Annotated in this window: 47 protein-coding genes, 1 tRNA gene and 1 pseudogene (1 of these 49 running past the window's edge); 15 read left to right on the top strand and 34 right to left on the bottom strand. The window is 46.0% G+C overall.

Features of this window, described 5'->3' with window-relative positions; genetic code table 11:
* The 5 genes from B5F35_RS12120 to B5F35_RS12100 form a co-directional block, all read right to left on the bottom strand.
* Nucleotides 1-137 carry the beginning of a dihydrofolate reductase family protein gene (locus B5F35_RS12120; protein ID WP_087241315.1) on the bottom strand. The gene continues 394 nt to the left of window position 1, outside the view, so 137 of the gene's 531 nt are visible here — the first part of the coding sequence; it begins with the start codon at nt 135-137; its stop codon lies beyond the left edge, outside the window.
* A 150-nt stretch (nt 138-287) separates the two neighbouring features.
* On the bottom strand, nt 288-947 hold the full coding sequence (locus tag B5F35_RS12115; protein WP_087241313.1) for a vWA domain-containing protein: 660 nt from the start codon (nt 945-947) through the stop codon (nt 288-290).
* Nucleotides 948-1,008: 61 nt separating this feature from the next.
* Nucleotides 1,009-1,737 carry a hypothetical protein gene (locus tag B5F35_RS12110; RefSeq protein WP_087241311.1) on the bottom strand — a complete coding sequence of 243 codons (729 nt, stop codon included), beginning with the start codon at nt 1,735-1,737 and terminating at the stop codon, nt 1,009-1,011.
* Nucleotides 1,738-1,749: 12 nt separating this feature from the next.
* A complete protein-coding gene (locus B5F35_RS12105) occupies nt 1,750-2,100 on the bottom strand; it encodes a DUF2200 domain-containing protein (protein WP_087241309.1) in 351 nt (116 codons plus the stop codon).
* Nucleotides 2,101-2,103: 3 nt separating this feature from the next.
* Entirely contained in the window at nt 2,104-3,102 is a 999-nt protein-coding gene (locus B5F35_RS12100; RefSeq protein WP_087241307.1) for an O-acetyl-ADP-ribose deacetylase, read from the bottom strand.
* A gap of 615 nt (nt 3,103-3,717) precedes the next feature.
* On the opposite strand from B5F35_RS12100, the gene B5F35_RS12090 reads away from it, so the two are divergent.
* Both B5F35_RS12090 and B5F35_RS12085 read left to right on the top strand, forming a co-directional pair.
* A complete protein-coding gene (locus B5F35_RS12090; protein ID WP_242969510.1) occupies nt 3,718-3,966 on the top strand; it encodes a DUF4368 domain-containing protein in 249 nt (82 codons plus the stop codon).
* A 39-nt stretch (nt 3,967-4,005) separates the two neighbouring features.
* Nucleotides 4,006-5,631: an SIR2 family protein gene (locus B5F35_RS12085; RefSeq protein ID WP_087241303.1), complete on the top strand. Its 1,626-nt coding sequence runs from the start codon at nt 4,006-4,008 to the stop codon at nt 5,629-5,631.
* Nucleotides 5,632-5,747: 116 nt separating this feature from the next.
* Here B5F35_RS12085 and B5F35_RS12080 read toward each other — a convergent pair whose 3' ends face one another.
* Nucleotides 5,748-6,068, bottom strand: a complete 321-nt coding sequence (locus B5F35_RS12080; RefSeq protein WP_442856469.1) for a hypothetical protein — start codon at nt 6,066-6,068, stop codon at nt 5,748-5,750.
* A gap of 405 nt (nt 6,069-6,473) precedes the next feature.
* Here B5F35_RS12080 and B5F35_RS12075 point away from each other — a divergent pair.
* A tRNA-Pro gene (locus B5F35_RS12075) sits at nt 6,474-6,549 on the top strand.
* Between the two features lie 333 nt (nt 6,550-6,882).
* The gene (locus B5F35_RS12070; RefSeq protein ID WP_087241301.1) at nt 6,883-8,166 is read left to right on the top strand and encodes a hypothetical protein; all 1,284 of its coding nucleotides are present in this window, start codon (nt 6,883-6,885) and stop codon (nt 8,164-8,166) included.
* Between the two features lie 94 nt (nt 8,167-8,260).
* Here the strand turns inward: B5F35_RS12070 and B5F35_RS12065 are convergent, their stop codons facing one another.
* The 10 genes from B5F35_RS12065 to B5F35_RS12020 form a co-directional block, all read right to left on the bottom strand.
* Entirely contained in the window at nt 8,261-9,490 is a 1,230-nt protein-coding gene (locus tag B5F35_RS12065; RefSeq protein WP_087241299.1) for a tyrosine-type recombinase/integrase, read from the bottom strand.
* A 57-nt stretch (nt 9,491-9,547) separates the two neighbouring features.
* Complete coding sequence (locus B5F35_RS12060; protein WP_087188798.1) at nt 9,548-9,766, bottom strand: helix-turn-helix domain-containing protein; 219 nt, start codon at nt 9,764-9,766, stop codon at nt 9,548-9,550.
* A gap of 69 nt (nt 9,767-9,835) precedes the next feature.
* Nucleotides 9,836-11,776, bottom strand: coding sequence for a MobP3 family relaxase (mobP3, locus tag B5F35_RS12055; protein ID WP_087241297.1), 1,941 nt, complete (start codon nt 11,774-11,776; stop codon nt 9,836-9,838).
* The gene (locus B5F35_RS12050; protein WP_087241295.1) at nt 11,764-12,198 is read right to left on the bottom strand and encodes a hypothetical protein; all 435 of its coding nucleotides are present in this window, start codon (nt 12,196-12,198) and stop codon (nt 11,764-11,766) included. Before B5F35_RS12050 ends, mobP3 begins: the two co-directional genes overlap by 13 nt.
* Nucleotides 12,199-12,427: 229 nt before the next feature.
* The gene (locus tag B5F35_RS12045) at nt 12,428-12,964 is read right to left on the bottom strand and encodes a helix-turn-helix domain-containing protein (RefSeq protein WP_242969509.1); all 537 of its coding nucleotides are present in this window, start codon (nt 12,962-12,964) and stop codon (nt 12,428-12,430) included.
* 244 nt (nt 12,965-13,208) lie between these two features.
* Nucleotides 13,209-13,910, bottom strand: a complete 702-nt coding sequence (locus B5F35_RS12040; RefSeq protein ID WP_087241293.1) for a hypothetical protein — start codon at nt 13,908-13,910, stop codon at nt 13,209-13,211.
* 399 nt (nt 13,911-14,309) lie between these two features.
* The gene (locus tag B5F35_RS12035) at nt 14,310-14,531 is read right to left on the bottom strand and encodes a hypothetical protein (protein ID WP_087241291.1); all 222 of its coding nucleotides are present in this window, start codon (nt 14,529-14,531) and stop codon (nt 14,310-14,312) included.
* A gap of 170 nt (nt 14,532-14,701) precedes the next feature.
* Entirely contained in the window at nt 14,702-15,082 is a 381-nt protein-coding gene (locus B5F35_RS12030; protein ID WP_087241289.1) for a rhodanese-like domain-containing protein, read from the bottom strand.
* Complete coding sequence (locus B5F35_RS12025) at nt 15,079-15,612, bottom strand: GDSL-type esterase/lipase family protein (RefSeq protein WP_087241287.1); 534 nt, start codon at nt 15,610-15,612, stop codon at nt 15,079-15,081. The genes B5F35_RS12030 and B5F35_RS12025 overlap by 4 nt, the downstream gene beginning before the upstream one ends.
* Before the next feature lie 60 nt (nt 15,613-15,672).
* Nucleotides 15,673-16,068 (bottom strand): (deoxy)nucleoside triphosphate pyrophosphohydrolase, encoded by a 396-nt coding sequence (locus B5F35_RS12020; protein ID WP_087241285.1) that lies wholly within the window; start codon nt 16,066-16,068, stop codon nt 15,673-15,675.
* Between the two features lie 274 nt (nt 16,069-16,342).
* Between B5F35_RS12020 and dndB the strand changes: the two genes are divergently transcribed.
* From dndB to B5F35_RS11995, 5 genes are read left to right on the top strand one after another with little or no spacing between them, the layout of a single operon-like run.
* Nucleotides 16,343-17,377 (top strand): DNA sulfur modification protein DndB, encoded by a 1,035-nt coding sequence (gene dndB, locus B5F35_RS12015; RefSeq protein ID WP_087241283.1) that lies wholly within the window; start codon nt 16,343-16,345, stop codon nt 17,375-17,377.
* Nucleotide 17,378: 1 nt separating this feature from the next.
* On the top strand, nt 17,379-18,851 hold the full coding sequence (gene dndC, locus B5F35_RS12010) for a DNA phosphorothioation system sulfurtransferase DndC (protein ID WP_087241281.1): 1,473 nt from the start codon (nt 17,379-17,381) through the stop codon (nt 18,849-18,851).
* A gap of 12 nt (nt 18,852-18,863) precedes the next feature.
* Complete coding sequence (gene dndD, locus B5F35_RS12005) at nt 18,864-20,846, top strand: DNA sulfur modification protein DndD (protein WP_087241279.1); 1,983 nt, start codon at nt 18,864-18,866, stop codon at nt 20,844-20,846.
* Nucleotides 20,847-20,850: 4 nt separating this feature from the next.
* The gene (gene dndE, locus B5F35_RS12000) at nt 20,851-21,240 is read left to right on the top strand and encodes a DNA sulfur modification protein DndE (protein ID WP_087241277.1); all 390 of its coding nucleotides are present in this window, start codon (nt 20,851-20,853) and stop codon (nt 21,238-21,240) included.
* Nucleotides 21,240-22,373 (top strand): cysteine desulfurase family protein, encoded by a 1,134-nt coding sequence (locus tag B5F35_RS11995; RefSeq protein ID WP_087241275.1) that lies wholly within the window; start codon nt 21,240-21,242, stop codon nt 22,371-22,373. Before dndE ends, B5F35_RS11995 begins: the two co-directional genes overlap by 1 nt.
* Before the next feature lie 47 nt (nt 22,374-22,420).
* Here B5F35_RS11995 and B5F35_RS11990 read toward each other — a convergent pair whose 3' ends face one another.
* The 13 genes from B5F35_RS11990 to B5F35_RS11930 form a co-directional block, all read right to left on the bottom strand.
* Nucleotides 22,421-22,765 (bottom strand): hypothetical protein, encoded by a 345-nt coding sequence (locus tag B5F35_RS11990; RefSeq protein WP_087241273.1) that lies wholly within the window; start codon nt 22,763-22,765, stop codon nt 22,421-22,423.
* Between the two features lie 12 nt (nt 22,766-22,777).
* A complete protein-coding gene (locus tag B5F35_RS11985) occupies nt 22,778-23,443 on the bottom strand; it encodes a hypothetical protein (protein ID WP_087241271.1) in 666 nt (221 codons plus the stop codon).
* On the bottom strand, nt 23,430-26,597 hold the full coding sequence (locus B5F35_RS11980; RefSeq protein ID WP_087241269.1) for a hypothetical protein: 3,168 nt from the start codon (nt 26,595-26,597) through the stop codon (nt 23,430-23,432). The genes B5F35_RS11985 and B5F35_RS11980 overlap by 14 nt, the downstream gene beginning before the upstream one ends.
* Nucleotides 26,594-27,394, bottom strand: coding sequence for a hypothetical protein (locus B5F35_RS11975; RefSeq protein WP_087241267.1), 801 nt, complete (start codon nt 27,392-27,394; stop codon nt 26,594-26,596). Before B5F35_RS11975 ends, B5F35_RS11980 begins: the two co-directional genes overlap by 4 nt.
* Nucleotides 27,395-27,407: 13 nt before the next feature.
* Complete coding sequence (locus B5F35_RS11970) at nt 27,408-29,924, bottom strand: helicase-related protein (RefSeq protein WP_087241265.1); 2,517 nt, start codon at nt 29,922-29,924, stop codon at nt 27,408-27,410.
* Nucleotides 29,917-33,141 carry an SNF2-related protein gene (locus B5F35_RS11965; protein ID WP_087241263.1) on the bottom strand — a complete coding sequence of 1,075 codons (3,225 nt, stop codon included), beginning with the start codon at nt 33,139-33,141 and terminating at the stop codon, nt 29,917-29,919. Before B5F35_RS11965 ends, B5F35_RS11970 begins: the two co-directional genes overlap by 8 nt.
* A gap of 60 nt (nt 33,142-33,201) precedes the next feature.
* Entirely contained in the window at nt 33,202-37,449 is a 4,248-nt protein-coding gene (locus tag B5F35_RS11960) for a PIN domain-containing protein (protein WP_087241261.1), read from the bottom strand.
* 3 nt (nt 37,450-37,452) lie between these two features.
* Nucleotides 37,453-40,725, bottom strand: coding sequence for a UvrD-helicase domain-containing protein (locus B5F35_RS11955; RefSeq protein ID WP_087241259.1), 3,273 nt, complete (start codon nt 40,723-40,725; stop codon nt 37,453-37,455).
* Between the two features lie 82 nt (nt 40,726-40,807).
* The gene (locus tag B5F35_RS11950; protein WP_087216832.1) at nt 40,808-41,023 is read right to left on the bottom strand and encodes a helix-turn-helix domain-containing protein; all 216 of its coding nucleotides are present in this window, start codon (nt 41,021-41,023) and stop codon (nt 40,808-40,810) included.
* A gap of 439 nt (nt 41,024-41,462) precedes the next feature.
* Nucleotides 41,463-41,780 carry a DUF6809 family protein gene (locus B5F35_RS11945; protein ID WP_330396271.1) on the bottom strand — a complete coding sequence of 106 codons (318 nt, stop codon included), beginning with the start codon at nt 41,778-41,780 and terminating at the stop codon, nt 41,463-41,465.
* Between the two features lie 54 nt (nt 41,781-41,834).
* Nucleotides 41,835-42,803, bottom strand: coding sequence for a tyrosine-type recombinase/integrase (locus B5F35_RS11940; RefSeq protein ID WP_087241257.1), 969 nt, complete (start codon nt 42,801-42,803; stop codon nt 41,835-41,837).
* Entirely contained in the window at nt 42,800-43,510 is a 711-nt protein-coding gene (locus tag B5F35_RS11935; RefSeq protein WP_087241255.1) for a tyrosine-type recombinase/integrase, read from the bottom strand. The genes B5F35_RS11940 and B5F35_RS11935 overlap by 4 nt, the downstream gene beginning before the upstream one ends.
* Nucleotides 43,511-44,393: 883 nt before the next feature.
* Nucleotides 44,394-44,669, bottom strand: a complete 276-nt coding sequence (locus tag B5F35_RS11930) for a DUF6809 family protein (RefSeq protein WP_087241253.1) — start codon at nt 44,667-44,669, stop codon at nt 44,394-44,396.
* 282 nt (nt 44,670-44,951) lie between these two features.
* On the opposite strand from B5F35_RS11930, the gene B5F35_RS11925 reads away from it, so the two are divergent.
* The gene (locus tag B5F35_RS11925; RefSeq protein ID WP_087241251.1) at nt 44,952-45,743 is read left to right on the top strand and encodes a Fic family protein; all 792 of its coding nucleotides are present in this window, start codon (nt 44,952-44,954) and stop codon (nt 45,741-45,743) included.
* Between the two features lie 257 nt (nt 45,744-46,000).
* Here B5F35_RS11925 and B5F35_RS11920 read toward each other — a convergent pair whose 3' ends face one another.
* From B5F35_RS11920 to B5F35_RS11905, 4 genes are all read right to left on the bottom strand, one after another.
* A complete protein-coding gene (locus B5F35_RS11920; RefSeq protein WP_242969508.1) occupies nt 46,001-46,546 on the bottom strand; it encodes a helix-turn-helix domain-containing protein in 546 nt (181 codons plus the stop codon).
* Nucleotides 46,547-46,767: 221 nt separating this feature from the next.
* The gene (locus tag B5F35_RS11915) at nt 46,768-47,514 is read right to left on the bottom strand and encodes a hypothetical protein (protein ID WP_242969507.1); all 747 of its coding nucleotides are present in this window, start codon (nt 47,512-47,514) and stop codon (nt 46,768-46,770) included.
* A 157-nt stretch (nt 47,515-47,671) separates the two neighbouring features.
* The gene (locus B5F35_RS11910) at nt 47,672-49,030 is read right to left on the bottom strand and encodes a hypothetical protein (RefSeq protein ID WP_140401213.1); all 1,359 of its coding nucleotides are present in this window, start codon (nt 49,028-49,030) and stop codon (nt 47,672-47,674) included.
* Nucleotides 49,031-49,226: 196 nt separating this feature from the next.
* Complete coding sequence (locus B5F35_RS11905; RefSeq protein ID WP_087241247.1) at nt 49,227-49,577, bottom strand: hypothetical protein; 351 nt, start codon at nt 49,575-49,577, stop codon at nt 49,227-49,229.
* A 317-nt stretch (nt 49,578-49,894) separates the two neighbouring features.
* On the opposite strand from B5F35_RS11905, the gene B5F35_RS11900 reads away from it, so the two are divergent.
* The 5 genes from B5F35_RS11900 (at nt 49,895) to B5F35_RS11880 (ending at nt 56,444) form a co-directional block, all read left to right on the top strand.
* The gene (locus tag B5F35_RS11900) at nt 49,895-51,679 is read left to right on the top strand and encodes an HAD-IIIC family phosphatase (protein WP_087241245.1); all 1,785 of its coding nucleotides are present in this window, start codon (nt 49,895-49,897) and stop codon (nt 51,677-51,679) included.
* A 5-nt stretch (nt 51,680-51,684) separates the two neighbouring features.
* Entirely contained in the window at nt 51,685-51,930 is a 246-nt protein-coding gene (locus B5F35_RS11895; RefSeq protein ID WP_087241243.1) for an acyl carrier protein, read from the top strand.
* 18 nt (nt 51,931-51,948) lie between these two features.
* Nucleotides 51,949-53,475: an MBOAT family O-acyltransferase gene (locus B5F35_RS11890; RefSeq protein ID WP_087241241.1), complete on the top strand. Its 1,527-nt coding sequence runs from the start codon at nt 51,949-51,951 to the stop codon at nt 53,473-53,475.
* Nucleotides 53,476-55,264: 1,789 nt separating this feature from the next.
* A complete protein-coding gene (locus B5F35_RS11885) occupies nt 55,265-55,690 on the top strand; it encodes a MaoC family dehydratase (RefSeq protein ID WP_087241239.1) in 426 nt (141 codons plus the stop codon).
* Between the two features lie 19 nt (nt 55,691-55,709).
* On the top strand, nt 55,710-56,444 hold the full coding sequence (locus B5F35_RS11880) for an SDR family NAD(P)-dependent oxidoreductase (RefSeq protein ID WP_087241237.1): 735 nt from the start codon (nt 55,710-55,712) through the stop codon (nt 56,442-56,444).
* Nucleotides 56,445-56,919: 475 nt separating this feature from the next.
* Here the strand turns inward: B5F35_RS11880 and B5F35_RS11875 are convergent.
* Nucleotides 56,920-57,303, bottom strand: a pseudogene (locus B5F35_RS11875) (IS5 family transposase); the annotation flags it as partial.
* Nucleotides 57,304-57,671: the final 368 nt, after the last annotated feature.

Below are 57,671 nucleotides of genomic sequence, written 5' to 3'. Positions count from 1 at the left end.
ACCTTCTCGTAAAAGGCGGGGTAACTGCCGAAATTCTCCGGCTCGCTGCCGTCGCCCCCCAGCCAGCCCACGCCACCCTGTTCGTCAGCAAGATAGCCGTCCACGCTCACAGCAAGATATAACACAAGTTTTCCCATGACACTTCCCTCCGTTGCTCCTATTGTACCCAATCGCCTCAGAAAGAACAAGCTGTGCTATCGCAGGAAAAGCGGTATCGTACATGAAGATGGATCGGACGAAAACTGTTATCCGAAACTCCCTGAAAAGCCCCTTCATTTGACCGACACTCACTGCCGCCCCTTCTTCTGCCGTTTGCGGAAGTCCTCCTCGATGGCGTCCTTCCAGTGTTTGTCCAGAGGCGCGCTGCACCGAACGGCGGCCACGGCCTGACCCACCATCTCGTAGTTAAGGCGGGTGCCCACGCTGTCACAGTGATAGTTCACCGCCCGGTCGGGGGCGATGCCTAAGCTGCCTGCGGTTTCCACCGCGTCGATGTTGGCACCCAGGAAGAGAAACTCCCAGCCGTACTTCTCCTTCTGGCGCTGGATCATCTCCTTGACCCGCTGGGCGGAGTAGCGGCGGCTGGCGTTCTCCATGACGTCGGTGGTGATGACGAACAGGGTGTGCTCCGGCACGTCCTCGGGCCGGGCATACTTGTGGATGTTGCCGATGTGGTGGATGGCCCCGCCGATTGCGTCCAGCAGGGCGGTGCAGCCCCGCACATAGTACTCCTTGTCGGTGATGGGCTGGACCTCGCTCACCTTCACCCGGTCGTGGAGCACCTCGGTCTGATCGTCAAAGAGGACAGTGGAGACGAACGCCTCGCCGGGCTCCTTCTTCTGCTTTTCGAGCATGGCGTTGAAGCCGCCGATGGTGTCCCCCTCCAGCCCCTGCATGGAGCCGCTGCGGTCCAGAATGAACACCAGTTCCATCAAATTCTTCTTCATAACAAATCCCCCTATACTGTGTTGTTTGGCTTACAAGCACAGTATAGGGGGATTTGTATATTCAGTGGTCGCTTGGTGAGCGACAAATTCCAACAGGGGCACAAAGTCCTGCCCAGTTCTTTGCCACAGAGTGATACACGGCATCCAATATGGACAAATGGGCCTGATGAGCAAACAGGAAATAATAGCGATTTGTAAAACGATAATATTCTAAACCAAGTACACCGTCTGCCTGCAAATGGTTCTTCTGAAATTCCAACATTTTTTGTACACAGACCTCTTTTGAATCAGACTGTGGCCGATGATGGTACAAGATCACACTTTGCCCACGGTTGTAGTAGTCCTTGATCTCTTGCCAGGTGACATGTTTCTCCTTAGCAGAACCATCCTGATGCATCTTTACTGTTTCGAGGCCGTTATCTGGATCGAGAAAGACAATGTCCATTCCATTGGTAGCCTCCAACGCCGCCATGTGCCACTGTTTTCGGCCAGCCGCTGTCAGCCGTTCAGTAAAAAAGCGGGCATTGAGGATATTGCTCTTTTCCACAGCCTCAATGGTTCGATTTTTCTTCACAAGATACGACAGACAGTCGAACAGCTCCGGATCATACTGCCGATATGTATCTGGTTTGTGCAGATAGTCCGTAAATTTTCCATCTTCCTGCTTGCCTGGACGAGTGGGGATCACCCGGTACCAGTTGACAGCCAGTCGAAGGCCGGCGGCAGTCACATTTCGCAAAAGGCCGTACTTTCCGTAATCGCCAATGTCGCCTACATAGTTATCTTGCATACTGCCTGACCTCTACTTTCGCAGGATCTTCTCCATGGGTTTGCCCTTGGCCAGCTCGTCCACCAGCTTATCGAGATACCGGATGTCCCGCATGAGTGGGTCCTCGATCTCCTCCACTCGGATGCCGCAGATCTTGCCGGTAATCAGCGTTCGCTCCGGGTTCATGGCGGGGGCGTTTCGGAAGAAGTCCCCATAGCTGGTGTCGGACTGCTCCAGCCCGCCCAGCTCCTCCGGCGTGTAGCCGGTGAGCCAGGCGGTGACCTGATCCACCTCGTCCCGGGTGCGGCCCCTTTTCTCCGCTTTGGCTACCAGCAGGGGGTACACCCTGGCAAAGGTCATTTCTGTGATATCCATCTGCGGCATGGCTTATCCTCCCAGCAGGCTCTGGTCAAAGGCGAACAGAGCCTCGTTGATCTCGAAGATGTTGTAGTTCTGGTGGGCAATGAAATACTCCACGATGATGTCGAACTTGCTGGCGTGGGAGAAGGCAAAGCCCGCCTTTTCCAGCATTTCACGAGCCTCGGCCAGTGGCAGCTCAAGCGCTACGGCGAAGGCCATGGCGGTGGGCTTGGAGGGCTTATAGTGGACATCCGAGCGGATTTTTGAAAAGAGCTTGCGGTCGATGTTGGCCTTTTTGTAGCACTGGGCGTCGGTCATGCCCCGCTCGTCGATCTTGCGCAGCAGCATCTGGGAAAAGCTCTCGTCCAGCTCGCTGAGGGCTTCGTCCAGGCCGGGAGCCCCCATGGTACAAGGAGCAGGCATCCACTGCGGCTCCTCCGCAGGCATGGATTCCAAGGCCATCCGGCGGCGCTGGTTCTCATAGCGGTCGGTGTGGGCCTCCACATAGCGGTCATCGATATAGGCGGCGATATCGGCAAAGAGCTTGCCGCCGATGGTATAAGCGGCCCGGTCGAAGATGACCAGATACACCGTCATATCATGGGAGAGCAGGAACTCCCCGATGGTGTCCACCGCCACCCTCAGCGCCTGGTCCTTGGGGTAGCCGTACACGCCGGAGGAGATCAGCGGGAACGCCACGGTTTCGCACCCATTGGCCAGTGCCAGCTCCAGAGAGGAGCGGTAGGCGGAAACCAGCAACTCCCGCTCCCCGTGGCCGCCGCCCCGCCAGATGGGGCCTACGGTATGGATGACAAACTTCGCCGGCAGACGGTAGCCCTTGGTGATCTTGGCCTGTCCTGTTTTGCAGCCGTTCAGGGTGCGGCACTCGGCCAGCAGCTCCGGCCCGGCGGCACGGTGGATGGCCCCGTCCACACCTCCACCGCCCAGCAGGCTCTCGTTGGCGGCGTTGACGATGGCGTCCACCTTCATGGTGGTAATATCGTTTCGTACAATTTGCAGGGGCATGACGGCACCTCCTCGCGCTTTGGTGTCATCATACCATAGGCGGGCCGCTTTGGCAATTCAGAGGAATATACTGTGCTTTCTTTCCCTTTATAATGCTTCGACAAGGAAAGCAACAAGATTTTATAAGAAAAGATGAAAAGTCAGACTCACAAGCCAAACGATCGTGTACAGTTTCTTGAAGTCTATTGCCGAACTTCGTTGCCAGTATCCTTGGCATTTTCTATTGAGGCAGCCTATAGAAAAAGTCAAAACAAAAAGTGCAGCTTATCGTGGTGTGGGAGTTTTCCAACAAAAAACCATACAGGAAGCCTTTGAATAGATAACCGGGTGCCAAACCTGTGAATAGTTAGAAAAAAGACCAGAAAATTACGAATCTGAGTCAGAAAGCGGCTTAATGACTATTTGAATTTGTAGCAGGAACATGGTATAGTATAATTGTTGTATTTTTGTTCATAGAAGGAGTTTACTATAGGCAGAAAAAGCAAATCAACTTGAAGATCAAAACTCTCTATTGCCGCATTTCTTTGGATGATGGTGGTGTTAACGAGAGCATGAGCATCAGCAATCAAAAAATCATGCTTCGGGACTATGCTGAGAAAAACGGAATATTTCAGCATGCGTATTATATGGATTATTCAGGAAGAGCGTTCTATTGTTTTGATAATTATTGAGCCATCAAGCACAAAATATGTCGAAGCTCTTCCCACCGCAACCGCTAACCAAACAGTTCTTAACTGCCTAATTAGCCACATTCTGGTGGACAAGGTCAAAAGGATAGACGACCAGAAGATTCAGGAAGTCAAAATTGCCTACAACTTTGTCGGGGAAATTCCAGTGAATGAACCTGTTGGAACTGACTCTTGAGAAATCTTGACATTGTAAAGTGGATTGGGAGATGTTGATATGAGAGAGCAAATTATTCAGATGTTGTCTAATGCCCCTGCGCTACCTGTTCTTTTTGTTGGATCAGGGCTTACACGAAGATACTTAGATCTTCCTAACTGGGAAGGTCTCTTACGGCTATATTGTGTCAAGTCACCGTATGAATATTATTATAGCAAGGCCGAGCGAGAATGCAGAGAGTGTTCGGATATGATTTATCCTAAAATCGCAGATTATATAGAGGCTGATTTTAATGATGCCTTTTTTACAGAGGATAGATATGCCGAAAGTAGAAAAACTCATGCTGAAGATATTGCTGCAAAAATTTCTCCGTTTAAGTTTTGTATTGCAGATTATTTCAAAGAAAAAAGCAAGTCGATTCAGCAAAAATATTCTGATGAGATAACTCTATTCAAGGAAATTGGCAATAAAAATATCAGTTGTATTATTACTACTAATTATGATTTGTTTCTTGAAAACAATTTTGGTAAAGATCATTTTCAACCATACATTGGCCAAAATGAATTGTTGTTTTCTACAATTTATGAAGTTGCAGAAATATACAAGATACATGGCTGTTGCTCAAAGCCCGATTCTATAGTAATTAACTCGCATGATTATGACTTGTTTGTTAGGAAAAGTGCATATTTGAGTTCAAAAATACTAACTCTTTTCTTAGAACGTCCTATTATTTTCCTTGGATATAGTGTTAGCGACCCCAATATTCGCCGCATATTGCGTTCTATTTCAGAGTGCCTTGAAAACAGCCAATTGGAACAGTTGAAAAAGAGACTGATTTTTATTGAGTGGACAGAAGACCCAAAAGAAGAAGGAATCAGCGAAAGGCAGTTCGACTTTGATAACGGAAAAACGATAATTATGGAGAATATTAAACTGTTTGATTACTCCATATTATATTCAGCCATTTTAGATAATACGGTGAAATACGATGTAAAAGCTCTTCGCCGTATAAAAAGTCAACTGTATGAATTGGTAAAAACAAATAAGCCTACAGAAAAATTATATGTTGCTACAAACATTGAAGACGATAGTCAAGATATTGATTTTGTCGTAGGTGTTGGGGTTTATGGTAAATTCGGGAAAGTCGGGTATAGAGGGATAAAGGCAGAGGAATTGTATCTATATGCCATAGGTCAATCAGATTTGCAGTATGACGATGACATGATTTTAAAGGAGGCAATTCCTTATTTGTATAATGGTCGCACAATCTGGCCTGTAAGACAATTTGTCAGCCGCTGTCAATCAATCGACTGCATAAACGATAAAGTAAAATTCTCTTTGGATAAAACCAGTAAAGATTTGCTCTCATTTTCTCAAAAAGAGTCCATTAAGAAAAGAGGATATACGCGCCTTCCTTGTATAGTTGATTATTATAGGCAGTATGGATTGAGCAAAACGATTTCAACTATTTTCACAAGTGATTTTAGCAAGATGAATCCGGATGATTTGTTGCAATTTATAAAATTGGCGCTGGAAGATGAACCTGCCTTGCTGTCTATAACCGGTAAAGGCCATCAATCAAGATCAAATTTCAAAAAGTGTATCGCCCTTTGGGATATTCACGTTTATTCAACCCTGGCAAAACAAAGAATAACAGAATTATCAGACAATTCAAATGTGAATTAACATATGCTGTTATATAGATCCTTTTCTTAACTGGGGAGGATCTATTTTTATCCATTTTTAATTCATCATGTGATATTGCGGGCCAACGGGCATAGTCTCACTACCGCACCCAAACATCATTTCGCAACGGCATAATGAATGGTCGCCGCTTCAAATACGCCGAGGAAAAGATAGTACCAAAATCCCTCGATCTGCATATTTTCCCGGCAAAGAATCCCCAGATAGACGAGCATATACATGCCGACTACAAACTGGACTGCATTCCGGGCGTATTTTTTCTTCTGCTGATATAAGACCAGCCCAACAGCGATTGCAGTGCCGATATAAGAGAAGTTGAAAAGATAGAATAGATTGTCCAGTACAAGCCACAATGTCACCGCGATCGTTTCAAAAATGATCCACATGATAAGTGGCGGCAAATATCTCTTAAACTTCATATTCTCGCCCTGCCTGTTTCATCATTCTTCTGGCTGACCATGGAAATCATTCGGCGGCTTTTCTCGTTCTTGTCTCATCATACCATAGGCGGGCCGCTCTGTCGATTGGAGGCCGCAGGCGAAAGCGGCTATTCTTTGTTTATGCGGCGCATTCCCTGCGCCCTCTCTGCGGGGGGCTGACCCTCCATCACCGCTCTCCCTGGACGGCACTTCTTTTAATATACAGAATCCAATCCCACACCCATCCCAAAAGGAGAAAGTTTTGCTTGAAACACGCAGGGCAAAAGAGTGTCAAAGAGGAATTGCCGGAGCGGCGGAAAGGTTCAAAGAGGGCAACAGAGTGCTACCTGAAAGTTCCGACACACGTTTGGGAGGATACGCCCGGGCAGTCCCACAATTTCATATCGGGGTGTTGCGCAGTTGGTAGCGCGCCTGCTTTGGGAGCAGGAGGCCCGGGGTTCGAGTCCCCGCACTCCGACCAAATTTTGCAGAAAAACCGCCTGTATAGGCGGTTTTTCTGCGTTTTTGGTTCGGTTTTCGCGATTTTGGAGATTGCTGTTCAGCGGTGGTTTTAGGAGCAGAAAAGCGGCGGGAACAAGAGCGAGGATAACCGCCGAAACCACCAAATCCCTAACCCATCCCTAACGGGTGTAAGCGGCAAGAATCAAGCCTTTATGACTTAATAATTGAAACCAAATCTAATCTTCGCTATAATAAATTTTGTCAAGCAGGTGAGGAACTGGTTTTTTCCGTTTATACCGCTTCGCGAAATTTGCAACCTCTTTTATAGACCAAAAAGGAGGTACCGCCATATATGGAGTACATGATAATCGGAGTATGCATCATTGCAATTGTTGTTATTGATGCAGTAGTCATTTTCAAATCAAAAACAAAAGCCACTAATAGCTTATCGCCATCTGAAGTATCAACGGATACCTCAAGCAGGGCAACATCTATGGTGCAGGATACTGCTTCCCAAGAATTTAGGATTCAAGTAGAGATGCTCCCCACTGAAACGATTGGCGATGAGAGCAAACTGATTGAAATTACTGACAGCAGGGTTTTGGCTCGAGTAAACAGCCTTGTTCCTGGTTTGGTGCAGGCTGGTAATGCAATTAACAACGCAGTCCAGGCAGCACAAACTCAAGGTGAAGTTCTATATCGGGCAATCATTCCTGCCGGAGCAAAACTTGCAGATTCAAGAGCAATGGATGGCGCTGTTCGCGGTTTTTATCACGGTGCGGAGGGCATCCAAGGACACGCAAATTGGGTAGCAGTTGAAGCACAAAAGGGCACCGCTGTAATTGCCAACACAGCTGCGGCTACAATGGGTGTTGCGTCTATAGTCGTTGGTCAGTATTATATGACACAAATCAACGCCGAATTGGGACAAATCAGTGATGGCATCTCTAAAATTGCAGATTTCCAGGACAACGAATATAGAAGCCGGGTTTTCTCCCTGGTCAGCCATATTAAGAAAATCGCTGAGTTTCAAGTGGAGATCCTTGAGAATGATGAGTTGAGACTCTCTAAAATCGCACAATTGGATAGTCTGGAGGAAGAATGCACCAAACTTTTAGGGCAGGCCAACCTTACATTGGCAGGCGTCACAAAGAAGAATGACCTTGATTTTGCTACCTATGAAAAAGAATTGCAAGAGGCACAGAACTGGTACATATATCAGAACACCTTACTGGAAATGCTCCATAAGATCTCTGACCTTAGATTCGCTCTACATCTTGGCGCTGTTTCAAGAGCGCAATGTACCGCATTGCTGCCAACCTATACTCAGCAAGTTGAGGAAACTCAGTCCCGCCTAACTCAGTGGCATCAGGATACCACAAAGCGGCTCAATGTCGACACAGCAGAGATACGCCGAAAGAGAAAAGGCTGGGATAAAGCCATTCATTTCATTCCTGGTCTGATAAACGATGATTGGAATTTCTGTTCCATCTCCGAAAAAACTGCATATATGATTGATTCTCAGGCCAGTGGGCGCGCTGAGTTGCACCACGATAATTCAGATTTCTACCTTGAAGATGTGCAGTTGATTTCCAAAGGTGACAAAGTGTATTATCTACCGCCGTGCAAAAATTGAGCGACTTCTAATCACTCCGCAAAAAACAATGCTTTTCTGAGCAACAAAACGGAAGCCCAAGGGACACACCTCTGTCCCTTGGGCTTCGTTTCTCTCACCCCACCCTCTCGAACGGGATCACCTTACACCGGCTCTCCTCCGGCGGGTCAGGCGGCTCAGGGTCCGGCCTGTCCGTGGCCGTTTCCATGAAGCCGCCAATCTTCTCCGCCGCGCCCCTCTGCATCTCGTTGGTGATGTGTGTATACGTGTCGAGGGTGAACCCGGCGCTGAAGTGGCCCAGCATGCTGGACAGGGTCTTTGCGTCCACGCCGCTGGAGAGGGCCATGGTAGCGAAGGTGTGCCTGAGATCGTGGAAGCGCACGTGTTCCTCGATACCGGCCATTTCCAGCAGCTTTCGGTTGATCCGGGACACCGCATCCGGGCTCCAGTAGCCGCCGGTGCGGGGCGACGGGAACAGGATGGGGTTGTCGGGATGCTGTTCGTGCTCCCGCACCAGGATATCCACCGCCTGCTGGGACAGTGCCACCCTGCGGATGGAGTTCTTGGTCTTTGGCTCGGTCACCACCAGCTCCCCGTCGATGCGGGTGACCTGCTTGCTCACCGAGAGGATGCGGTCCTTCACGTTCAGGTCATCCCACAGGAGCGCCAGCAGCTCCCCGCGCCGCAGGCCGCTGGACAGCTCCAGGAAGAACATGGGCAGGACGCCGTACTTCTCCGCCTCGCGGAGATACACCCCCAGCTTCTCCGGCGGGATGATGGTCATCTCCCGGTGCTCTTTGCGCGGGATGCGGCAGTTGTCGCAGGGGTTGTAGGGGATGATCCGCTCCTTGACCGCCTGCTTGAGCGCCGAAGAGAGCACCATGTGGATGCGCCGGACGGTACTGCCGGACAGGGCTGCGTTGGTCTGCGTATCAAACCGCTGTACCCGCCCCCTGGCCTTGGAATCGTTGTACATCTGCTGGATCTGGATGGCGGTGAGCCGTTTGAGTTTTACTCCTCCGATGGCCGGTACGATGTGGTTTTCGATCATGTTCTCATAGGTCTTTGCGGTGTTGGGGCGGATCACAGGCTTGCTGTAGGTTTCAAACCACAGCCTGCACCACTCCGCCACGGTGTAGTCCTCGTTGTGGTCCATCGGGATGCCCCGGTTGTCCCGGATGGCCCGGTCCAGCTTTTCCTTGCACTCGGCCCGCGTCTTGGCGGACACGCTTTTCTGGATGGCACGGCCGGTGGCGGGGTCGATCCCCAGGGTGTATCTGCCCTCCCAGCGGCCGTTGGGCTTTCTGCGAATGCTGCCCTCGCCGTTTGCTCGTTTCTTTGCCATTGGTTGTCCCTCCTTTCGGCAACACAAACAAATACCACAGAATCCCGGAAATAGCTACTAAAATATTTCCGTCTTTTGAGCCGCCTGCTCCTCGATCCACGCCATGAACTTATCCCGGGGGACGATGATGCGGCTGCCCAGGGTGATGGTGGGGAAATCCTTCCGGTGCGCCACCTCGTAGGCGTGGGCCAGGCCGATACCCAACACATCGGCCACATCCTGCACGGTCAGCATCAGAGGGAGCTCGTTGAACGAGTTATACTTGGATCGTTTCATCAGATTCCTTTCCACCCTTCCCGCGGAAGGGATTTTATTCCTTGTTTTGCGGCCCATTTTCTGCGCCGCTCACATGGTCATTTCGGGCTGCTGCTCCTCATGGTCATCCGGTTTGTGGCCCTGGGCAATCTTCTTTTCCCGCAGCTTTTTGAGCCGCTTGCGGTCGATCTGGATGCCGCCGGGGCGGGACTCGGGCAGGGAGTTGTCCTGGAACACCCGGCTCATGTGGTAGAGCAGCCGCGTTACCGCCAGCATCACATCGGGCGGACGCTGTTCCTCCCTGTGGTCCAGAAGGTACCGGGCGTATTCGTTCCCCTGCTCCGCCGACCGGGTCAGCCATTGAACGGCGCGCTCCTCATCCCGGGGCACTTCCTTTCCCATGAGGTACAGCTTGCCCAGCAGGTACTGGGCATAGGGATTGCCTTGCTCGGCGGAACGGGTGAACCACTCCACGGCGCCCGCCGCGTCCTGTTTCGTGATCTCGCCGCGGAGCAGCTCTTTGCCCAGGCGGTACATGGCCCACCTGTTTCCGCCTTCCGCAGCGGTGCGCAGCCAGTCCATGCCCCGCGCGGTGTCCCGCACCTCCAGATCGCCAGAAAGAAACAGCTTGGCGAGGGCGTACTGCGCCGCCGGATGCCCCTGCCGGGCGGCCTGCTCGAACCAATACCGAGCGTTCACCCCGTCGGGGATCAGCAGAGGACCGTCCCGCCAGAGCTTGCCCAACAGGTATTGGGAGTAGCGGTCGCCGCCCTTTGCCAGCTTCTCCAGTTCCGATACCGCGCCGCTCCGTTCCTCCAGTGTCAGCTCTTCATTTCGGATGACCTCTTGCAGCGTCCAGTACGCATAGGGCGCATTTCGGAACTGCTCCGGCTCATCCCGCTGGCCCATGTCCTGGTCCTCGAAGGTGACTTGGCCCAGGCGCAGCCGCTCCGCTTCCCGGATGACGGCGTTTTTGATCTGCCGGAACTCCTTTTCCTTGGAGAGCGGGAGCCGCTCCCGGGGCGTGTCGTGGTAGTAGCCATCCACCTTTCCCTGGAGCAAGAGCCACTGGTCGTAGCACTGGCGCACGATGGGGAGCCGCTCCATCTGGTCCACGATCTCGTCCACCAGCCCCTTGATCCGCTTGGGAAGATAGCCGTAGGACTTCTTGCCCTTGACCGTTCCCAGCTGTACCGCCAGCTCCTGCATGAGCTGCTCGGCCTCCGGATGGTCGCACAGACCGTCCCGCATCGCCTGCACCAGCTCCAGCATGGCTCGCCGAGCCTGCCGCACCAGCTCGTCCCGGGACGCCGACTTCTGCTCGTAGAGGTGGAGCATCTCGTCCCGGAAGATGTCGTTGGTCAGCCTGGACTTGATCTGACGGATGCCCTCTTTGGAGAGGTAGGCTTGTCCGGGTTTGGCCGACCAGGCCATCATGTGGACGTGCGGATGCTCGCCCTCGTCGTGGAAGGCCGCGTACCAGCGGAAGTCTGCGGGCGGTATCTTCATCGCCGCCGCGATCTCATTGCGGTGGGCGCGGATGAGATTTCTCCACGCCGCGGCGTTGTCGAAGCCCAGACGCGCTGCGTCCTCACGCTTGAGAGAGATGATGTGCGTCCACACATTTCCGGTGTACTGCTCCAGTTCTGCCATCGCTTTTTCCAGCGACACGCCGTCGCTGTCGCCGAACAGCCCGTGGGAACCGAGCCGCTCCGCCCGGGGCCGGATGGCGATGTACTTCATATACTGCTCCGACTGATGGAGCGCATCCCAGTTGGATTCCAGCGCCAGGGTGATGAACGCGGAGGCCGCCGCCTTAGTGGGCTTGGCCTGGCAGCTCTCATACTCGTAGAGGGTTTTGGTGTCCGGGAAGTCCTTCACCAGCTTTGCGATGAGCTGCTCCTGCTTGCGCGTGGGCGGACGGTCATCCGGAAGAATCTCTACCCGCTCCCGGGTTGCGATGTAGCGGAGATACCCGGCCGCGCCGCCGGTGCTTTTGATGTAGGGGCTTTTCAGGATCAGTCTGGCCATTCGTCACCACCCCAGTCTGGCTCCCCGGCGGAGCGCGCTCGCTTCTCCAGCGAGATGAGACCGTTGGTGGCTCTCACATTTCGAACGCTCTGCGCCCGTTTGCGCTTCAGGTCATCCCGGTCTACCTCCACCGCATCCGCGATGATCCCGATGAGCAGATCCAGCTCCACCTCCCGGGTGAACTCCCGCCTGGCGATGTGATCCTCCAGCCGGCCCAGTCTGCCGTCCAGCGCGGCCAGGAGCGCCGTGGGCAGCAGGGATTGGTTTTCCTGCATCTCCAGATAGTCTACATAGAAGTTGACGGCCTTTTCCACGAACTCGTTTTTGCTCCGGCAGTTGTCGGCGGCGTACCACTGCTCCAGCCTCCGGCTGGTTTCCGGCTTCATCCGCAGCGGGAGCCGCTCCTTCGTTTCGTTACCCATAAAATCCTCCTTTCTTCCAACAGACATCGGCAAAAAGCCTGCAGCACAGGGCTTTTGAGGAAAGCTGACGCCAACGGCCTATTTTCTGCCCGTCAAAGACGCCAGCCTACGCTCCCCGAAACTGCCCGCACTGCGGGCAGACGTGACCGGCCGGGCGGCGCTTGCGGCGCCAGGGTTTTATCCTGCTTTTTCCTTCGTCCCCGCTTTTTCTTCCATCCCCGGAAGCGATTCAGAAGCCAGCTCTGGAAACGCCCCCGAAAGCGGCCCAAATCCGCTCTCCACGCCCGAGGGGGGTATCCAGCCCCGCAGGTTTGCCCAAAGGCGCACACAGGGCGTTCTGTGGGCTTCTGCGGGCGGATTCCGCCAGACGCTCCGCCACTCTTTGACGGGCGGCATCCTCCTCCAGCTGCCGGAACTGCCGCTCATAGAACGATTCCACCGCCGCCTGGATGGGGCAGATGGTGTAGAGCAGGTTTCCATTGAGCGGCCTGCCGTCCTTGCTCCGTATCATGGTCGGCTCGGTGCGGATAAGACCTTTCTCCTCCAGACTGCGCACATACTTGCTGACTGTGTTTTCGCACATCCCCAGCGCCTTGCCGATGGTCTTGTAGCTGGGCCAGCACTGATAGGTTTCTCTGTCCTCGATGCTCAGCAGATAGCAGTAGATCGAGATCTCCGGGTGATTGAGACCGACGTGAAATACTTCGTTGGGAACCAGAAAATAGTTTTTGTTGGGATCGCGTTTGGGCCACTGCCGGAACTTCATACAGCACCTCCTGTCCTTTCTTCGTTTGCAGCACGAACATCATCCTCCATACACCGTCCGGTCATTCAGACACGGGCATCACCTCTCCGAAGAGCAGTTGTGTATTCTCGATTGACCGTTCCTCAAAATTCATTTTGAAAATACCCCCTCACTACTTAGCCGAGCCATATAGCGGGCTGACATAAAATTGACAGAAAAAGAGCGCCTGCCATTCAGCAGACGCTCTCGTCCTGATGTAAGTGTATCAAGTTGTTTTGGACCGCAGGCGACAGATCCCGTCTGCTTCATCCCGCTCTTTCAGAAGCTGCGCCAGAGCAGTCAGAAGTTTCTTTTGCAGATAGTCGACGCTGCCGCGGTTCAGCTGATGGGCTTCCGCGTACTTGCGGATAGACAGGCCGTTCACGAACCGCTCCTGGAAGTACGCTTGGTGATCCTGCAGCACCGTCTTCAGCGAGTTGTCCAGAAACTGTATGTCCTCTTTCAGTTTGGCAAAGTCACTTCGGGTGATAGCGGCATACCGCTTCTCGTTCATGCAGAGACGATACTTGGCCGAATCGAAACGATAGTTCTCGCAGAGGTCTTTGGCGTATGTGAGGTAGGTAGGCGCAGATTGATAGACGCGGGAGTCGTATTCAGCATCCCGCTCCGCTCTCTTTTTGCGAATCGGCCCGCGCATACCGTCCTCGGCAAGATTGGAGATGACTGCCTCGGTGATCTTCATATTGGTGACCCGCTTGTACCTGGCCTTCCGCTCGCCGTTGATCTCTATGAACGCGCAGAAGGATTTCTTGCTCATTGTGAAGTACTGCGGAACCTCAGAAAAAGAATAGGAGCGCAGGATGACCGTCTCCTCACCGGTTTCCGCATCCTCGGCCGCCGTGACCAGATAGATCAACTTGCCGTCGTACCGCCGGTAGTAGCCTGCGCGGATTATTCTGTCTGCCATCTGGTCACCTCACCTTTCTGAATATGCTTTTGGTTGCTGTGTGCAGAGTGGTAATTGCGATTTTCGCAATTACCACCCGCTCCTGGTTAGCGAATTCTTCGTTTCAAAAATTTCCCCGACCATTCCATTCTATAATTTTGGTGTTGTCCCGCAAGCAAAATAACAAATACTTCAATCCAGAAGTTACACCGCACGGTTACCTTATGCTTTCAGCTTATATATGCGGTTCCGATTGCCGCCCTCGGTAACGATTGTTTCTTCAATGATCATCTCACCGAGCATCCGTCTTGCGCGTGCGTCTTTAACACCAAGCATATTGGAAATGTCCGAGCACTTTGCAGAAGCATGATCGGTAAGATATTCAAGGATGCAATTTTCTGAGCGGCTGTTTTTGCTCCTTTATCGCCGCTTTTTATCGCTACTTTCTTTTTTGAGTAGCGATAATGACAGAACCGTTCTATCCGGCTCAAAGGACTCTTCTATGACAGGCTCTCTCCAGCCCTGCTCGCGCCAGGCGCGGAAGATGGCGGGGATACCACCACTTTTCGGTGCATCAATTTCAATGCGGAAACTGCCGGGGTTGGACATGGTGATAGCATTCCGCTTTTTGATGATGACCAAGCCCTGTCTTCCATAACAGTCTGCATTGACCAGGCAGTTTGCCAAGGGCTTCACGGAGCGCCTGATGCAAGGGTGTATCGCCCGCTCTTGTGCCGCTGTCCATATGCTCCTGCGGCTATTTCTTTGTTTAGGCGGCACATATTTTGTGCCACTTGAGACCTCTGCCCGCCCTACTGCTCTGTTTCATAAGGCCAGGTATTAATGCCGCCAAATTCGTAGATGTTGGTATAACCCAACTCGGCCAGTGTGGAGGAGGCTGTCTTGCTGCGGTTTCCACTGCGGCAGTAGACCAGCACCGTGGAATCCTTCTCAGGGATCACCTCAGCAGCAGTCGTTTCGTCAATGGTACCCACTGGCAGCAGCACAGCGCCGGAGATGTGGCCGCTATCGTACTCGTCCTGCTCCCGCACATCCAGTATGATGACCTCCTGGGTGTCCATCATCTCTTTGGCTTCTTCCTGGGTGATCTGCTGGTAGGAGCTGTCGGCAGAAGTCCCGCCACATCCGGTCAGCAGGAAAAGGGCAAGCAGGAAAGGGATAATTCGTTTCATTTCAGTTCCTCCAAAAGTCCGGCAGCAAAGGCCTTGTGGCCCTGCTCCGTGAAGTGTACGCCGTCATAGGCCAAAGGGATGTCCCACCTTCCGGCGTCGGCAAAGCGGATACCCATTTTCTCCGCCAAAACTTTACAGCATCGGGCGAAGGTGCAGGAGTCACCAATGAGCTGTGGGCTGGGTACCCACGCGCCCAAGGCCACCGGTGGCGGTGCGATCAGCAGAATCTTGCTTCGGTCTAACGGAACAGCCGCAAGAAATCGCTCCAACTTTTCAGCCGCCTGCTCCGGGCTTCTGCCCTGGAGCAGATCGTTGGTTCCGAGCATGACGATCAGCAACTCCGTGTCAACAGAGAAGTCTGGAGCGGCGGATGAAATCTCGCGACCGTTTTGTCCCATGTTAGAGATCGTCCATCCGGTCTCCGCAGCCAGGATGTCCACCCACCGGTTGTCTGCGTCATAGCGCCCGCCGAAATAGCCACGGGGATCGTAGCCGTAGGTGTTAGAGTCGCCGAAGCAGATGATATTCATCCTGCGCTTTTCCTTTCTCCGTATGTTCACATTCCCTAATGTGGTTAATGAGACTTTCGCCTAATCTTTCCGCCTCTTGGATTGCTTTAGTCTTATTAAAATTTCTTCATCTGCTTGGCAGAACTCAAATTGATCAATCTCATCCACCGTGATCCAACGGATGTCATTATGCTCCAGTTTCTGGGGGACGCCCTCCCGGATAGTGGCATGGAACAGTGTCAGATGGACCGTCAGATCGGGGTATTCATGAATCACATCCATGAATACCTCGCCCACATCCAATGTGACCGCCAGTTCCTCCTGACATTCCCGGATGAGAGCCTGCTCCTTGATTTCTCCTGGCTCTACCTTACCGCCCACAAACTCCCACAGCAGCCCTCTGGCCTTGTGGGCCGGGCGCTGGCAAATCATAAACTTGTCCTGATTCCAGATCAGGGCCGCAACTACTTCGGTCATTTACTCACCCATTTTACAGATTGATAGATATTTGCACATGGATAATCGTTGGTATAAGTAATCCATGTACCAAGTATAGCGACCTTCACTATTCTCTACAAGTATAACTTTTTTCGTTGTTGTTTGTATCTTGCAATGAACAAACAAACAAGAGACTTCCGCTCTCTTTACATGACTTCCGCGATGCTTTATAATGTGATATGTTATGACCGCTCCTCAGCAGGGCTTGCTGTGTACTATAGTTAACTATTACGTTATAGAGAGGGTGCCATTCTTGAGTTCCGCTTCTTTTGTGTTTCCTGCCGTCAAGGGTATCCAAGCCAAGAGGGAATACTTTACCTCGATGGTTCCATTAGAGGTGATCCCGAAAATCTTTCAGTTTGTTGACGAACAACTACCACCAGAAATTCGGGCACAGCGTATTCTCAACCGTGCCAGGATTCCAGAAATTCGAGATTACATTTTAGAGAACCCCGATGACTATGTGTTTTCTTCGATAACAGTTTCCGTTGATGGTGTCATGGAGTTTATTCCATTAAATGAAGACGAGCCCCTTCTCGGTCACATTACAATTTCTATGAGTGCCAAGTTTCTCATAAATGACGGGCAGCATCGGCAAGCCGCTATTGCGGAAGCAATAAAAAAGAACCCCGAGCTAAAGAATGAGCATATCTCCGTTGTTTTCTATCGCGATGAAGGTCTCGCTCATTCCCAGCAAATGTTTTCGGATCTTAACCGCTATGCAATTCGTCCTACAAAATCAATCAACATTCTTTTTAACTCGCGGGAAGAGTCTTCCATTGTTGCAAAGCGGGTTATTAATACGGTTAATGTCTTTCAGGATGTGACCGAAAAAGAACATACCTCCATATCCAACCGATCTAAAGCACTGTTTACATTAAGTGCAATCTGTAGCGGCACGGAAGCCTTATTAAAAGATCTGGACTTAGGTTTGGAGGAGAAATGCAACTTAGCAATTCATTTTTGGGAACAAGTATCTCAGTACATTCCTTTTTGGAAAGCAGTAAAGAACGGTCAGGCCAAGTCCTCTGATGTGCGAAAAAATACAATTTGTACCTTAAGTATCACCCTTAATGCCATCGGGGCTGGAGGTAATCAAATTATTCAAAGATATCCAGATACATGGGAAAGGCATCTTTGCCATTTGGCGCATATTGATTGGAGCAAAACCAACCCAGTGTGGGAAAATCTCGTCTTTATTCACGGAAAAGTTGCTACAAATCGTGCTTCGCAAAGAGCCATGGCTACATATATAGAGAATATTATGACAGAAGAAATTGGTGGATAAAATGGCTAATTTAACAAAAGAAGATATTCGTATTGTACTTAACACGATACAGGAAGTGTATTTAGCAGATAAGATACCCTGGATTTGTGGATACAGTGGCGGCAAAGATTCCACTGCCGTCGTACAACTTGTTTGGATCGCACTTTCCCAGCTTCCAAAGGATAAATTACACAAACCCGTTCATGTTATTAGCACAGACACTCTGGTTGAATCCCCAGTTGTTGCACTATGGGCCACTCGCTCTATTGCGCGCATGAAAGAGGCCGCAAATAACCCTGAACACAAATTACCTATTATTCCACATAGGCTTGTTCCAGAGGTCACCAACACCTTCTGGGTAAATCTCATAGGGCGGGGCTATCCATATCCTCGGCGTGATTTTCGCTGGTGTACTGACCGTATGAAAATCGACCCCTCAAATCGCTTTGTTAAAAAAATCCTGGATGCAGAGAGCGAAGCAATCCTGGTCCTTGGAACGCGCAAAGCCGAAAGTGCCACCCGCAAAGCCGTCATGGAGGGTTATGAGAAAAAGCGATACCGAGATCATCTTAGCCCCAATGGATCGTTTCCGAACTCCTATGTTTTTACTCCTATTGAAAACTGGAGCAACGACAACGTCTGGCAATATCTTGTACAATACCCCAACCCCTGGGGACATTCAAATAAGGACTTGTTGGCAATGTATAGTGGTGCTTCTGCGGATGGCGAGTGTCCGTTGGTGCTTGATACATCTACGCCCAGTTGCGGCAACAGTCGTTTCGGTTGTTGGGTATGTACTATGGTTTCCGAGGATAAATCCATGGCGGCCATGATCCAGAATGACGAAGAGAAAGCGTGGATGCTTCCCATGCTTGAATTCAGAAATGAAATTGCCGGTAATTGGGATATCGATAGAAAGCGTAGAGATTTTCGCCGTATGGATGGGCGTCTAACGTGGCATAACGAGCGACTGGTACACGGCCCATATACACAGGAAACCCGCAAGTACTTTTTAACTCGTCTATTAGAGGTTGAGAAGCTTGTTCATGAGATTGGACCAGAGGAAATTAAGGATGTTCCCTTGATTACCATGGACGAACTTCGGTTTATTCGTCAAATTTGGTTAGATGAAAAACACGAGTTTGAAGATTTGTTGCCCGAAATCTACGAATCTGTTACCGGAAAACGCTATGAAGATGGATCTATTAGCAAAAACAAGTATTTTGGTCCAGCTGAAGCCAGAATTCTTCGCGAGGCTTGCCAAGCGGTATGTCCAGACGAGACTTTGATGTACGAAATGCAACGCTCCCTATTAGATGTCGAAGCTAAAGCAGCCGCCATCTCTAATAAGAGAAATGTAATTCAAAATTTTGAGCATGAGATAAAAAAAGCATTTTATCGTGATGAGCATGAGGCCGCCCTTATCGCAGAAGAACGTGCAAAAAAAATCACAGGAATGCAGGAATCTTTTGACGATGGAAATTGGACTGAGTGAGGTGCTGAGAATATGTATTTTACAAAAATCGAATTGCATAATTTTGGCATCTACAAAGGTCATCACGAAATGTGTCTTTCGGACCAAATCGGTAAACGCAATGTTACTCTCATCGGTGGATTGAATGGTCGAGGAAAAACGACCTTTCTTGATGCTATTTTGCTTGCATTGTATGGAAAGCAGGCATTAAAGTATGTTCAGGAAAACGCGCGTTCCTATGAACGGCTACTCATAGAGCATATTAATAAGCACGCGACAGATGATCTTACTTATGTCGCTGTATCACTTGGTTTGGATGACGGAACCGCTTTGCGCGTCTGCCGGAAGTGGAAGTTAAAGGGCAAGAAGGTCGATGAAACTATTGTCGTTGAGAAAAACGGAACAATAGATAAGTACCTTGGGGAAAGTTGGAGTTACTATATTGAAGAGATTCTGCCTTTTGGAATAGCAAGATTTTTCTTCTTTGATAACGAAAAGATCGCTCAACTGGCTGACGACGCTTCATTTGAGCAAATTAAAACTTCTATTAAATCCGCAATTGGTGTTTCTACGATTGAAAAAGCAATTACTCATATTGATGAAGTAATTCGCCGAAAAAAAGATGCTCTGCAAGCTTTTGAAAAAAGCGAAGTCAACCAAGGTTACCAAGAGGTAGAAGCGCAACTCAAGGAACTCAACTCCAAAATCGAAACAGCTCGTCGAGAGGCTGACATCTTAAAAGCAAATTGCGAGAGTATTGCAATTGCTATAGAAACTAAAGAAAAAAAGTTTTGGGCTTCTGGTGGTGACTTAACACTCAGCCGAGAGGCCATAAAACAAGAAAAAGAGAAAATCAAGGCATATGTGCAAGAAGTTCGTGACGAAATTATGCTGCGCGTATCTGATCCTGCAACTCCGCTCTTTATGTGCCGCAAATTAGTTACACAAGCTTATGATGCAGAGATTGATGAGCAGAAAAAAGCAGCTCTGAAGCTTTCTGACCCAATTGTCGAAAGTATTCAGAAAAATATTTTGGATCGATTTAATCAGGGGAATTTCGATGACAGAACGCTCAGAATCATTACTGATATTGTCAAGCAAGAGATCGGGAAATTCACTTCAACAGGCGAGGGTGCGGAACACATTAATATGTCCCACACGACCATGCTCCTCTTTGACAAATTAATTGTCACAATATTCCATTCCCTTGATCAAAAAATCGAAACCTTAATCAGTCATGTCGATGCGCAAGAAAATGAGCTCATGAGCTTGGACGCACACCTTGGTGAGTCAGACGAAAAGACGATGGCCATGAAACTCTATGAGACGCTCAAAGAATATGAGCGCAAAAAAGCTTTGGCTGACGACCAATACCAGAAGCAGCAGAGCTTAATCGAGAGTTTGGAGCGCCAGAAAGAAGCTCTTCATTCTAAGCGCTTGCAGTTAATCAAGACTATCGCAGAAAAAGAGAATACGAATGATGATAACTCCCGTATTATCAAATATTCTGTGATGTCTATCGAAGTTCTTAATGAATTTAAAGTTCGTTTACAGCGTGAAAAGATAGACAAGCTTTCTGCAACTGCCACAGAATGCTTCCAGACTCTGGTTGAAAAAGATTCCCTTGTGAGTAAAATCCATATTGATACGGACAGTTTAGATGTAACCATACTTGATCCAGATGGGCATGAGTTGTTAAAGAACCAGCTCTCCGCGGGAGAGCAGCAGATGTTTGCTATTTCCATTGTGTGGGCACTGGCCAGAACCTCTGGCTATAAGGCCCCTGTGGTCATTGATACACCCATGGCTCGCTTAGATTCTTCCCACCGGGCAAATTTCGTTACCAGCTATCTACCGTCTGCAAGCTCCCAGGTTATGGTTCTTTCCACAGATGAAGAAATTTATGGTAGATATCTTGATATGATTCGAGAAAATGTTATAAATTACTTTACTCTACATTATCGGGAAGGTGAGCAATGCACCTCTATCATCAACGGCTATTTTGAGGGGGTGTGATAGTATGATTATTAAGCATTTTAAACTGTCACAGCCAGAGAAGGAGCGACTCATTCGAATCAAAGCAAAGACCGGTGTTCAAAACTGGAATATTCTTTGCCGGTGGGCATTATGTTGGTCGCTTTCAGAACCTACCATTCCTGGTAGTATTGATCCACAGTCTGACAGCAATGTTGAAATGGATTGGACCACTTTTGCCGGTGAATATGCAGAAATCTATGAAGCAATTATTCGCCAGCGATGTTTGAATGATGGCTTAGGAGATGACCCTAACACTTTAATCCGGTACTTCCGACTTCATCTTTATCGTGGCATTAACCATTACAGCACCAGAGATGTTTTGAAAAGCTGCTCAGATTTACTCGAATCTGCTCTTCCGAAGGAGGAAGCATAATGGCTGTTTATCTTGACTACAACGCTTCTGCTCCGATAGATGAAAGAGTTCTGGAGAGAATGATTGAAGTGTATCGCTCTCATTATGGCAACGCAGATAGTAGAACTCACATCTTTGGTACAGATGCCAAAGAAATTGTTTCCTCCGCAAGAAAATCCATTGCTGAGATCTTGGCTGTGGACAGTACGGATGTTTTCTTTACCAGCGGTTCCACCGAGAGTAATAACATGGCGATTCTCGGGTTGCTTGACTACGCGCTTGAGAGTGGCCGTAATCACTTCATTACTACGTCTATCGAGCATAAGTCCGTTTTGGAAGCCATGAAACACCTGCAAGAGAAAGGCTGTGTTGTGGATTTTGTTTCACCCGATGCGTCTGGCCGAGTCAAACCGGAGCAGATTCTCAGCCTCGTCACGGACAAAACTCTGCTTGTTTCTATGATGCAGGTCAACAGCGAAACTGGCGTGATACAGCCTATTGAAGAGGTCGGTGCAGCATTAGCAGGGACTAAGACATATTTTCACGTTGATGCCACACAAGGTTTTGGTAAGCTGAATGATAGCTTACGAAATACCAAATACAATATGCTTAGTATCACCGCCCATAAGATCAGCGGTCCCCAGGGGATTGGCGCATTTATTATGCGGCGCGACCGTACATATAGACGGCCTCCCGTCAAACCGCTCATGTATGGCGGTCAGCAGGAACGCGGATACCGTCCGGGAACTACACCGGTGGCTTTGGTTGCAGGCTTCGCTCTCGCAGCTCAGCTAAGCGACAAGGAATCCGCTGTCCACATGGAAAGCTGTAGAGCGATTAAGCGAAGATTCCTGGAGGCTGTGGAAGGTCTGAACTATACTTTGAATGGAGACCAAAAACACTGCCTGTCGTCCACTGTAAACATTAGTTTCCACGGTGTTGATGCAGAGGGTATCTTCCTTGCTGTAAAGGAGGATTATGCGTTCTCCAATGGTTCGGCCTGTAACTCTGGCAGCCATGCCCCAAGTTATGTATTAACAGCTATGGGACTGGGTGAAACACGAGTGAATGAGGCTATCCGTCTTTCTTGGAACCATGATACAAAAGTTGACTTTTCGGTTCTTGTAAACTACATTAAATCAATGACCGATTAAACAACAAGGTCCCAGCGCCAAGTATGGCATTGGGACCTTGTTGTTTATTACTTTAAGTGATAGCGCCTGATGAACTCTTCCAAAATCAACTCAAAGACATCAGAGTTTGTGTGTAGCATCTTGTATACCTTTTGCAATGACGAGCTTGCGGAAGACAATCCTTGTTGTCCATTTGTTGCTGTATAGACCACATTTTGAAACATCATCTTCATACCATTTAAATTACGAAATTTTTCGTCATGCTTAATTCCAAGCTTTTGAGCGCGAAGTGTAAGACTTTTTGATAAGTCCATTAGCTCTTTTTCAATTTGATCGGTAGTTTTACCATCACTTTTACGGTATACATCAATTAAAGCCACTAATTCCTCGACATCCCAAGCTACTTTAATCATTATCTATCTCCCTTAGAATCTGATTTTTAACTTTTGGTTAAGGTTCTTTTCCTTGAGCCATGTCATGACATTGGGGGTCAAATCCAAAACCGTAGCCCGCTGAGAAGAGACTTTCTTTAAGAAGTCTTCGATTTCGGGGTTCAAAGAGAATTGATCGGTAATTTGCTTTGCTTCCGCCACGTAGGAAACCAGGCTGTTTACTGCTTTGATGGATGGATTTCCAGCAACCGTTTGAGTGATGCTGTCTGTCAAGTCCTTTGCCCGTTTGGGATCATTTGATAGACCACCAATCATAGACAAATAGCCTTTTGGACCATCAGAATATTTCTGAGTAGCATCACGCCATACGATTTTAATTTGTGCTGCAACAGCATCTCCCTTGGATTTCAGAAGCCTAACAGTTTCCAAGGTCAACCGCATTTCAGAAACTCCGTTGCCGCAATCGTCGATGCAAGCCAGCAATTCGTTGCGAGTAGGTTCATCCACAAGTGAAGTGCTGACAATTCCTTTTTCTTTCATGGCAGCAGCACAATCAATGGTATCTTTAATACTCTCGGTGGCCTGGGCAAGCTGTGCCAACGCCTTTGCGTAAGTTTCGGCATGCTGCTTGCTTTCGATTGTTACTCGGCGTTTTTTGATAGCAGAGGTGCAATTTTTGATTGTCTCAGTTAACAGCATTTTCGTACACCTCCATATTCTCAAGCTGAGCGTAAAGTGCCTCCATAGAGGACAAGGCAGCTTCAGACAATGCTTCTGCACCAGCAAAACCGCCAGTAGCAGCTATGTCTTTTTGGGCCTTCGCCCCTTCCTGGTCAGCCTTTTGAGCAATCGCCTGAATATCTCTAAGGAAATCATACAGCACATGTAGCGAGTTGCCGGAGTATGCCGTCAGCTGCTTTACTGCTTGTACAGAGGCCGCATCGTTAATTAGCTTGACATGTCCCATTACCGTTTTGGCTGTCTCAATGGGAGGTTTTTCATACTTGACCCGCAACTCTGTACTTCCGATGATTCCATTCGCAGAAAACACAGAAAACAGCTCTTGAATAGCAGACAGCGTATCAATGAGATTCTTCTGGTTGAGTTCACCAATATACTCTTCGAGTTTGCCTACCACCTTTGCAGCTTCCTGAGTATCCGCAACCATGGCTTTTTTAACGCTGGGATAGAGCGCTTTCAACAGCGTGGCAGGATTATAGAGAAGATGCTTCTGTGGGATACTACCAGGTAATGTTGCTTCAATATCCCAGTCGGCAGCCATAAGTTTTTCAACAGCGAGCACCAGCTCGTCTGTTCTGTAACAGGATTTCGTGTTGGGATCAACTGCAAAATGGACCGCACCCATTGTGGTTGCAGAAGCTTGCTTTAAGAAGGTCAATGCACTATCAAAGTCAGCTTTGCGATTAAGAATGAACTGAATCATGTCATTCCACTCACGGGTATCTCTCCTGATGCTATCGTCTTTTTTGAAATCCTTAAACAGAGATTTGATTACTGAATAGGGCGAACTCGTATCAACCTTCTGGCCCAAGATACACGCTTTGAGATACTGAATCGCAAGGCACCACTCCAATACCGGGAGAGAATCTTCTCCCTGCTTAGTAGCGGCAACTTTTTCGATGATTTCAGCTTTTCTGCGTTCCAACCAAGTAATCAATCTCTGCTGGTAATAAGCTGCGCCCTCGAAATCCCAACCTTTTGCGTAGTTCAGTTCATTTAAGGCCATCAGAACATCGCGGCTTTCAGAACTTCTGTCCATGTAAACAATGGCTCTATCCGTATTTGTGGGAGAACTCTGATCGTTAATGTAGTAGCAGCTCAGGTCGGAAAGACGCTCTGCTGCAATATAGGCTGGGATACCAATATCCTGCCAGTTGATTGCACCACATTGCCTGGAGTCTCCTCGAATAAGAGTACGAAGCCAGCCACGATAGTCGGGATCATATTTCAATGTTTCACCCTTGGTAAACCATGCCGTGATATCATCCTTAAACTTACGATAATTCTTTGTGGCACCATCGACAGGGGGCTTGGCCTTGAGAGGTTCTGGAGTAGTAGGATGATGAACAGAATTGCTTCCACTGGTTGTCACTGGTTTGGATGTGACAGTTGGGGATACAGCTTTGCCAGTGGATTTATCCACGATTTCACCGATGCCAGTAAAGGTATTCAGCCCCACATCTGCAAGGAAAGCTTGATTAAGGCCACCAAAACGCAGCGTTCCGTCGATGTCTTTCACGCCGGATGCAGAACCATCGCCCCAAATGGCAAACACCGCTTTCAGTCGATTCTTATCATCTGAACTCATGCTTTCCAAACGGTCAATGGAAGAACTATGGGGATCATTGGACATCTGAGCATTGCTGGGGTTAAGCGGGAAATACCAACCATCCCCATACTGCTTGCCATCAAAGTATTCTTTTAACTGGGCGCGAATAACATTCTTTAAGAACATTCTCGGGCTTTTTGTCGCAAGAGATTCATACAGAGTCAACAGTGCATGGCGGTTAAAGGGATATAGCGTTACTTTCTTTTCTCCGATGGTTGTGGTATCCCATTCACAAGGAGGCGTGAAATCACTGATTGGCAGTTCACTCAAATCTGCACCGGAGTCAGTCCAATGATGGAGTTGTGTGGGGTCACAGTAAATTGCGTTCAAATACCGGCCAGCCATCTGAATGATAAACTCGTCAGTTCCATAGGAACGTTCTGTGACCTCAATTTGGTGTGTTACACGGTCTTTGAAATTGCCTCGAAACGCATAATAATAGTCGTTGGTGATGCCGATTACCGAAGTAACACGACACAGATCTGCGTAATCGCCGCCATGCTCATAAGAAAGCGCCGTAATGAGTTCCTGGTCAATTCCAGTGAAGCCGGTGAAGTCTTCGATAAAGATCGTTAGGTTTTTGCCTTGCTTTTTCAAATCTCGTCTCAGCTGAGCAAAAATCGTTTCCGCATTTTCACTGGAAATGTCTGCACAACGCTGAATGACCTCTCTCGTAAACCTGTTAAGATAGTTGATGAGTTTGGTAATCTCAAAGTCATCGCCTTTCAAAGAGGCCGCAAAGAGGGACGCTTGGGGATCTCCCTGTTTCATTACAGCTCGGATGATTTTAGATACATTAAAATCTTCTTCTGTAAAAATTGTGGTGTCTTGAAGAATCTGATTGCTCGGAGCCGTGATGACATTATAGCATCTGGATATTGCGCCACCTTCACGCAATAGATGTTCGCTTACACGGCTGTCGGCAAGGTAGCTGGCAATGTCACGGCACTTGACCGCTTTGTAGGTTTCTCCGGACATATCGTTTCGCACAGCTGCAATATAGGCATACAGAATCTCTGTCTTGAAAGAATCTTCATCTTTGGAATCAGAAGAGGCCACAAACTTACGGAGTTTCTCCGCAACATCAGGGTCTTTAATGGCTTCCTGTTCCAACAACTGAGAAAAAGCTCCACGGACAGAGTTATTCAAACGACGCAGGAAAACCAACTGCTCCGTTGCAGGATTGTATATAGTAGAGGGGCTTCTTTCAAACTTGCCTTTTAGATAGCGGATAAGATGAGATTTACCAGTGCCGTGATTGCCTCGGACAATGACCATACGATGCTCATTGTCAGGGTTGTAGATCAGCTGCTCGAAAACCTCATCTTCGCTCATCAACTTTGTAGGGGCAGGCATTTTCCCCTCTTCATAATAGCCACCACGGAAAAGCTCAAGAGACGAGAACGGCATGTGAGTAGACATGAAATAGGCATCTTCGGTGGCCATATCATCTGTTTTAATCGCATACTTTTCCATTACAGAACGATACTGTTCCCATTTCATGAATCCATCGCCTCCTTCACCGAAATGTGTGTGAAACCATTGATAGGATCACCGTCTACATAGTAAAGCATGATCGGAGTGGAGTCAGACCATGTTTCAAGTTTAATGAGACCAATTTCATGCAGTGTGCGAAGGCCGGCAGAAAGCGCCAAGGGAAGATTACTGCCAATCTCAACTTCGGGGATTTTTGTGCTCAGCCAAAGTATGAAGTCCTGGGCAAGAACAGTCTCATTATATTTGAATTTTTCTGTATATGTAGTTGCCAATATATCTTCTAACCGTAGCTTCATATTAGGGATTATCATTGTTCCGCTCAAATAGCCCAGCCCTAAAAAAGCAGCCCAAAAGCGCCATCCCAGGACAGCGTTTTCATTCAGTGCAGCCAGCTCTTTCACTTCGGAAGCACAGGTCTTAGCCATACCTTCCCAAGATTTCAGCGCAAAGATTCGCTCATTTTGAGCAATCAGCCATTTGGTGAACATGTGAAATGTGGTGTCTTTTGCAGAGAAGACCCGAGCACTCACATACCGCCGAAAAGCCTTGGATGAAGCGATTATACTGGGATCAACAGCTAAGACCAGATTGTCAGCATCAGCTTTGATGAGGGCAAGTTCTTCGAGGGCCACATTGATTGACTTGTTGATTTGATCGAGTTCTTTTTCATCATTGATACCCAATGTCATGCACTGACGCACTTCATCACGGCTCATGCTTTTATGGGAAACCAAGCGGCAAACAGAGAGAACTCGCTCCGGTGTCGGCTCCATTCGCATGCCGTCTGGATTGACTTTGAACATACGAATACCTCCTTTAGAATTTTTGAATCGGAATAGGATAACCGTCGCTATACTCTCTTATCGTTTTACCACCATTGGCAACGATGGTGTTCTCGTTACAGTAGAGTATCTTACGATAGCCAAAGGCATCCAGTTTTCCAAGGTTCTTGTACAGAGTAAAGTTTGTGACGGTGTCGCCGTCAAAAATACAGACAACACCTTTAGCGAAGAGATAGGGGCAATGGACAACCGCATAATAGAACTCTTCGTAATTCAAGAGAATGCCATTGTAAACAATCTCATCGGCCAGACGGCTTGGAACAACAAATGCACCAATATTGTTTTGAGAAGCCTTTTCTGCAATCACAGCAACTTCTTCAGTGCTGCAAGGTCCTGTTGATGGTCTGCTGATAATCATTTCATTAAAGGACCCCATGTTTCGCCCCAAGCGTGGAGCCGGAGGTGCAGCTGGAAGCTTAATCTCGGGATCGGTTCGCAACTTGTAAGTATCATCACTTGTGATGCGGCCTTCAGGATCTGCTGGACAGCCATTGCATACTTCCCGAGAAAGCGGGAAAAGGTGTCTGAAAACACGCCCCCAACACAATGCTTTGGGAGAGGATACAAGTTCACTCATGATTCTATATCCAACCATTTGTGCTTCATATTCTCTGGCGCGGGGTTCTGTCAGTGCGGCTGTGAGAATGTCATCATCGCTGAGGATATTCGGTTGTAGTAGCTTAATCGTGACAGTATAGTATTTTTTTGGTGGATTCGATTTTTTGTCGAATACATAGTTTGCATCAAGAAGGTCAATAAATCCGGTGCGATGCAGAAACAGCAGTAGGTTTACATTCCATGCAACATTTCTGTTTCCTGCATACTCGGCCTCCTCGTCTGTCATCGTGGAAGGTGTGGCAGAAGTGTTCAAAACACATTCATCAAAATCAATCATTGCTGCAGGGTTAGAAAGCATCCCCTTCCAGCGGATAACCGCGCGGTCAACGGTGAGAACTCTTTTGCTGACAAGGCCCAGCGCCCGACGCACATCACCGTCGCTATCGTATCTGCTCTGATAAGGAATAAACAGGCTAAGCGATGGAAGCCTATCACGACCACCACGACCTACCTCCTGGTAAAATCTGCTCAGATTTTCAGGACAGCAAGCATGGATGATCGTTCTGACATCGGGTTTGTCAACACCAATACCAAAGGCAGAGGTAGCAATCACAACATCAAAGTCGTGATTTTTCCAGCCGGTTAATATAGTGTTTCGGTCTATTTCCTTGGTTTCTCCGGTGAAAACGGGGATATTTTTGTATCCAAATTCACAAAGCTTTTTTTGCAGTTCCTTAGCTTCTCTTGGTTCAAGCACATAGACAACCATCGGCTTTGGAAGCAATTTGATGGCCTCGATAGTCTTATCAATTTGTTCTTTTCGAGACTTTGCAGAGTGGAAATAGAATCGTGACTCCTGGCGAAGTGCATCACAACGAACCTGAGCATTTTTACCGTCTGAACCAAACAGTGCAAACAAGGTGTCAACTACATCATCAGACAGCGTGGCCGAAAGCAGAAATGTACGGATGAACCCTTCCGATTCATATTTCCACTTCTTCAGAAGGATAGAAAAAATCTGAAAGTCAGGTCTAAAAAACACGCCCCAATCTGGAACAACATGGGCTTCATCAACCACAACATTGGTCAAATAGTGACTTTTTGCTGCATTGTCCAATATGCGGTGAAGCTCTGAGTTCTTCAAAATTGCCTCTGGAGAAGTAAACAGCATACGTGCCTTTTTATCTTTCAGAGCTTTGATAATCTCAACTCTTTCAATTTCAGATTGTTCGCCTCGATAACAATAAATCTCGGTGCCATTTGTCAAGTTTTGCTGGGCTGCATAATACTGATCTAATGCCAAGGCCACAGTGGGCACAATTACAACAGTTAACCCGTCAGAAGAACTTGCCAACAGCTGCGTAACCAAGCTCTTGCCACCACCAGTAGGTAGCGAAATAAGAAGTGTATGGCCATTGGGTAAATTCAAAGCTGTATGAACGGCTACCTTTTGTTCAAAGCTTTTATAGGCGTTAAAGCCAGTATGTGTTGCCAGTATCGCATCACCGGAAGATTCAGTTTCAAGCTCAATACCATTGTCATGGCGAAGGGCGTACACATCCTTGATGTATTGATGAGGTTCAAGCCATTCTGGAATATGGTGTAAACAAGACACTTGCAGGTCATTTTCACACACAAGATCGAACTCTGTACCGTACTCTTTTACAACCGTATAAAGTTTTTCAGTAAGCTTCACACGACCAAGAATTAAGATAAGGTCACGAATATTTAGGCATATATCCTTTGCTGATGCTTCTTCTCGTTTGAACTGAACGACGCGTCGGATAAATCCAATTACATAGCGTGATCTTGCTGCCTCCTGCATTTTCAAAAAATCAGATGTATCGACAAGCTTTTTCTCTAATTCCGCAATGGCACTTTGGGACTTCATGGCTCCCACTATGTATTGCTGTAATACTTCTTTACTATCCATTACTTCTCACCCTCAAGAAACAGGCTGCATCTAACTCCGGTTTTGCATTTTTGAGCGCCCGAAGTGTCATGTCAAACAGATGTGCTCTTTCATCAACGCCGGACATATCTCGTTCAAAGTAGATACATTCTGCTCTATAACCATTCAAAACGCGCTGCATTTCTTTCTCAGCAGCTTCAAAATCAGAGCGCTTTTCAAGTCTGGCACAGGCCCGTTTGTAGGCTGTTGCAGAAGCTTTATCAACCAGAGGTTCCCATGTACTGGGAGGGGTTCGACTGATAAAGTGCTCCAAAGGCGAAATTGACATTTTGCTGCCGCCACGCCGCCCAAGGTGGTTGACGCTATTGGGGCGCAGAGCAAGCAGAGTATTGATTATCTCCTTTTCGGGAACTTCTTTGCTTCGGGCTGTTAAGGGAACAGTAACAATAATCTGTTTGAGTGGGAGATACATTCTATATTGCGCCAATGTTTGTAGGGTCATCCCATTTTCAAGCAACTCATCAAGTTTTGGTGCGATATTGTAGATGAATACAAGGCCATCATAGTTGTATGCTGCAACCGTTTCGATACCAGTGCATCTGCCTCTGTTACAGCCCACTGCATTTGAGATGATAGAATCGTAAACAGGGTCTTCCGGTGCAAAGAAAAGAATATCCTCTCGGGTTGCAGCAGTCCGGCGGTCAAAGGAACCAAGAAGCCTGCCTTCTCTTCTCATAATGGAGGAATTGGTATATTTATCCCACACGGGAGGAATGAAAAGAGACTGCCTGGCTGCATTTACGCTGAAAGTACTTTCTCTGAACTCAATCAAGCCAGAACTGGTAGGCTTTTCCGGGGAAAGACCAGCCTGTTTTCCCCAGCCCATCATGGCTGTGGCAAAGAGATTGTCATCTTCCGATGCGTAGATACCGAGAACATTATCAATCCCCTGGGACAAGGGACGATACAAAGTGGCTCCAAGGTCAAAATCCTGCTCGTCCTCAACGCTTTCCCGCATTTCTTCTGCCTGGTCCAGAATATCATCAAACGCATTGGTAAGACCGGTATAGTAATCATCCAGCAGAGCATCAACAATCAGTTCGTTTAGTTCCCCGGTGATGATTTCAAGGCCACTCAGAGACTGCTCAAACAGCTTCATGCCGTCTTTCCAAATGTGGAAGAGCTGCTCCTCGACAGAAGTATCTGCATAAAGTACAACAGACAAAACATCCATGTTGGGGTCACGCCCCAACCGGTCTAAGCGGCCAATACGCTGTTCAAGCGCATTGGCATTCCACGGCAAATCAAGATGGATAATCTGGGAGGCGTTCTGGAAGTTTCGGCCTTCACCACCGGTTTCGTCACAGATGATTACCCGACACGCAGGATTATTTTGAAAGGCATATACGCTGTCTTCAAGCTCCTCTCGATTCATGTGTTTGCCAAATGACACCGCATGAATCCCCATATCGGCATATCGTGTGTTGAACAATTTCAGAAATTGAACAAGTGTAGCGTTATGCGCTGTAAATACGACCAGTTTGCAGGTTTCATCGTCCAAGATATCTGTCTCCTGGTCAATGTAGTTCATGGCAGTCATTAAGCGGCCTTTGATAAGATCAGGATCTTCATCAAGAGCAACATTCACCAAACTATGCTCATTCTCCGCTTGGCGCCTCCACGCAGCTGCGCTGTCCAACAATATCCCATCATCAATTTGGAGCTTATGGAGGGCATCTTCAAAAGCCCACGGGCTGCTGAACAACGCAGAAAGAAGAGGAATTGCAGTTTGGGTCACATATTCTTCATCATCTTTACCGTTATCAGCAAGATAGGCGAGCGTATTTTGGATTGCCCCTATTTCATTATAGCTTTCGTTAAGAGACAGCGGTGAGTACGGGATAGCACACAAGGTCCGTCGAGCCATTTTTTCAGAAATTAACTGCCGACGATTACGGATTACTCTTCGCTCAATTCTGTAATTCTCACAAATATACGCCAAAGCTTGCTTGACCTTGGAAAGTCCTTGATCTTCTGTACTGAGGTCAATATCCTTAACCATCTTCTCCAGGGCTGCATCTTCAAGTGTTTCCACAATGCTATTCAAATCATCTAAGACGATTTCTGTATACTCGTCATAGCGTTCCAGATATCCCAAAAGAAGATTAGCAGACTTTTGGATACGTTTTTGGCGCTTTACCATCCAGGAAAAGCGTTCAGCAGACATGGTCTCATATTGCTCTGGATTGAGTAGCGCAAGCAAACGGCGATACTCTTCATTTCTGTCCTGTATAGGGGTTGCAGACAAAAGCAGAATATGTGTTACTTTCCTGCTGAGATTCTGCACTTGGCTGTACCAAGTATCGTTGGCAAGAAGTCTATGTGTTTCGTCTACAATAGCAAAATCCCAGGACATAGAAAGAGTCAACAAAGATTTACCGATATCCTCCATAGGGAGCAGACAAATCTGGGCACGAGGCGAGGCAACAGACGCATTAAGACCATATTTGTAGTGCAACTCGTTTTTCCACTGGCTCGCTAATGCTCCGGGGACAATGATAAGTACTCGGAGATCCTTCTTTTCACTGGCCAGTATACTGAGAATAGAACACGCCTCGACTGTCTTGCCCAAGCCGACCTCATCCGCCAGCATATAACGGACAGGTGTGGTTTCAAAGCAACGGGCCACTGTGCTTATCTGGTGCGGGAGCAGAAAAGCTCGGCAGCCGGCAAGTACATGGAAACCATAGTTAGCGTTATTCACAAGGTGAAGGTTTTTGCTTACCTTGAGATGATTGATGAACCAAGTGGGGTGTTGGAACTCATAGGCCCGGAGCTGCTTATCAGGCGCGAAATTCATCTGCGAATAATCAAACTTGAGTTCCGTTTCGCACTCCTTGACATGCTGTCCATTTGGCAGTTTAATCCAATACCAATAGGGTTCGTCCTCAGAATAGGGTTCAGAGGCGCGAGACACAATTGTGCCTCGCCCCCAACACCCTTCAACAGCACCACCCGGACAGGCTTCGCAACGAGTCACCGCTCGAGAAAAGAACACATTGTGCTGAAATAAATCCCCATAGTACTGCCTGCTGCCCAATAGATCGTGCATTTCGACCTTGACTGCATCGGCAATTTCGTTGTACTCGACAAGCTGAGCAAGGACATAAAACCTGGGATGATCTCTGTCACCTTCTTCAACGACGATAGGACAGCGATAATAACATCCTACCAACATACGCAGCTCTCCTTTCTCAGCTTAAGCAAGAAACTAATGCTGCACTGTAGCCTCTTGCGGTTATAGATTTTCGAGTTTACGCTTGATACGCTCTTGTTCTTTTAGAAATCTTGCAGTAAAAGGAACACCTTTCTTGACTTTCAGGCTCGCAAAACTGCTCTCGGTCTGGGCCATAAAATCAGCAAGCGTTCTAATTCCATTGTTCTGTAAAACAGAAATCTGGCTTGCCTCTAAGTGAAGTACCTTCAGACTAATTTTTTGGGCAAGGTATTCTTCCTGTGCTTTTGCCCGTCTCTCAGCTTCTGCAACCGCACTTGTTTCCTCTGCTGTGATTTGTGTTGCTTCGCTGCTCTCAGCTGGCTCAGTACCTACTACTGTCTCTGCGCTCACAACCGCCTGAGGCACATCCTCAAACGAGGATTCGGGTGGAGTGAGGAAGTCCTTTGCTGTCCATACCTCAAGCCCCTCACCGGACGCCTTATTGGAAAGGCTTCTATCATCGGTAATAAAAATGACAGGAATATCCGTATAGTACTTATATCGGAGAGCCACAGATAAAATCATATTGTCGTTTTGTTCCTTCTCTCCGGTATCTGCACGGTAAACATTGGGCACCAGATCAGTCAAACCTTCAGCATAAGTAAGCGGGAAATGCCGCTTGTAGTTAAAGATTGCTGATATAGCCCGCTGCGCTTTGATTTTTCGCTCATCCGCGCCGAAACGGGTCTTATGGTGTTCGAGTTCATTGTTTACATCCTTAGGAACTACAACAAGCTCACCATCATTTACACCGTCGAGTAGGTTCGGATAATTCATAATCGAGCATGTGTCAAACACAATGATTGTAGAATACCTGTGTAACTCTTCCAGTTCATCCTCTGTGAATTCAAGTGCTCGTTTCCTCTCCAGTAGTGCATCCTGGGTTTTGACAGTATGAGAGAGATCGCGGTTCTGGGCCTCTGTTGTGGCCAGTCGATCCTCTGTTTCTGTAAGCTTGTCCAGAAGCTCCTGACTTCTACGTTCTTCCTCTGCCAAGCGAGCCTCAATGCGAGTGGTATCCTCACGGCGGCTTTTTCTCGAGGTAAGCTCACCTTTAAGACTTTGTATTTCCTGGCGGTTTCCTTCTACCATTTCTTGAATGGTCTTTAGTATTTGCTCAAAATTACCCCACTCATTTGGCGCAACTTTGCCTTCGGAAGGTGTATTCTCGACCGTAGGATCAGGAATGGCAGGTGGAGATGATGCAGAAACAGCGTTTTCAGCCTCGTCATGGGTAGCATCGGTAGCCAGCGCCCCATGTGCAACTGGCTTCAAAACAAGGGGTTCTTCTATATTCACTGTTGGAGATTCCAAAACGGGAGGCTGCAAAGCTTTGGCAGAGGTGTTTGTATGGGACTCCGAATTGCTTCGAGGTTCATTCCTGGAGCTGGACATGCTGATTTGGCTACATAAGAAAGATTCCATGCAATTTCCTCTATGCACACAATAAATGCACCAATCAGAGGGAATCGCTGTTTTACCTTTTCCAAATGTCTGGTTGAGATAATTTTTAGTTTCGCCACGAAGAGTATCGACTGGTATTTGATTCTCTGGTTTTGGCAGCCTACGGAGTGAATAAATCTTTTTCCAGCCGTCTCTTCTTGTAAGCGCTTCAAATTCATGATACGGGTTTTTTATTTCAACTTCAGAGATGTCAACAGAAAATAGAGCCGTCCCAAAAAGTTTTCGCGTCTGCATGTGGGAAGGATCGTAGGGCTTTACAGTTGTTCCATGATCTTCTGTAATTATTTCATGGACAAGGTAATTCTTTGCTCTTGCTCTAAGGTCTAAGATCTCGGTTGATTTCCAAAACTTAAAGTAGGGTTCAAGTTTCTGCGTCTCCTGCGCCAAAATTTTGGGTAAAAATTTCATTACATCTAAGCGATTTTGCTTCCCAATTCGCTTCCAAACTGCTTCAATTAGTAGATTCTCAAAATATTTTTGGTACAGGAAATTTCCTTGTATAACCGGGCCATCTTCCATTACATAGTCCAGGAAAAAGCGATACGGGCATAAAAACATATCCATCATTTGATATCGGTCATATTTAACGCCCTTGGTCACATCTTGTCCAACGGATATTGAAAATGGAACAGGTTTATTGACGCGTTCAATCAGATCAGCCTTAGGTAATAATCCCAAGATGGACAGTAAAGCATAAGGTTCCGTTGTTTCGTCACCATACTGCCTCACATAGCTGAGCCGAACATCACAGCGATTGTAGCACAGACCGTAAAACAGAGCATATCTAAGAAAATTGCTACGTTCCCCCAGTGCGGTGTAGTACACCTGAAACTGCAGATCAATGGGGGAATAAGCAGCACGTATAAACTCGTCCGTGAGAGGCCACGGGAGTTGGTCGTTGACACTCATATTCATGTCGCGATCCGATACACATGCAAAGTGGTAAACTTTACGTTGCTCTTTCTCAAATTGACGTTTGCTCTGTAGAATATCGCCGTCAATCTGCTCGTAGTTTTTTACAATCCAGTCTACGCCTTGATCTTCATCGTTCTTTTGCTTCAAATAGTAATATAGTCCCTCTTGCAAATCTCTAAATGTACCGGAGAAGGTAGAGTTTTCCGGCTTTATTTTATCGAGGCGCAGTTGTAGATCCGAAATCAAGGCTCGCTCTTGCTCATTGGCCAGAGCTAACTCACGCTGTTTGAGAAACTCTTCGAGGTTGCGGAAATGCTTTCCAAAATTGATGAAATCCTCACGAGAATTGTCCAGAGCAAACAGATATGTAGCAATCTCATTAATCTCTTCAATTGCTCGAATGAGCGTAAGTAAGTCTTTTTTTGCAACCTTGTACTTGTTGTAAACGGATAGATTTTTCAGTTCGGAAAGTGTATCCGTACCCGGTGTTGCCGCCAGCTTATCATAGTTTTTGGCATAGCCCTCAATAATCTTGCTTTGAAATTCCTCGTATGTTGTCACATTTTCAAAGAGAATTGCAACATTGTAGAAGGTCCGCAGCAGTACTTCTCCTGGAGCTACACTGAGGATGTTGGAAGACAAACACTCTTTTATAGCGTTGATATCGAAAATGATCTGTCTGTGCTCATAGTCCCACAAACGGTAAATCGCAGAGAAGAACTGTCCGATAGGGTAGGAAAGGAAGTGACGATCTTTGGCGTATTCAGGATAGTAGATTTTAAGCAAGGTGTGAACATCTTTGTTTGCAGTGTATACTTGTTCATCCAAATGTCGGAGAACAGCCGCATTGTTCCATACATCATTGCCTCTCTCCATGACACTACGCGATTCAGAATATCGCTGAATCGCCGCATCAAAGTGATTAGAAACAAAATGTGCATACTCTGTAATGTTCGCAAATTCCATAAGCTGAACGCTCTTGTACAGCTTATGCCATTTCCTAAGTAACGGACCGCCTACTGCGTTTCTATCTTCGCAAATTTCGCCTATTGCGCAGGCCAGGGCATTGCTGGGATTTTGCATTGTGGGGAGCTCATATTCACATACAGCGGTATCATGGTGAATGGGAACTTCGAAGCAACCATAGATTTCATTCCAGGAGGAATAAATTTTGGAATACTTCTTCTGATAATTGAACAAAAAGATGATGGTTATCCCCATCTTTTCCATAGCAAGTAAAAGCCGGAGCTGTACCGGTGTAAACTGATGCACACCGTGAACCACAATGCTGTCAAAGGGTTGCGCTTTGGTAATATCGACAGCTCTTTCACAACGCTTTACTTCCTGTGGTGTTCCAGTACACTCTTCAACTTCCTTTTTTGCAAGAGACACAACGATTTCTTTGAGCTTTTCACGGCAAGGAGTTTCTGGAAACCTGAAAAGCGAACTTTGCTGTGCTTGCTTCAGCATATAGACAAAGAGCCGTTGCTCCGTGTTTCCCTTGCTTGCATCAACAGCAGATGCACCGATATCCAATTCTATGAAGAGACGGACAGCTTCAAGGAAATGATTTTGATTGTGAGCCAAAGCCATGTGGAACGGCTTACTGATTTTCCGTTTCTCTAACAGTTTCTTGAACACTGCTGAGAAAGCACTATACTGTTGAATCCGAAGGCTGATATTATCCGTCCACTGCATATAAACATCTTCGTGTTTGACCAATTCATCTAATGGACAAATCAAACCCTCAATTCGATCACCCAAAACATCCTTGAAGCCATTTACAAGGGTTCTTGCACTACAGAAGTGTGGTAAGGCAGAAATCTCATTCCAGAAATCCGCTTTATCTAACTTATAAGGGTCTTCATATGTGTAGATTTTAAACGGCATTTCTTACACCTCTGTTTCTATGAGATTCTGCCAAGATAAGTTCTGCTTCCCCTGAACTTCCACCCAGGAGAATGAGCGAATCGACCTTGTCATAGCAACATAGAGGATACGGGTTTCCTCCCGAGCTTTTTCAGACTTCTCAATGACTTCATCATAGAAATCATTTTGAACAGTTTGACCGGAATTGCCCACACTCATGCTATAACCAATACGATACCGGCCCTGGCACTTGGTCGTGCTGATATGTAACTGCGTCCTTTTGATAAAATCCATGGAAGCCGAGCAAAACGGCAGAATTACATGGCCATATTCAAGTCCCTTCGATTTATGTACTGTAATACACTGAATGGTAGACTCTTCCTCATTGCTGGCCGGAGTTCGACTATCGACAGAGACCTGAGAAATGATGCTATTATAAAGATGCTCCTGCAACGTGTTAATAGTAAGCCGATCTACATTGCAAGCGTTGATGAGCTGCTCAAACAACAAATCAATATTCAGCTGATAGTAATGCTGTTTCCAAGGATCGTCGCTGAAGTGTTTCCAGGGTTCAAGAGTGCTGTACACCTTGCGGATGGCCTGAAGAACGGGCTGTGTTCTAAGGCTTGCAACAATGTATTCCCATCTGTTATTCTTATCAACAGTGTTCGCAAGCATCAGATTCATAAAATTAATAAGGTAATTCACCTGTTCTTTCTCGTCTGCCTTCGCCCTCCATTTTCCGTTACGAATCTTCATACGTATCTCATAGAGGTTGGATTTGGGGATATCCAGATTAAAGAAATTTGAGGTTACAAGGTTGTAAAGATAGTCAGCTTCGTCAAAATGAACCAAGGCATTGACCAAAGTGAGCATGTCCATAGCAGGCTGGGACATATATAAGTCCCCGCCTGTGTTGGTATGTACGCTGATTCCAAGCTTGGCACAGTCAGTACGAATCATATCAGCTTGCCAGTTTTCACGAACCAGGATCGCAATGCTTTTTTCCTTTGCGGAAAGCTTCATTCCGTGGCTCTCTTCGTATTGAATGCGTTTCTGGATTCTTTTAATCTCCTCAACAAGAATGGGAATCCGCATCTCTTCATTTGCTGCCGGAAGTCGCCGGTAGAACCGGCTCTTGGAGGTCAAGTATTTCCCGTTATAGTCTCTTGTGCCGATTAGTTTATCTTTGGCTGCATCGTAGGTAAGCAACTCTTCATCCATTTCACCCCATGCAGCAAAAGAACGGTCAAAAATATCCAGCAAATACTTATCCGTGCGATAGTTTCGCCGCAAAGAAAACTCCAACCACTTCTCGGGATTTTTGTCAATTCCCAATTGGTCACAAGCCTTTTCTTTTGCGCCGCGAAAACGGTAAATGCACTGCTTAATATCGCCTACAAGGAACAGATTATAGTCAAGTACCTGGGCAATCCGCAGCAAAGATTCAATTTGAGAGTCATCTGTATCCTGAAACTCATCAACAAACATAAACTGCTGAGCACCTTTATCTATCTTTAACTCTCTGATTCTGCTCTCACTGTCTGGATCATTGATGAATCGATTAAGAATAGACATCATAGAACTGAGGTGGATTTTGTTATTTTCCAGAAGTTCCCCCAGATATTCTTGTTCAACAGCCGGGATCACGCTGGCCAGTAATTCATGCAATTCACCGTGGCCCTCGCTATTCAAAAGGGTTCCGAAATCTTGAGGCTCAATAGTTTCGATATCGACACTTTTATTATGCAGTTTTCCAATGAAATCAAGAATACTGTCACGTATAGCGTAAACAGGCATCCCCAGCTTATCTGTATAGTCGTTTCCGCATTCGATTCTTTTCTGATGGATATACTCATCAAGTAGATCTGTAATTTTTTTGCGGCGATAAAATTCGCTGGAGGTTATGCTCAAGTCGATTCCATAGCCAAATGAGGTGCCCATCTGGGCAATCAAGTCTTTCGCATAGGAATGAATCGTGCTAATCTGCATGTGTTCAATTCTGGACACCATCTCCAGGTAATCAGGGTTGGAGGTTACCAGGTAGCAATTCCTGAAGTATGTCTTGAGTTTTTCCTCCATTTGATCTGCAGCTTCATTTGTAAATGTGATCATCACAATACGGTCAGCCATTTTCCGCAGCGGAACATTTTGGGTATAGCAGATAAATCCAATACGAGAAATCATCGTGTAGGTTTTGCCGGTACCTGCACCGGCGCGAATTACAATGTTCTTTTTCGGCGAAGCATGCTCAACTTCATATTGCTCAAAATTAAACTGGCTCTGTTCGCTAAGCTTTTTGAGAATAGATTCTTGAGAACGGTTATATTTTCCATTATGAATTACAAAGGAAGTAGTATTCTTGCCAAAAGGCTCACTCAATACGCTCATGGAGCAGTGAAAGCCCATGAACATATCATTAACGGAAGTAGCAGGCGGAATATGGTTTTTCTGTTCGTCAAATGCGATTTCGATATTATCCCGATTCCGTACTAATCCTTTTTGTGTAAGTGCTACATCAAGAGCATTAAGCACAAATAACATTTGCTCTTTTTTCGAAAACACACAATATAGTTTGCAACCGCACATATACTGAACTTTGATGTCTTCGATGACATTGCCATTCAATTCATCAGCTTCGGAGAAGTAATAAAAGCGAGAATAATCATGCTGATGATAAGAATGTACCTGTCCTTTTCCAATTTCAGATTCGTCATCTTTATCCAGATCAATATCAGTTTCATACAGATTACGAACTTCCAACATGGTCTTTGAATCAAACGGATCTCTTTTCCAGCGAAAGGCTTCTGATAATGCCTGATCAATTTTTTTGTAGAAAGAAGATGTATCATCCAAATCCTCTTTCAATATGGTGAATGACTCATCTAAAACCACATCCAGCCTTTTTCTGTGATAAAAATCCTTAGAAACTTGGGGAAGACAGACCATTTGAAATACTAATGGAAACTTACCTGTATTTTGACGTATATGCCTCTCAATTGCAAAACGATATCCGCGCGCTTGCTTTTGTGGCGTAGCAAGAGTTTCTCCTTCGTTTGTTTTGATTATAATGGTATCACTATTCTCAATACGAAGGATATTTTCTTCACGCCACCCCTTTAATTCCACAACCAAAATGCCTTTTCCTGGCATAAGGATACAGACATCAAACTCACGGCCATATATTTGACGATTCCAGTAAATGATGTACTGATCGTCCAAAAACTCCTGGGCTTTGCGTATAAACAAATTTTCTCCAAAGTTAGTGGATTGTGCGCTTCCAATCAGTTTTGCCATGGAGCAAGCCTCGCTTCCTTACACAAGCAGTATATATTTACATCTGTCCACATAATATTTTCTCACAATAAAAGTCCATTTTTCAGGACGATTCTTTATCCGGTACAATTTCTAAAATGTCCTCGATTTGACAATCTAAGGCTGTGCATATTTTCAGCAAAATCTCTGTGGTTACATGCCCGTTTCTTCCCATTTTTGTAACCGAGGCAGGACTAATTCCTGCTTTTGCGCACAGATCCTTCTTCTTCATATCTTTGTCAATGAGTAGCTTCCAAAGTTTTTTATAACTGACTGCCATAAGAAGATTCCTCCAGATAGGAAAAAATGCCCTGCCGTTCGGCAGAGCATTTGGTTCATGCGATCATGCCGTCAAGATCTATTCCAACACCTGACAGCGTTGTATATAATGATAGCATATTCAGCAGGAATGCGCAAGAAAATCGTGCATTCGCACGATTCTTAGTTTTTCTTAGAAAGACTCCCTGTAATTTCTATGATGGCAGGAGCACTCCGTAATACTTCTGCAGTTATTTCTTTGTTTATGTGGCTCAGTTTTTGCGTCGGTCCATGTGCCTGCAGTACCGCTGGTTCTGGCAGCTTCGGAAACGTCGCCTGGGGCGCGGTCACTGCGGGTGTTGGGCTTAGTGCGGGCGCTTTTGCCCATTGTGTTTTGAGATGACACAGTGGCCCTCAGTGCGAAACTGGCGGTAATCGTTACGGTTATGGCAATTTGTTCTTCATTCCGGTTCTCCCTCAGATGAAAAACGAGCGCCCGTTCTCCTGGTCCGACAGGAGAATGAGCGCTCGTTTTCGTCGTTGTGCAATTCCGCCGAGAGCCTCCACGCCAGTTCAAAGCCAGCCATAAAACTGTCGAGGGAGGTCTGTTCTCTGATAGAGTCCTGGGCATCGATGATCCGCAGCACCAGTCTTCGCTCCGGCTTTTCCAAAGCTGCGATCAACGCCTTGTGGCACTTCTCCACTTCATTCTCCTGTTCGTCAAGCTCCGGTTGGATATAAAAGCAATCATACAGCTCTTTGAGCAGTTTGTTTTCCATCGTCATCATCTCCTTGCGACCCAAACATATACCACACCTTCCGCAGAATAGCTATCAGAATTTCAGGAGATTATACAGAATATCTGCCGCTTGCCGCAGTTCCTCCTGGGATGCTTCACCAGGGCTGTTTTCGCTTTTGGCGGCGTGGCTTGCCAAGTAGGGGGCGTAGTTCTGCCGCGTCATTGAAGTTCGGAAATGCCCCAGCATCTGAGAAACCTCTTTCGTGTCCATTCCGTTTTGCAGAGACAGGACGGCGCAGGTGTGCCGAAGATCGGCGAACCGAATGTGATCCAGCCCTGCTTCCTTGATAATTTCATTGTGAATCCGGCGCACCATCTGGGGTGAGTAGGGCTTTTGCGTGGCTGGGTGCATGAACATGAGCGGGCTGCTGGGGTGCCTGGCGTGTTCCATGTTTAGGAGCTCAACCGCTTCTGTGGTCAGGCTGATGGTTCTGGTGCCGCCTTTGTACTCCACTAACTCCCGCCGTTCCACCGAGCGGTTCTCCGAGATGGTCAGCGTCCGTTCCGCCACGTCCAGGTCACTCCACTTCAGCGCGATCAGCTCTCTTTGCCGAAGCCCCGCCGTCAGTGCCAGCAGAAACATGGGGAGGTGGCTCAGCCGCTCCGCCGCATCCAGATAGTCCTCCACCTCTGCCGGCGTCAGCACATTGGCGCTGACCTTCTTGGGCTTTGGATAATGAAACGCACGGGCTGGGTTTTCCTCTATCAGTCCGTCCCGGATCGCTTGGTCCAGGCATTGTTGGAGCAGTCGGTGGATGTGCCGCATGGTGTATTCGCCCAGTCCTGGGTATTCAGGGCTTTCCAGGCGGTGGCCGCCAAAGCGTTTTCTCTCTTCCAGAAAATCTCCGACCTGTTTCGCAGTCAATTCCTCCAGCGGTATATTCCCCAAGCCAGGGAGGATATGGTTTTTGAAGAGATAACCGTGGGCTGCATAGGTGGTTGGCCTGCTTTGGTTCTTGTCATAGGCCTCCTGCCAGTGGAGGATATACTCTCTCAACGTCATACCCCCACCTCCATGCATTGGCGCTGCAGGTTCCGAAAGGCCACCCACGGCAGGCCCGCCTGTTTGAGTATCCGCTTGTGGAGGTAATAGAACTCGTGGAGCTGGTACGGCTCTCCGGTCTTGGGGTTGAGGAACACATGGCGGCCGGTTTCCGGTATGCCCTCCAGAAGATGCTCCGCCTTGCGGTTGAGGGCCAGCAGGCGCTGTCCCTTGAGGATATACCGGCAGCGGATATGAAAATCGGCCCACGACAAGGTGATGAGCTCACATTGCCGCAGGCCGCTGGAGAGTCCTGTGTAGATGAGCGGGAGCACGCCAAGCTGTTCCGCTGTGTTCAGATACCGCTGGAGCTGCCCCAGGCGCAGGGGGGCGGTTTTATATTCCTCGGCCTGCGGCTCCTGGCAGAGCCGTACCGGGTTATAGGGGATCAGCTGGCCACGGGCCGCTTCGTCCATACAGCGCCGCAGGAGCAGATGTACGCACCAGACGCTTCTGGCGCTGAGCCCCTGGCTCCGCAGGCTGTCATAGAAGCCGGTAACGGCATTTTCCGACAGCTCCGCCAGTGGGATGCTTCCGATCCCGGGAAGGATGTAGCGGTAGATCAGGTTGCGGTATCCGCCCACGGTGCTGCCGCTCCATCTACTCTGGTTCTCGCAAAACCAGCGGTCGCACCACTGGCCTACGGTATAGCTGTTTCCTTTCTGCATATCGTCGCCTCCTTTCGGCAACCGAACAATACCACAGAACGAGGAAAATAGCTACCGGAAAGAATGGACTGTTTACAGAAGAATGACTGTTCCGAACGATATTGCTTGTTGTCTTTCTTGTCATCTGCTGATTATATGACAAGAATCCGATTATGAGCGAGTTATTGCAGCTGCATATACATTTTCCGTCTTTTGAGAAAGGGTGTGCCTCGCCAGGGCTTATTCTTTGTTTATGCGGCGCATTTCCTGCGTCCCCTCTGTGGCGATTCAGCCTGTCTTTTCTGTTCACCCCGGACGGAACATCTTTTAATATACAGAATCCAATCCCACACCCATCCCAAAAGGAGAAAGTTTTGCTTGAAACACGCAGGGCAAAAGAGTGTCAAAGATAAACTGCCGGAGCAGAGGAAAGGGCCAAAGAGGGCAGTAGAGTGCTGGTTGAAGGTTCAGACACACGTTTGGGAGCAAGATGCTGGAAGTCCGAGTCTCCCAACTCGGACCAATTGGGGAAGTCTAAGAACGTTACTTTTACATAGAGAATTAAGTGTCTCGATTTCTTCGCTCCTCCCTTTTCTGTATCTCTAAGTATGTTTGCCACTGGCCCCCCTCCCTTACCAATCATCTCATCAAGAAATGAGACGAAAGAAAGCATTACGATACCATTCTAATTCACTCTCCCAAAAAGCTTGTCCACCTGATATTCCACATAAAGAAATCAAGGCGAACGTATCGCTGGCAACATAGATCCAACGACTTGAATAGTCAATAGGAGTTTGATATAATCTCCGCGCTGCTATACTTTTTGAGCCATCTCTTTTGACCACCGCCGTTTATTTTCGGAATTAACTTTTATCAATTAATCTTTCTATGGATCTTGTCTGACTCATCCCATCTGCTCCTCATCGAAGAAATACGGACCGTCCGCCCACAACTCCTGTGCCATTCCCCATGCCAGTTTGAAGCCGGTAGTGAAGCTGGCAAGAGAGATTTCTTCCTTCAAGAGATTCTGCGCGTCCACCAACTGTAGGAGTTTGCTCTGCTCCGGTCTGTCCATCTTTTCCCTCAGTCCAGAGTAGAGCTGGTCAATTTCTTCCCGCAGTTCTGTGCAATCTGGTCTATGGAAGAAGCGATGGTGCAGGGCTTTCATGTAGTCGTTCATGATATGCTATCCTCCTTCCAGGACACACAATACCGAAAACGAATGGGAATAGCTATGGCAGCTGCGAAGAGTTATCAGAAATTTCATAGTTTCAAAATGGCTTTTCTTTGTTTTCTGCGGTGCAGATTTTAATATACGAGATTGTATGGTATAATGATTTATATACAGACTAAGTGGAAATGGGTTGGCTTTCTGTGACCTACCCAGTCCAGCAACCGGAAAGCTCATGCGTACAATATACCGAGTTTGATACAAAAGTTGATTCAATGCCGGAGGTACTTTATGAACCAATACGATCAAATCGTGAAAAAGTGGCAGGAATGGGGTATCCGAACGACAGTAGATTTGAAACTTCGACTGGATAGCTTTCGTATTCTGTTCGCCTATCACTCCGGAAAAATTGAAAATGACGAGATCAACTATCACGATACCCGTGAGATTTTTGAGAACGGAATCGTCACAGGTTATACCGGCAGCACACGAACTCTCTTTGAACAACAGAATCAGAAAACCTGCTACGAGTTTTTGAAAAATAAACTCATCGCAAAAGAACCTCTCTCCGTTGCTCTCATTCGTGCCATTCATCGCACATTGACAGAGGGAACGTATGATGAACACCGCTATATCGTAAATGACGAACGTCCTGGAGATTTTAAGAAGCATGACTATGTTACTGGAATTCATGAAGTAGGTTCTCCACCCGACGAAGTGGAGGCTGACCTTACCGAATTGGTTGCGGAGGTGAATACCATTGGTTCAAAATCTCCTCTGAAAGCCGGCGCATACTTTCATGCCCGCTTCGAAAATATTCATCCCTTTGCCGACGGCAATGGCCGCGTCGGACGTACGTTACTGAACTACTGGTTAATGATCAACGATTATCCACCGATGATTATCTACGAAGAAGATCGACGTGCCTATTATGATGCGCTGCAGGCCTATGATGAACGAGAAGACCTGGAACCACTGACTCTATTTTTACAGCAGGAAACTGTAAGAACCTGGGAGCGAACCATGGGACTTAATAGTCAAATCACTCCTCAGCGTAAAGGGCTCGACTTTTTTATGCAGTAGTAATTTCATTGTGCTCTCTGCTTTGATCAGCGGGGAGCATTTTCTTTTCAAGTAATATGCACCATCCCCGTTATGCCCCCTTATAAAAGGCTTAAAATGGGCATTTTCGGACCGTTTGATCCCCGATTTGATCCCAGCGCCCAAAATCTGACCCCCGCGTAAACGTTCCCCGACCCGCATTGCGGGGCGGTGTGAGCCGCGTGGAGGGCTCTCTGTGGCCCCCGCGCTTTATCCTGCACCGTTTTCATCCCCTCGGTTCACCCGCCTTTTCTTTCGTCCCCGGGAGTGCCTCCGAAAGCGGGCCAAATTCGCCTTCCAACCCCGAAGGGGTACCAGTTTCCTGCATTCTCTCCGAAAGGCGCACACAGGGCATTCTGGTGGCTTTCACGGGCCGATTCCGCGAGGCGTGCCATCGCCTTCTGACGAGCAACATCTTCCTCCAGTTTCAGAAACTGCCGCTCGCAGAACAATTCGATTGCCGCCTGGATCGGGCAGATGGTGTAGAGCAGGTTTCCGTTGAGAGGCTTGCCGTCCTTGCTCCGTATCACGGTCTGCTCGGTGCGGATGAGACCTTTCTCCTCCAGGCTGCGCACATACTTTGCCACCGTATTTTCACTCATGCCGATCGCATGTCCGATGGTTTTGTAGCTGGGCCAGCACTGGTAGGTTTCCCGGTTCTCGCACCGGAGCAGATATGCGTAGAGGGAGATCTCACGATAATCTAGACCGATGTTGAATATCTCGTTGGGTACCATAAAATAGTTTTTGTTGGGATCGCGTTTGGGCCATTGTTGAAACTTCAACTTGCACCTCCTGTCCTTTCTCCGTTTTCAGTATGAACATCAATTGCTCACTCATTCAGACATGGACATCACCTCACCACGGAGCAGCTTTGCATTTCCAAAAGACTGCTTTTTAAAAATATCCCCTCACTACTTATCCGAGCTATATAGCAGTCTGACATAAAATCGACATAAAAAGAGCGCCTGCCATTTGCAGACGCTCTCGTGCTTATACAGGAATATCAAGTTGTTTTGGAGCGCAGACGACAGAGCCCGTCCGCTTCATCCCCCTCTTTCAGCAGCTGCGCCAGCGCGGTGAGGAGTTTCTTTTGCAGATAGTCCACGCTGCCGCGGTTCAGCTGATGGGCTTCCGCGTACCTGCGGATAGATAAGCCGTTTACGAACCGCTCCCGGAAATAATTCTGGTATAGAGCCAGCACCGTTTTCAGGGCACTGTCCAGGAACTGCAAGTCCTCTTTCAGTTTGGCAAAGTCGCTTCGGGTGATGGCGACGAGTTTCTTTTCCTTCACGTAGAGGCGATATTTGTTTCGGTCGAAGTTATAGTGCTCGCAGAGATCTTTTGCGTAGGCGTAGTAGGTAGGAGACTGCTGGTACTCGCGGGAGTCGTATGCTTCATCCGGTTGCAGTCGCTGCCGTTTACGAATCGGCCCACGGAAGCCATCTTCCGTCAGCCGCTCCACAGCTTCCGCGGAGATTTTCATGTTAACCAGTCGTTTGTACTTGGCTTTCTGTTCACCGTTTACTTCGATAAAAGCGCAGAACGATTTTTTGCTGGAGATGTAGTACTTGGGGACATCTGCGAAGGGATAGGGGGTCCAGATGACAGTCTCATCACCGGTATCGGCGTCGGTAGCAAGAGAGACTACATACACCACTTTACCGTCGTACCGCCGGTAATAAGGCGCGGATTTTTCTGCGCTTAGTTTAGCAGAGTACAGGGCTTTTGTGAATGCCGCTCTTTCAAACAAAATTCTTCATTAATTTTAATCATAATCAAAACCATGATTTTCAAAAGTTCCATATAATCCTTCAACTGGATATTCTCATTCAAAGAACAGGTATCATAAATATACTTATTTCTCAGATCCAAACCATTACTAAACTCTGACCGATTCAAAATATAGTTTAAATAGTCCTGCTCCGGTTTCGAAAACAGCGTACTCTTGTAGCATAGTCCTTTGTTTCAAAGAGGCTTTCTAGTTGTTGACGACAGGCCCCATCATAGTAAGACGGACAAATTACCTCATGATAATACATATCACTTAACAAGGTAACCCGAGCTTTATTGATTTGTAATCGATCACTGTCACCAATCTGTACGGAGTCTCGCTCGACAAGCCAGTTCAGCTCGTCCTTCTGAAAATGTATAAAATCTTCTTTATACACCTCAACAGATTGCAACATATACAGAAGTGTTTGATAATCGCTTCCCGTTTTCTCTGTATAGCTCAGGATGAAATGATCTGAAAATAGCAGATCCATTTCTCGTCGAATCTCCGCCGAATTAGCGTAGGCGTATTTATTTGCTATGAAGCTTGGAACATTTCGAACAAATACATGTCCGGAAGACATCTCCAGCAGTTCACGGTCTACCTTTCCATCTTCAAAACACAAGCGGTATTGTTTCAGTACGCCATCGGTTGCGCTGGCAAGAAGCTTACACTTCTCAATGTAGGTAGTCCCTGGAGTCGGAGGGTTATATGTAAAACCTTTTACTCCAAACTCCTCCTTCAAGTAGACCTCAAAAAACCACTGGATGATATCTTCAAGTTGAATATGTAGACGCAGAAGTTTATTACGATAGGCAGCCATTTGCAGCAGCGTCCATATTCTTTTCGTATTGAAGTAAGAACCGGTTATATAATCAGTTTTCCCTTTCACCCCAAGATGTCTCTCCAGTGTACCAAGTTCCGCTGGCAAGGAGAGAAATGTACAACGAAAATATGAATCTACATACTCGAACAAGTAAATAAAATTATTTAGCAACGTAGGATAGTCCTGGTTTTCCTCTAGCCATTTACAGCTGTATGCGTAAGCAGAAATGTGGTCCTTTGGCCTATATTCTTGCTGCACTGACCAATCTGGAATAGATTTGAATTTTACTTCTACCCCATATGAAAACCCCGGTCTTCCCGCAAACAATTTCTCCTGGAGAGCTTCTTTCTGCCGTCTTGCTTTTAGTTTAAGCCGGTCTGGTATGGGCAGTTCAGTTGAATTCTGGGATTGCTCCAGCAATTGCAGATAGTTCAAATTTGCATCTTCTCGATCAACATAATTCCAGAGAGCTTGTTCTCTCATCTGTGCGGTAAATTGATCCGGGAAAAATAAAGGTTTACTCCGCTCGTGCTCCGCTAAAAAGTGGGACAACAGTTGCTCTGCTGTATGAGAGTTATGCACCAAATGTTCTGAGATCACTGGCCCAAATGCCACCGTAAGGCTTTTTTGCATCAGGACATACCATACAACATTTTCATTTGTCTCCAAAATCTGTTTGAGTACCTCCAGGCTAATTCGTTGATAGACCTTATAGTCACAAATCAACTGCCAAAATCAGAAACATAGGTCCAATTAATCTCCTGGTAAATTTCCGGAAGATTTGCGTCGAAGATCGCACTGAGATATCGTCCCAGAATTTACGGAATATTTTTTACACCGGCTTTGATACTCTGAAAATTGCTCATCAGTCCAATTCAAAAGCAGCATACCCAAATCTATGCTTTGCTTCATCCAGATACTGTGCCAAAGATAAATCAATATAGCCAGCTTTAGTATTGCACTTCTGCGCAATACTAGAGTATTCTTCTCCCAGCCCGGCGGCGATAATCAATACGCCACACTCTTCATTCACCTTTTCAAAAGCCGCGTCGCTGTCCATACAGGACAGGAATTTGGGAACGGAGCCGTCGGGATTCACAATGCCGTTGTTGGCAATATATTTCTTTTCGATCTCTGCTCGCTGGAATTTGATTTCCTCGACGCAGGCTTTTGCGACCATATAGGACCGCTGGAACTTGTTTTCTGCACGCTTCATGTTTATCCACCTTTCTTGCGGTTAAAATAAATCACGACAGCAATAATTAGTTTGACAACAGTGACAACAATTAGAAAAATTCCCAGCTTTGCAAGCATGATTGACAGTTCAGACGAAAAAGTGTATTCTATGGGTGGTGAAACCCGCCCATAGAATATGAGGTTCGGCTACGTCATCTTCTCATGAGCAGTAACGCAAGCCCTACCAAAAAGTCTACGATTGCGGTTATTACGATGGTGTAAGGATGATGTGGAAGATATTTGTGCAAAATATCAAATTTTTGGGATTAAAGGAATTAGAAAAAAGGTGGCAAGCTTATGGATTTAAACACATATACACCGGAAACCCTACTCCGTAAATATAAATCCCTACGGCGGGAGCTGTTTGCTCAGGAAACACAATGGTTGGACAAACGCATTGCGATTCTAGGCGGTTCCACAACTACAGATATCCGAAAAATGTTGGAATTGTATCTTCTTTCCTATGGGATACGTGCAAAATTCTATGAGTCGGAATATGGACAGTATTGGCAGGATGCTATGTTTAAAACACCAGAACTGACAGAATTCCAACCAGATATTATTTTCATTCATACTTCTAACCGCAACATTACCTCTTTTCCTCAGGTAGGAGATACCAAAGAAACAGTAAATGCTTTGTTACAAGAAGAATATGCGCATTTTTCGGCTATGTGGGAAAAGTTGTCTGTGGATTACTGTTGTCCAATCATACAAAACAATTTTGAATATCCCTACTGGCGCCTGTTAGGAAATGCTGATGCTGTTTTGGAACAGGGTAAAGTGCATTTTCTAACTTGTTTAAACCTGATGTTTGCAGAATATGCGCAAGCACATCCAAATTTTTATCTCAATGACCTCAACTGGCTTTCTGCAAATTATGGATTGGAGGCATGGAGTGATCCGTTCTACTGGCATATGTATAAATATGCTTTAGCTCTCCCTGCCATTCCCAGATTAGCACAAAGTGTTGCAAATATTATAAAATCTATTTATGGAAAAAACAAAAAAGCCTTTGCATTGGATCTAGATAATACACTTTGGGGTGGTGTTGTAGGAGACGACGGTCCTGAAAACATTCAGATTGGGCAGGAAACTTCTGTAGGGCAGATGTATGCAGAATTCCAGCAGTATTTGAAAGCTCATCAGCAGATCGGTGTGATTCTCAATATTATCAGCAAGAACGAAGAGGAGAATGCGCTTGCCGGATTACAAAACCCTGGAAATATTTTAAAACCAGAGGATTTCATTTCTATCAAGGCGAATTGGGAGCCAAAGAATGAAAATCTTCGTACCATGGCTTCTGAGCTTTCTCTGCTTCCAGAATCCTTTGTATTTATAGATGACAATCCAGCTGAACGGGAGATTATCCGCCAGACATTCCCACAAGGGGCTATTCCGGAACTTCAGACTCCGGAACATTATATTCATGCGATCGATCGGGAAGGATATTTTGAAGTTACATCACTAACAAAAGACGATCTAGCTCGTGGGGAAATGTATCGAGAAAACGCTGCACGTGTACGACAGCAAGCTTCATTCACTGATTATAATGAGTACCTTCGCTCTTTGGAAATGAAAGCAGAAATTCGTTCCTTTCAGCCGGTTTATTATGAGAGGATTGCACAGCTAACGAATAAGAGTAACCAGTTCAATTTAACCACATTGCGTTGTACACAGGAAGAAATCAAGCACTTTGCAGAAGAAAATTCCTATATTACATTATATGGAAAACTACAGGATAAGTTTGGAGACAACGGAGTTGTCAGCGTTATCATGGGCGAACGCCAGGGGACGGATCTTCATATCCGTTTGTGGTTGATGTCTTGCCGAGTTTTGAAACGTGGAATGGAATTTGCCATGATGAAGGAATTGGTACGAACCGCCTGTCAAATGAAAATAACGCGAGTTTACGGCTATTATTATCCTACAGCAAAAAATGCAATGGTAAAAGAATTTTACCAGATGCAAGGTTTCACAAAGCAACAGGAGGATAAACAGGGAAATACCGTTTGGACATTAGAGATCCCTTCGGAATACCAACCAAAAGATTTGCAAATTCAAATCAACGAAGAAAAGGAGTAATTTAAATGATAAAGAATGAGATTTATGAGAGACTCAACAAGGTTTTTCAGGACGTTTTTGACGATGAAAGTATTGTGGTCAATGAAAATACCACCTCTGCAGATATCGAAGAATGGGATAGCCTAGAGCACATTAATTTGGTCGTAGCCGTTGAATCAGAATTTGGAATGAAATTTACTCTTGGAGAAACGACTTCTATGAAGAACGTAGGCGAAATGGTTACCATAATTGCTAACCGCGCAACAAAATAATCCAAGGAGTTATTATCCATGTCGATCATATCATTTTGGTTTTTCATATTTGTAGGCCTTATGGTTGCATTCTACTATGTGTTTCCACGAAGAGGCCGTTGGTTTGTTTTACTGATTGGAAGCGCATTTTTTATAATTGCAGGAAGCAGTTGGCAGCTGTATCTCTGTTTTGCCGCCCAGGTTCTTTTGGCATATGGGGGTGCTAGACTGCTCTATAGGAATAAAAAACAATCAAAGTGGATCTGCAGGATAACGGTTGGCGCAGAACTAGCTGCCTTGGTCATTGTGAAAGAAAATTCTTTTTTCATTATTAATGCAAATTACTTGCTCTCTTTTTTGGGAAAATCAGAACATTTAGAATACCTAAATTGGGTTTCGCCAATGGCAATGTCGTATTATACATTGATGCTGGTTAGCTATGTGTTGGATGTGCATTGGGGAAAAATTCAACCGGAGAAAAAACCACTTCGTCTGCTTTTGTATGCTGGCTTTTTTCCACAAATGGTATCTGGTCCAATTGCTCGGTATGAAGAAACCGCAGATGCGCTTTGGCAAGGCCATCCATTTCAGTATGAAACCTTTTGCTTTGGCGTGCAGCGTTTTCTTTGGGGGGTGTTCAAGAAACTTGTATTAGCTGAGCGTTTGAGGATTATAGTAGACACAATCTATAATGGTGGCTCAGAAGGAACATGGACACCAACAGGCATTTACATCTGGATTGGCGCAATTGCTTATATTCTTCAACTCTACGCAGATTTCAGCGGTGGAATGGATATTGTGTTGGGAACAGCACAACTATTTGGCGTTACTTTGCCAGAGAATTTCCGCACACCATTTTTCTCTACTAGTATGTCAGAATTGTGGCGCCGTTGGCACATCACTCTAGGTGTTTGGCTGAAGGATTATATTATGTATCCGTTTTTGATGTCCTCCACAGCTACAAAGTTTCGTGCTTTTTGTCAAAAACATGGAGGAAAGAAGGCGGCAAAGGCATATCCCACATATCTGGGAACATTGTTCGTTTGGCTGGTCTGCGGATTTTGGCACGGAGGCAGCTACCGATGGATTTTCTGGGGATTAGCTACATTTATGGTCATTGTTGGTGGATTGATGCTAAAACCTATTTTTGACCATCTAAAAAAGTTTCTGCACGTGAACACACAAGCAGAAAGCTGGACAGTGTTGGGACAGATCCGGACTTTTCTCCTTTTTGCATTGGTGTGTTCTGTTCAACCAGCTGAAAGCTTATTGACTGCACTAAACATGTGGAGAAATTCTTTTGTTTATAATCCATGGATACTGGTAGACGGCTCCCTATTCCAGTTGGGTTTGGATCAACCAGACTTTTGGGTTCTAGTTTTCGGGCTGATCTTCATGTTTATTATTTCGAAATACCAGCAAAGAGGTTCTGTTCGTGCTATGATTGCCAAGCAAAATCTGGCTTGTCGATGGATTCTATGGATTGCATTGTTTGTAGCAATATTGGTATTTGGTATGTACGGAGAAGGATATAATCCGGCAAACTTTATTTACGGAGGATTCTAAAAGAAAATGAAAAATGTTAAATGGAAAAAGATGGCTACTTCCATCATTTTTCCTATTATTTATACTGAAATTTTTCCTTGATCATTGGACATTCCAATGATCAAGGAAATTGATCCATGAATATTGAGCGCACACGCTCTGGGGGCAAGAGAAAATTTTTTAGATATTATTACAATTGGTTTCAGACCTAATATTAGTGAATTTTCCCCCCATGGAACTGTATGAATCATATGAAACAGTTCATTTAGCGCAGGAGTTGGATTTGATTCTGATTTTTTATCTGATTATCTTTTGCTATTGGAAAAGTTAAAAAGCAAAAACCTAAATATATAAACTTATTGAAGTTGAATCTGTGTTTAGGGAAAGTTCTCATGCTAGAACTTGAATTATATCAGATGTAATTGAATTTTCATTTGATAAAATTGAAATCTTATCTAAAGTCCTAATGATTATTTAAATGACTCTTTTAGTTATTTAATTTTTAATTATTAAATATCGCGAAAGATGACTTTTTAACAGTATTGAAAATGAGTATGAGGATTATTTTTTGAATTTGAGCCGTTACATGGAAAAATAGAGTAGACTATAGTATGTCAAATAATGGTTTATGGTCATTAGAAAAATATCAAACTATCGAAAAATGTGCTGAGGAAAATAATTTGGATTATATTGATTTGAACTTAAGTTCCGCAGCTACATAAATGCGGTTTGATGTATTATAATGATTTTAATGATGCTGTACATTTCAGTTTTTATAGTGCGAATAAGGCAAGTCAGTATTTTTCTGGCTATTTACATGAAAACTATGATCTCCCAGATCATCTAGCAGATCCAGCATATTAATATCTGGATGAAGCCCTAGAGCATTATCAGCGTGAAAAGCATAATATGATTTTCTATATAGCCAGAATTTACCGGATCACTTAAATTTGATACAAGATAGCAAGGAAGGATACACTGTAATTATTTTTGCAAAGGATGATGCGATATCTAAATTAGGCGATGCACTTCAACTTTCTAATCTTGGTTTTTAATTCAATTTATCTGTTGGAAACGGTTATCGTAAAAGCTTTATTGGAATTTGGCAAGACGGTCAAGTAATTTATGAAAAGCTTTCCGATGGTAACGATAATCCGGAACAAAATTGTTTGGAATATAACTTGGAATATAACGAGGTTCTTTCAAATGAAATACTATGCAAAAAGTGCAAGATGATATACAGAAAACGTTAGCATCATCATGATTGATGGAAAAAATATAGTTCAAATCGTATAGGATTAAATATTGTCGTTTACGACAGTGTAAATCAACATATTAATGATTCTATTATATTTGATTCCTTTTTAGATGCAGGAATTACCTATATTAAGATAGGGTAAGGAGATATAAAATTAAAAACTTTATTGTAAAAAAACATACGATAAATCATGTTTTTCTACATTTAATGAAACTCACGATATTTTTCATTATTGTTGCTATACATCTGATTATATCTTTCAGATTTTAGAAGATCATTTTTTGATGACGTGATTTTTCACACACATACATTAGTAATAAAAAATTTTTCTTTCCATTTTTAACACCTGCATTTCAAGAGCAGTTTTCGCAAGATTTTCTGATCACGAGATTTAAGATATTGAAAATTATTACCTAATTCAAATAAAAAATTTTTCAGAAAGGTTTTGTAAAATTTCAAAACACAATTGATCCTTGCTTTCAAATATAAACACGGAGATTGCAATATTGGAAGTATATATGTGTTAATTTATATACTGGGAGAAGGATAACAATGAAACAGTACAATGATTTTGCACTAGAAGATTTACAGGTTGGCCAACAGGAACAATTTACTGTTTCTATAACAGCAGATAAACAAGCACTATTTACCATATTGTCCGGAGATGTTAATCCACTTCATTTGGATACGGAGTATGCGCAAGCAAAGGGATTTGACGATTGTGTGGTATATGGTATGTGTACCGCTTCCTTTTATTCAACTTTGGTTGGTGTTTATTTGCCTGGAAAGCGATGCCTTTTTTTGGAGGCGTGCATTCAGTGGCCAAGACCCGTATATATTGGAGATACTCTAAAAATTACAGGAGTAATAAAGTCCATTGATACACGCTTTCGAATTGCGGAACTTGGCTCCAAAATTACCAATCAGCATGGTAAGATAGTGTCTAAAGCCAAGCTCAAAATAAAGGTATTGGAATAAGAAAAGGAGCGTAATTGCTATGGATACATATCTTATTACAGGCGCATCTTCCGATCTTGGTATTGAGTTTTTACGCCGGCTGGAAGGAAATAGAATGCCAGCATTGGTTCTTTGTCAATATTACAGAACTGTCAATCAACTGGAAGAACTGCAATCTAGCTTTAAGCATCTCTCCCTTCGTCTCTATCAATGTGATTTGAGTAGTGCGGCTGCTACATCAAAATGGATAGAGCAATTAGCTTCTGAAGATATACAACCGACACATATTTTACATTTGGCAGCAGTAGCATTTGAATATACCAAATTGAGTAAATTCGACTGGGAAAAAACTGTTAAGGAGTTAACGGTGCAGGTAAATGCTCTTGCCCAAATATTCAAAGTATTTCTTCCTAAAATGGCAAAGTTACGACGAGGAAAAGTGGTTGCTATGCTATCTGCGTCTACACTTGGTATACCTCCAAAATTTATGTCTGACTATGTGATTGCAAAATATGCACTGTGGGGACTTCTAAAAAGTGCTGCCAGTGAATATAGCGGAAAAGGTATTTCAATTAACGGGATTTCTCCCAATATGATTGAGACCAGATTTTTAAAAAACATTGATAGTAGAATTGTAGAAATGACAGCAAATCAATGTACTATGCAGCGCAATATTACAAAACAAGAAGTGGTGGATAGCATTATGTTTTTGTTGTCTGAGGCATCCAATTATATAACTGGTATAAACCTAAATTTATCTGGTGGAGATCGATAATTTTGGAACTTAAAAGCACTTATATAAAACATCACATCGACAGTTACGAAAAAGTAGAGTATAATAATTCTTTTACAGATTTTGATATGAGCGGAATGAATCAGTATTGGAGGCATCTTCAACAGCTTTATATATTACTCCATTGAATGCTGATCTCATATTTTAGATAAGCATAAATCAGAATTATCGTCCAGGGAACTATACTACTCTTCCATAAAGTAGGGCATGCAAAATAAGAGTAATATCTTATAGTTGAAAAATTTATCTTAGAAATTATTAACTAGAGTCTGTTTTAAAACCATCAAAGTAACCAAACAAGACAACAACAGCGTGAAAATAGAGAATTTTCTTCTCATACCTGGTGGCAAAACGGCGATTATTTTCAGCTTGAGGGAAAGGTTTTCCACCAGATGATGCTCTTTATATGTGTGCTAGTCTGTTTTTCTGGGATGTTTGGCAATGATGCGGCTGGGAATCACCACAATTTCCCCCGTTCTTCCAACCAATGTACAAATTTATTGCTGTCATAGCCATTATCCGCCAGAATGAGTTTGCCGTTTAAAGCAAAAGGTTCCAACAGTGTCTGCGCCATGTGGATATCATTACGGTTCCCACTGGAAAGCAAAAAGCGCAATGGATTCCCAAGTTCATCCGTTACCGCATGGACTTTCGTGGTCCAGCCTCCCCTGCTCCGCCCGCTTCTCGCGATATCCCCCTTTTTAGCCCCACTAGCGTGTTGGTGAACCTTGATTGTAGTGCTGTCCAGCATCAGCGTTGTTTCGTCCACCAAATCCCGCTCGATCAGGGCTGTAAAGATATTTTCCCATACTCCGGCTTTTGTCCAGGCCCGAAACCGGCTGTATACGCTTTGCTATGGGCCGAATGGCTCCAGCAAATCCCGCATGGAATCCCCATGTTCAGCCAGCATGGAATTGCGTTAAGCATTGCAAGGTTGCTTTTGCCGGGACGCCCTCCTTGCGGTTTTCTCTCATGCGGGAACTTGTCCTTGATCCTATTCCATTGTTTTTCATTTATTTCATGTCTCTTCATGTTCCCATTCTACTACATTATCGTTTTTCACACAATTCCTAGGTTTTAAAACAGACTCTAGTGTTTCAAACGTAAGCGTAAAATCTAATCACACCTTGTTCCAATATGTGTAATATGAAACAATACCTCCGTGTAGTGTCAGACAGTGCATGGTAGTGTCGTACACTGCCAGCGAAG

Source organism: Anaeromassilibacillus sp. An200, from assembly GCF_002160025.1.
GTDB classification, from domain to species: domain Bacteria; phylum Bacillota; class Clostridia; order Oscillospirales; family Acutalibacteraceae; genus Caccousia; species Caccousia stercoris.
Note: the sequence above shows the minus strand (reverse complement) of the source record. Positions and strands in the feature narration are given on the sequence as shown.

What these genes read in the sequence shown, in the direction of transcription:
- B5F35_RS12115 (WP_087241313.1), bottom strand. Translation starts at nt 947, where the DNA reads ATGAAGAAGAATTTGATGGAACTGGTGTTCATTCTGGACCGCAGCGGC.
- B5F35_RS12110 (WP_087241311.1), bottom strand. Translation starts at nt 1,737, where the DNA reads ATGCAAGATAACTATGTAGGCGACATTGGCGATTACGGAAAGTACGGC.
- B5F35_RS12105 (WP_087241309.1), bottom strand. Translation starts at nt 2,100, where the DNA reads ATGCCGCAGATGGATATCACAGAAATGACCTTTGCCAGGGTGTACCCC.
- B5F35_RS12100 (WP_087241307.1), bottom strand. Translation starts at nt 3,102, where the DNA reads ATGCCCCTGCAAATTGTACGAAACGATATTACCACCATGAAGGTGGAC.
- B5F35_RS12090 (WP_242969510.1), top strand. Translation starts at nt 3,718, where the DNA reads ATGCGTATTATATGGATTATTCAGGAAGAGCGTTCTATTGTTTTGATA.
- B5F35_RS12085 (WP_087241303.1), top strand. Translation starts at nt 4,006, where the DNA reads ATGAGAGAGCAAATTATTCAGATGTTGTCTAATGCCCCTGCGCTACCT.
- B5F35_RS12080 (WP_442856469.1), bottom strand. Translation starts at nt 6,068, where the DNA reads ATGAAGTTTAAGAGATATTTGCCGCCACTTATCATGTGGATCATTTTT.
- B5F35_RS12070 (WP_087241301.1), top strand. Translation starts at nt 6,883, where the DNA reads ATGGAGTACATGATAATCGGAGTATGCATCATTGCAATTGTTGTTATT.
- B5F35_RS12065 (WP_087241299.1), bottom strand. Translation starts at nt 9,490, where the DNA reads ATGGCAAAGAAACGAGCAAACGGCGAGGGCAGCATTCGCAGAAAGCCC.
- B5F35_RS12060 (WP_087188798.1), bottom strand. Translation starts at nt 9,766, where the DNA reads ATGAAACGATCCAAGTATAACTCGTTCAACGAGCTCCCTCTGATGCTG.
- mobP3 (WP_087241297.1), bottom strand. Translation starts at nt 11,776, where the DNA reads ATGGCCAGACTGATCCTGAAAAGCCCCTACATCAAAAGCACCGGCGGC.
- B5F35_RS12050 (WP_087241295.1), bottom strand. Translation starts at nt 12,198, where the DNA reads ATGGGTAACGAAACGAAGGAGCGGCTCCCGCTGCGGATGAAGCCGGAA.
- B5F35_RS12045 (WP_242969509.1), bottom strand. Translation starts at nt 12,964, where the DNA reads ATGAAGTTCCGGCAGTGGCCCAAACGCGATCCCAACAAAAACTATTTT.
- B5F35_RS12040 (WP_087241293.1), bottom strand. Translation starts at nt 13,910, where the DNA reads ATGGCAGACAGAATAATCCGCGCAGGCTACTACCGGCGGTACGACGGC.
- B5F35_RS12030 (WP_087241289.1), bottom strand. Translation starts at nt 15,082, where the DNA reads ATGAAACGAATTATCCCTTTCCTGCTTGCCCTTTTCCTGCTGACCGGA.
- B5F35_RS12025 (WP_087241287.1), bottom strand. Translation starts at nt 15,612, where the DNA reads ATGAATATCATCTGCTTCGGCGACTCTAACACCTACGGCTACGATCCC.
- B5F35_RS12020 (WP_087241285.1), bottom strand. Translation starts at nt 16,068, where the DNA reads ATGACCGAAGTAGTTGCGGCCCTGATCTGGAATCAGGACAAGTTTATG.
- dndC (WP_087241281.1), top strand. Translation starts at nt 17,379, where the DNA reads ATGGCTAATTTAACAAAAGAAGATATTCGTATTGTACTTAACACGATA.
- dndD (WP_087241279.1), top strand. Translation starts at nt 18,864, where the DNA reads ATGTATTTTACAAAAATCGAATTGCATAATTTTGGCATCTACAAAGGT.
- dndE (WP_087241277.1), top strand. Translation starts at nt 20,851, where the DNA reads ATGATTATTAAGCATTTTAAACTGTCACAGCCAGAGAAGGAGCGACTC.
- B5F35_RS11995 (WP_087241275.1), top strand. Translation starts at nt 21,240, where the DNA reads ATGGCTGTTTATCTTGACTACAACGCTTCTGCTCCGATAGATGAAAGA.
- B5F35_RS11990 (WP_087241273.1), bottom strand. Translation starts at nt 22,765, where the DNA reads ATGATTAAAGTAGCTTGGGATGTCGAGGAATTAGTGGCTTTAATTGAT.
- B5F35_RS11985 (WP_087241271.1), bottom strand. Translation starts at nt 23,443, where the DNA reads ATGCTGTTAACTGAGACAATCAAAAATTGCACCTCTGCTATCAAAAAA.
- B5F35_RS11980 (WP_087241269.1), bottom strand. Translation starts at nt 26,597, where the DNA reads ATGAAATGGGAACAGTATCGTTCTGTAATGGAAAAGTATGCGATTAAA.
- B5F35_RS11975 (WP_087241267.1), bottom strand. Translation starts at nt 27,394, where the DNA reads ATGTTCAAAGTCAATCCAGACGGCATGCGAATGGAGCCGACACCGGAG.
- B5F35_RS11970 (WP_087241265.1), bottom strand. Translation starts at nt 29,924, where the DNA reads ATGGATAGTAAAGAAGTATTACAGCAATACATAGTGGGAGCCATGAAG.
- B5F35_RS11965 (WP_087241263.1), bottom strand. Translation starts at nt 33,141, where the DNA reads ATGTTGGTAGGATGTTATTATCGCTGTCCTATCGTCGTTGAAGAAGGT.
- B5F35_RS11960 (WP_087241261.1), bottom strand. Translation starts at nt 37,449, where the DNA reads ATGCCGTTTAAAATCTACACATATGAAGACCCTTATAAGTTAGATAAA.
- B5F35_RS11955 (WP_087241259.1), bottom strand. Translation starts at nt 40,725, where the DNA reads ATGGCAAAACTGATTGGAAGCGCACAATCCACTAACTTTGGAGAAAAT.
- B5F35_RS11950 (WP_087216832.1), bottom strand. Translation starts at nt 41,023, where the DNA reads ATGGCAGTCAGTTATAAAAAACTTTGGAAGCTACTCATTGACAAAGAT.
- B5F35_RS11945 (WP_330396271.1), bottom strand. Translation starts at nt 41,780, where the DNA reads ATGGAAAACAAACTGCTCAAAGAGCTGTATGATTGCTTTTATATCCAA.
- B5F35_RS11940 (WP_087241257.1), bottom strand. Translation starts at nt 42,803, where the DNA reads ATGACGTTGAGAGAGTATATCCTCCACTGGCAGGAGGCCTATGACAAG.
- B5F35_RS11935 (WP_087241255.1), bottom strand. Translation starts at nt 43,510, where the DNA reads ATGCAGAAAGGAAACAGCTATACCGTAGGCCAGTGGTGCGACCGCTGG.
- B5F35_RS11930 (WP_087241253.1), bottom strand. Translation starts at nt 44,669, where the DNA reads ATGAACGACTACATGAAAGCCCTGCACCATCGCTTCTTCCATAGACCA.
- B5F35_RS11925 (WP_087241251.1), top strand. Translation starts at nt 44,952, where the DNA reads ATGAACCAATACGATCAAATCGTGAAAAAGTGGCAGGAATGGGGTATC.
- B5F35_RS11905 (WP_087241247.1), bottom strand. Translation starts at nt 49,577, where the DNA reads ATGAAGCGTGCAGAAAACAAGTTCCAGCGGTCCTATATGGTCGCAAAA.
- B5F35_RS11900 (WP_087241245.1), top strand. Translation starts at nt 49,895, where the DNA reads ATGGATTTAAACACATATACACCGGAAACCCTACTCCGTAAATATAAA.
- B5F35_RS11895 (WP_087241243.1), top strand. Translation starts at nt 51,685, where the DNA reads ATGATAAAGAATGAGATTTATGAGAGACTCAACAAGGTTTTTCAGGAC.
- B5F35_RS11890 (WP_087241241.1), top strand. Translation starts at nt 51,949, where the DNA reads ATGTCGATCATATCATTTTGGTTTTTCATATTTGTAGGCCTTATGGTT.
- B5F35_RS11885 (WP_087241239.1), top strand. Translation starts at nt 55,265, where the DNA reads ATGAAACAGTACAATGATTTTGCACTAGAAGATTTACAGGTTGGCCAA.
- B5F35_RS11880 (WP_087241237.1), top strand. Translation starts at nt 55,710, where the DNA reads ATGGATACATATCTTATTACAGGCGCATCTTCCGATCTTGGTATTGAG.